Raw genomic sequence first — 57671 nt, 5'->3', positions numbered from 1 at the left:
CCGCAAAGAGCTTCAGATGCTCGGTCCTTTCATAGGGGCCGAACATCAGGCCATCACCCTCCTCGCGCAGATAGCCTTCGAAAGCCTCGTCGCGCAGGATCGGCATTTCCGGCAGTCCCTGCCGCTTGCGCTCGATCACTTCCGGCACCGCATCGGTGATCCAGTATTGATGGACGATCGGGATTGCCGGAATTTCAAGGCCGAGCATGGCGCCCGTCTGGCGGGCATAATTGCCGGTCGCCGAGATGACGTGTTCGCAAATGATCTCGCCGTTGTTGGTGAGGATTTTCCACTCGCCGCCCGGCATGCGCTCGAAGCCGCGCACCTCGGTATTGAGGTAGATCTTGGCACCGCGATCACGAGCGCCCTTTGCCATTGCCTGCGTGACGTCGGCCGGTGCTATGTGGCCGTCATCGGGATGATAGAGTGCCGCCAGCATGTCGTGATTATTTTCCAGAAGCGGCCAGAGTTGACGGGCTTCCTGTGGCGTCACGAGTTCAGCGCGAATGCCCTGAACGGCGGCAACGCTCATATAGCTCTTGTATTCGTCCAGGCGGTCACGCGTGTTGGCGATGCGCAGCTGCCCGCATTTGTGCCAGCCGACATGCTGGCCGGTCTCCGCTTCCAGGCCCTCATATATTTCGATCGTCTTGGCGATCATGCGGCCGATATTGATGCTGCGCGCATAGGAGGGGATGAGACCGGCGGCATGCCAGGTGGAGCCAGCAGTCAGCTGCGTACGTTCCAGAAGGGCGACATCCGTCCAGCCACGTTTGGCAAGACCGTAAAGGATGGCGGCCCCGACACAACCACCACCGATGACGACGGCGCGAGCATGAGTTTGCATGGAGAGTTCCCGATTTGATTTCGGGCGAGACTACTGACCACGAACACACTTGTGACGTTGCAAAAAAATGCAGAGGGGCATAACTTCAATTTATGCATAGACTGCGATCCCTGGTGCCCTCGGCAAATTATCTCTTCGTCTTCGAGGCGGCAGCGCGGCGACGAAGTTTCACTGCCGCTGCCGAGGAACTGAACGTCAGCCAACCGGCCGTCAGCAAGACGATCAAGCTGCTGGAAGAGGCGACGGGGCTAAAACTGTTTCGCCGCGAACACACGCGGCTGGAGCTCACAGCCGAGGGGCAAAGACTCTACAGGGAAACGCAGCAAGCCTTCGATCACCTGCATATGGTCCTGACATCCCTGCGCACGAAGCATTCGAACGACACGGTCCGAGTATCATTCTCAACCTCCTTCGTGCAGCTTTGGCTTCTGCCGCGCCTCAAGGATTTCAAGGTGAAGCATCCCGATATCGCGCTGCGTATCGAGGAAAGCAGCCGCGACGACCAGGATTTGAACGAAGAAGACATCGATATTTCAGCGCGCCTCGGCGCCGGCAAATGGCCGGGGATCCATGCGTGGCATTTCGTGACGGAAGAAGTCATCCCGGTTTGCAACACCGACTATCTCAGGGAGCACGGGCCGATCAATGTGCCCGCCGATTTGCTGAATCACCGGCTTCTGCATTTCGAGGAACGGCATCGCGTTCGGCTCGGCTGGCGTGACTGGCTGCTCCACCATTCCGTCCCCGTCGCCCGCCTCGCCCAGGATTTCGTTTTCACGGACGCGCTCAGCTCGATCGAGGCCGCCGTTCTCGGGCAAGGTATTGCGCTTGGCTGGAAACACCTTGTCCATGATCATGTCCAAGCCGGCCGGTTGGTCTATCCGCTGGACGCAGTCCATCGCTCCGGCCAGTCCATATACCTCGTGATGCCAGCGCAGCGCCCGGCAAAACACGGCGCCATGCTCTTTCGGGATTGGCTGCTCGAACAGGATGCCGACGCGCCCATCTTCGAAACGACCGATATCCCCGCTGCCTGACCGTTGGGCGCGAAGAGCTGATTGGTCGAGGGTTGGGCATTCAATCCGGATCCTTGGCCTTCGGCTGGCCGAATGTATAGTCCGTGATCTTGGGCAGCAGGATTTCCCGTCTGTAGCTCGGCGGCTTATCGCCAACATAAGCGCCTGCATTCAAAATCGCGGCCTGATAGTCGTCCGCAAAGAGCGCATAGGGATAGAGTGCCTCGATGGCGGTGGCGCTATCGAGCTCGGACCGGAACTCGGGCGGAATTGTAAAATCCAGCGCAGCGAGATTGTCGTCGAGTTGGGAGAGCCGGCTCGCGCCGATAATCGCGGCTGCCACGCCCGGGCGATTGACGCACCAGTTCAGCGCCACCTGCGCCATGCTGCGCCCCAGTTCGCCGGCAATCCTTTCCAGCACAGCGAGGATGCGCGTATTGCGTTCGGTGAACAATCCAAGGCCGCCGCCGGATGCATCTTGCGAAAGCCGCCCCTGCTCTGTCGAACCGGGACGGTATTTTCCAGATAGAAGCCCCATGGCAAGCGGGCTCCATGCGGTGATGCCGAGACCAAGCGCCTCGGCGAGCGGCATGAACTCGTGCTCGATGCTCCGCTCGACCAGTGAATAAGGCAATTGCAAGCAGATGGGCTGGGTGAGCGCATGCGCCTCGGCCCATGTCTGAGCGCGCGCGGCATACCAGCCGGGCACGTCGGAGAACCCGGCATAACGGATCTTGCCGGCACGCACGAGATCGTCGAACGTTCGCATGACTTCCTCGGCCGGCGTCATGCGATCCCACGTATGCAGCAGATAGAGGTCGATATAATCGGTCTTCAGGCGCTTGAGCGAGGCATCGACCGCCTGCAGCATCGCCTTGCGACCGTTGCCGCCGGCATTGGGATTACCGGGCGAAACATTGTTGGAGAATTTCGTGGTGATGACGACGTCATCGCGCAAACCCATTTCGGCGACGAAGGCGCCGACAAGTTTTTCACTCAACCCCCCGGCATAGGAATTGGCAGTGTCGATGAAATTGCCGCCGGCGGCGATGTAGCGGTTGAAGATCGCCCGTGCGGTCGCCTCGTCCGCCCCCCAGCTTCCGCCGATACCGCGAATGCCACCATTGCCAAAGGTCATCGTGCCGAGCGCCAGACGGCTGACGCGCAGCCCCGAGCGCCCGAGCAGGTAATATTCATCGACAGACATGGTTGACCTCCTGGTCGAAACCGCTGGCGTCACATGCTCCCGACGTAAGGCCGGTGGGCAATGCTCTGCCGGACGTAGTTGATCATCGTGATGAAGTCGAAGATAGGGCGTCCCGTGGCTGCTTGCACCGCATGGGCATAGGGCGGCAGATCGCTGCACTCCAGCAGGATGGAACGCACGTCGGGATGTTCTTCCACCAGACGGCGGGCGACCTGCGTCACCTCGCGTTCGATCTCCGCTGAATCCAGCGTTCCCTTTTCTTCAAGGATTGCTTGACGAAACTCCGTCTGGTCCTCCATGCCCGCGATCGCCAGGGGAATGCTGTCCGGGATGTTGCAAGCCTTGAAATGCCGCGGCGTGAGCCGCGAGGCATTGGCCGTGATGATACCAACGCTGCCGCCGCAAAGTGCGTGCATGAAGGGAACCTGCATCAGGCTGGACAAGAAGACCGGGATATCGAGCGCGGCTGCCACTTCCTCCTGAAAATAGGCCATGAAGCCGCAGGCACCGGTAATGGCCTTAACGCCCCGGCTCTGCAATTCCAGTGCTGCTTCGACGAAAGCCTCCTTCAGGGCGGGATCGCGCTGGTTCAGAAGCCTGTCGATCGACGCGCCGCGCACTTCCTGAAACCGGACGGGATAGGTGTAGGTGGAAGCATTCCCGACATTGCCGGGAACACAAGGATAGGCCGCATCGAGGATCAGGATGCCGATCTGTTCCCCGTACCATGACTGCGTCTTGCGCGTGACCGTGTAGACCGTCATCGCCGATGTCTCCCTATATCTGTTCGCGGGCAAGCGGGGGAAGATCGCCTCCCCCGCGCACCATGGCCTTACTGCACCAGGCGCGGAGCGCCGGTTTCGCCCGCCGTGCCGTCAAGGCCATAAGACTTCAGGATCTTGACGATCGTTCCGTCCTTGTGCATCGCCTCGATATTGCTATCGAGCGCTTCACCGAATTCCTTCGCCTTCAACGAATAGGGGAAGCCAGCCTGTGCGGCCTCCTTGGTCGCCTTCACGCGCGGATCCGCGGTTGCGACGGCAACCTTGACATCCTTCAGCGCACCTTTCTGTGCGGCGACAACCCCTGTCGAATAGCCGTCGACGGCGACATCGATACGGCCGGCAAACAGATCCTGCTGCATGTTGACGGAGTTCGGATAGAGCTTTAGCGACGCACCGAGCAGCGTCTTCAGATCGGAAACCCAGAGATAACCCTGGACGGTGCCGACCTTTTTGCCTTCGAGATCGGATACCTTCTTGAAGTCCTGCTTCGAATAGATCGCCATCTGGTCCGTGTAGAGCGGCGCGGAAAGGCTCATGACCTTGGCCCGCTCGGCGGTGCGATACCAGTCGCCGGTGGTGATATCAGCCTGGCCGGAAAGAACATACTGGATCGCCGCGGCGGGATCGACGGCAACCGCCTTGACCTTCAGGCATTCGCGCTTGGCGAATTCGGCGGCGATATCGCCGTCTATCCCCTTCATGCCGCCGCTGTCGTCCAGATAGGAGTGCGGCGCATAGGTCGTGACGGCAACCGTCAGCGTGCCGGGCTCGATGGTGGTGAACTTGTGCTGCGGCGTGCAGTCCGCGGCATGCGTAATCTGGGCCGACAGGAGCATGCCGGCAATGCCGGACAGAAGGAGGTAAGCCTTGGACTTGAATGCGGGCATGCCGGAATTCCTTTCTGTGGAAGGTTAATGTTGAGCATAGAGACTTGCGCGCTTCTCGACGTGGCTGACGAGGAGGGCGGCGGGTATCGAAATGCAGGCATAGAGCGCACCGGCGCAAAGCAGGGCCGGGAAATAGCGGAAGGTGGTGGAACCGATCTCGTAAGCACGGCTCACGAGTTCCGGCAGGGCAATCGTGAAACACAGCGACGTGCCCTGGAAAATGAGGATCGAGAAGCCGAGAAGCGCCGGCAACGCCACGCGCAGGCCCTGCGGAAGCAGGACGAAGCGCAACTCGTCGGTCCGATTGAGGCCGAGCGCCTCGGCGGCCTCGCGCTGGCCGTGCGCGATCGATTGCAGGCTCGCCCGGATGATCTCGCTGGTATAGGCGCCGGTGTTCCAGGCAAGCGCGATCACCGCCGCCGCAAAGGACTCGATCGTCAGCCCGACGCTCGGCAACCCGAAATAGATGAATTGCAGCAGCACCAGCGCCGGGGCGCCGCGTCCCACTTCCACGAGAATGAGCGAAACGGCCCGCAGCGCCTTGCTGCGCGCCAGCACGCCCAACGCCAGCAAAAGCCCGAAAGGAATGCCAAGCAACAGGCTGAGCGCAGTGACCTGAAGGCTGATGGAAAGACCGCCAAGAAGCTCGGGCATCCAGGTAACGATTTCGTCGTAGCTTGGAAACATCAGCGCACCACCCTGGATCGGAGATGAGCGTCGGCCAGGCGCGACAGCCAGGCCACCGGCAGGCTGAGAAAAATGTAGAAAAGTCCGACGAAGGCGAAGATTTCCAGACCGCGGAACGTTAGCTGCGAAAGCTGGTTGCCCTGGTAGGCGAGCTCCGTCACCCCGATCGTCGAAGCGACCGCCGTCTCTTTCATCAGGCCGATGAGATAACTTGCCGCCGACGGCAGAGCCACTCTGAAGGCCTGCGGCGCCACGACATCCTTCATCGTAGACCACCGACCAAGATCCAGCGCCGCACAGGCCTCCCATTGACCATGGTGGATCGAGCTCAGGGCGCCGCGATAGATTTCCGCCATGTTCGCGGCCGCGATGAGGCCAAGGCCGGCAAGCGCCGCCACGAACGGGCTGATCGGGAAAAGGCTTATCCCGAGACCAAAGAAGATGATGAACAACCAGAGGATCGGCGGAATGGCACGCACGATCTGGATCGCGACCGAGGCAAGGAAGCGCACCGGGAAAAACCGGCTTCGGCGTGCTGCCAGAAGCGGTATGGCAAGGATGGCGCCGATCGCGAAGGAACCGATGGTCAAGGCGGTGGTCCAGGCGAGACCGCGGACAAACATAAGAAGATCGGCAGCGCTCATCGATCATGCACCGCACGGAGGAAGCGGCGCGTCCGCTCGTGCTGCGGATTGCGCATGACCTCGGCCGACGGACCTTTTTCCACGATCTGGCCATCCGCCATGATCATCACCGTGTCGGATACGTTTTCGGCAAAACCCATTTCGTGGGTCACGACGATCATCGTCATCCCGCTGGTTGCCAGTTCGCGCATGACCGCCAACACCTCGAGCCCCAGCTCCGGATCGAGCGCCGACGTCGGCTCGTCGAACAACATGACCTCGGGATCGAGCGCCAGAGCGCGGGCGATGGCGATCCGCTGCTGTTGTCCGCCCGAACAGCGCCCCGGAAACTGCGCAGCCTTATCGGTCAACCCGACCCGGCTTAGCAGTTGCATCGAACGCTCGTCCGCTTCGGCCCGGCTGCGGCCGAGCACCCGTTCCTGCGCGAGGCTGACATTGCGCAGCACCGACATGTGGGGGAAAAGGTTGAACGACTGAAAAACCATGCCGACACGCCGACGCAGGCTCGACAGCTCGGTGCGCGACACCGGTTGCGCCGCATTGATCGTCGTTGGACCTATGGTGATCGTACCGCCCGATGGCGGCTCGAGATAATTGATGCAGCGAAGCAGCGTGCTCTTTCCCGAACCGCTGGGCCCAATGATGGCGAGAACCTCGCCTGAACCAACTTCGAGATCGATCTTGTCGAGGACCGTATGCGTTCCGTAGCGCTTACTGAGTAAGTGTAGGCCGATGAGAGCCTTTCCGGAGGCATCCTTCATGTCCGACGCAGCCTCGCGCCCTCGCTAGAAAAGCACGCCAAGCCCTCGCCATTTGCAAACGATATTACCAATGCCATGGACTCCCGCTCAACATGCACGCGCAAGCAGGGCCGGAAGCGACCTGTTCGATGGCGGCATGGATCTTGCTTTTTTCGGCCGCTTTACGTTTCCAAAACGGCTTAGTTCCCACTTTTATTGCCTGAAGGTTATCATCATGGCCCAGCCGTGGGACTGCAAAAAAATTGCGCGCGCATATAACTTGAGGTTATGAACCTCGAGGGAATTTGTGTTGGCTTCCGAAGACGCTATCGCCTTGAGCAAGGCCGAACCATCGATCCCGTGGTCATGCCATTTGTCTTGCCCGCATTGTGTCAGGAGACGTTCAGCGAAGTCTCAAACGCGCTGCATAGAGAATGCACCGCAAGTCACTATCCTGCTTTCGACCAGCTCCCAGGATCCAGCCCGAGTGTCGGATAAAGCGCGTCTACCGCGACGATGTCACTATTGAGTTCGGCGATCATCCAGTCGCGGACCTGCGTGACGATGGCGCGGGCCGGCTTGTCCCGCAGGCGGACGAGATGGCATTGCCGGCCGGTCGTCATCAGATGCTCGCGCGCCGGCACCAGCGCCTCGGTTCGTAGCCAATGCGCAACAACGTTCAGCCATCCGAGCGCAACGCCCTGCCCGAGAAGCGCTGCCTGCACCACGATGGCATAGTCGGAAAAGATCATCGAGTTGACCGCGTCGCCCTCGTTCGCCGGAGAAAACAGGCTCGACCAGTTCGGCTGAGCGTCGCTGAGATTGATGGTAGTGTCGGGGCTCCGCTTCATGTCGTTGCCATCCGGCCCATGGCTTTCCCGATAGGCGGGACTGCAGATCGGGACCAGAATTTCCGGCATGACGAAAACCGCCTCATGCCGCTCATCCGAGCCGTTGACGAAGCGCATCCCAAGATCCACGTCGTTGACCGGGCCGGCCAGTGCGCCCATCACGAGTTGGAAACGCAAATCGACGGTTGGAAACTGCTTCTTGAATTCCGCCATGCGCGGCATCATCCAATGGGTGGTGAAACCGGTCGAAACCGACAGGGAGACCGTTTGAATGCCGATGCGGCGATCCTCGATTTCGCGCAGCGCGTTCTCGATTGCCGAAAAGCCGCGCGCAATCGCATCGAAGAGTATGCGGCCGGATTCGGTCAGGCCGACACCTCCCGGCTGACGACTGAACAGCGCCGTATCGAGATGTTCCTCCAGACGCGCGATCATCCGGCTGACGGCCGCCGGCGTGACGTTGAGCTCGTCGGCTGCCTTGGAGAAGTTGCCGCAGCGCGCCGCGGCCTCGAAAGTAAAGAGGCCATTCATGGACGGCAGGGATCGGCGCAGCTTGTTCATTACATAATGTAACACCTTTCTGAACTTTTTTTCAATTGCGGACATCTCGGTTCTTTGGTCTGTTGCCGATCAAGGAAGGCGGAAGACCTTCAAGGAAAATCGGGGAACAGGATATGTAGACCTGCCGGACGCACAGCGTTCCGGCATGGGCCACATGTCCAGGTTTCTACTCAACAATGAATGCAGCGCGTGTCGGTTCGGCATCCGCGCGTGTAAATTTTGCAGTGGAATCATATGATTGATCTAAAGAGCGCTGAGCGTTTGGGCGTTTCCATTCGCGCTGCAAACAAGAGCTATGGAGAATTCCGGGCGCTGGACAATGTCAGCCTGGAAGTGGCTGCGGGAGAATTCGTCTCGATCCTCGGGCCTTCCGGGTCGGGAAAGACGACCTTTCTGGGTATTCTGGGAGGCTTTGTGCAGCCCACGTCCGGATCCATCTGGCTCGGCGAACGGGATATTACATTCGAGCCTCCGCACAAGCGCAATATCGGCATCGTCTTCCAGAACTATGCGCTCTTTCCGCATATGAGTGTCGCCGAGAACATCACATTTCCGCTCAGGGCACGCCGTCTGCCGAAATCGGACTGGCCAAAGAAGCTGCGGGAAGCGCTCGATATGGTCGAACTGACCGGATACGGAGAGCGGCGCGTTCATGAGCTTTCCGGCGGCCAGCGCCAGCGTGTCGCACTCGCTCGCGCCATGATTTTCGAGCCGGGACTGATCCTGATGGACGAGCCACTTTCCGCGCTCGACAAGCAGCTGCGGGAGACCATGCAGATCGAACTCAAGCGCCTGCACAAGCGGCTTGGCGCAACCATCATCTACGTCACCCACGACCAGCGTGAGGCCCTGACGATGAGCGATCGCGTTGCCATCATGAACAAGGGCCGGTTCGTGCAGGTGGACACGCCGGAGCAGCTTCATGACCATCCGGCGGATTCCTTCGTCGCCCGCTTCATCGGCGAGGCAACGCTGCTGTCGGTCAAGCGTGAAGGCGACGACACCGTAAGGTTGGGCGACACAGTCCTGCGCACGTCGCATCGCGTTCCACAGAACGGCCACCTGCATCTGGCTGTCCATTCCGAAAAGCTCGTCGTCGCCGATGGCAGCGAACCATCGGCATCGAACCGGCTGACGGGAACGGTGACCGACACACTTTATCAGGGCGAAAGCATCCGGGTTTTCCTGACGCTGTCATCCGGTGGCGACCTCAGCCTAAGGCTCCCAAGCAATCATGCGGGCCGCGCGCAACTCAAGAAACCGGGCGACCCGATTACCGTGGCACTGCATCCCGAAGACACGATCATCGTGCCGGAAGCATCCTGAAATCTCACGTTCATTCTTACAGTCAACAAGGAAAAAAGACTATGAAACTCACCGAATTCAAGGTCATGACCTTCGATGTCGTCGGCACTTTGATCGATTTCGAAACGGGTGTCCTGAATGCCGTTCGGGCTCTCGGCGGGGAGAAGGCAGCCGCAGCCTCCGATGACGAGATCTTCGAGCCTTACAAGCGCGGCCGGGACAAGTTTTACGGCCGCTCCTCCTTTGCCATGAAGGACGTCTATCTCTCCCTGGCGACGGAATGCGGCTTCGTGAAAGATGATGCGACCGCGGAAGCCTTTCAGCTGGCGGTCCTGCGCTGGCCGGCCTTCTCGGACTCGGTCGAGGCTCTGGCACGCCTGCGCAAGAATTTCCGGCTGGTGGCGATGACGAATGCAGACCGCACGGCCTTCTCGGCCTATTCGGACACGCTCGGCAATCCGTTCCACGACAGCGTCACCTGCGACGAAACGGGATGCGCCAAGCCCAATCCGCAGTTCTTCGCCTTCAACAAGGGCCGCCAATCCGCTTCCGGCTTCAAGCAGTCGGAAATCTTGCACGTTGCCCAGAGCCAGCACCACGATATCGGCGTGGCCAAGGAGCTCGGTTACACGACATGCTGGATCGAGCGGCGTCAGGGTCAGAAGGGGTTTGGCGGCACGCCGGAACCCAAGGTACTGACGAAGCCGGATTTCCATTTCTCCTCGCTGAAACAGCTTGCCGACGCCGTTGACGCGGAGCTTGCCGCGGGTATTCAGACCGCAAGCGCGGCCTGAGGAAAGACGATGGCCGCCGCCCACCCTCCCTTTCCCGATATCAACTCCCTCTGGCAGGAGACAGCCGTAGACCGTCCGGTCTTCGGCACGCTGTCGGGCGATCATCGCTATGACGTAGCCATTATCGGCGGCGGTTATACGGGCCTGAGCACGGCCCGTTACCTCGCCCGCCGAGGCCTGTCATCCGTGGTGCTGGAAGCAAACCGTATCGGCTGGGGCGCAAGCGGGCGCAATGGCGGCGTCGTCTCCGGAAAGTTCCGGCTCGCCTTTTCCGAGATCGCCAGCCGGTTCGGCATCGAGACCGCCCGCCGCATGCACGATCTCGGTATCGAAGCCATCGAGCATGTCGGCGAGCTGGTCGAGGATTACGGCATCGCATCCGCCGGCTACCGGCCGACGGGCTCGCTGCGCTGCGCCCACAATGCGGTCTCGCTTGAGGCTCTCAAGACGGAAGTGGACTGGCTGCAGCAGGCGCTCGGCGACAGCGCCTGCTCCATCCTTTCACCGGGGGACATGGAAAGGGAAACCGGCTCGCGGGATTTCACCGGCGGCATGCTCAACACCCATGGCGGTGTCATTCACCCCCTCAATTTCGTGTTCGGCATTGCCGCCGGGCTGAAGGCCGCCGGTATCCACATCTTCGAGAATGCCCCGGTCACCGGCCTCAGGCGCGAGAGCTCCGGCGTGTGTCTGGAAACGCCTCACGGCACCATCACCGCCAGACAGGCCGTGATCGCCACCAACTCCTATTCCGACCTGACACGCGCGACGACGGCAGTCCGCAAGGCGATCATCCCCTTCCGCTCGGCCATGATCGCCACGGAACCGCTGTCCGGCAAAGCCGGGGGCGCTCTCTTGGCCAATGGCCGCAGCTACACCGAGACCCGGCGGATGATGCGCTGGTTTCGCAAGGCGGGTGATCGGCTGCTCTATGGCGGCCGCGGCGCCTTCGGCAAGACGGATTCTGAAAGCGCCTTCGCCGCGCTGCACAAAGCGATGGTGCGACAGTTCCCGGAACTTTCCGACGCCGCCGTTACCCATCGGTGGTCCGGTCTCGTCGCCATGACCATGGACAGCATTCCGCATGTGGGACGGCTGGACGAACGCGTCGTTTATGCGGTCGGTTACAACGGCACCGGCGTGGCGCTTGCCTCCAGCATGGGCAAACACGTCGCCGCGATCATCGCAGGCGAGAGCCCCGACCTCGGACTTCTGACTTCCGAACGGTTGAAACCCGTTCCCTTCTATCCCATCCGGGAACCCGCCGTCCGGCTCGTCGCCGGCTGGTACCAGTTCCTGGATGCAATCGGGCGATAAGACCCAGCATTTCACGCATCAAAAAAAGCGGGGTTTGAAATCCTGCCAAAAGAGGAGAACGGACATGATACTGAAATTTTCCACTCTCGTGCTTTCCGCGTCAGCCATCGCCCTCTCGGCCGGCCTTGCTTCGGCTGAACAGATCACCTTCGTATCCCAGGGCGGCGCCTATCAGGACGCCCAGACCAAAGCGATCCTTGATCCCGTCGCCAAATTGCTCGGGATCACCGTCAATCAGGATAGCGCGCCGGACGCCTGGCCGGTCATCAAGACCCAGACGTCAACGGGCAAGCCGATCTGGGATGTCGTCGATACGCCGACGCAGGATTGCGTCCGTGGCGGCCAGCAGGGCATGATCGAGACCCTCGATTTCTCCAAGATCCCCAATGCCGAAAAAATGCCCGCGGAATACAAGAGCCCCTATTCCGTGGCCTATGAGTTCTATTCGAGCGTGCTCGCCTACAACAAGGACAAGTTCGGAACAAACCCGCCGAAGAGCTGGGCGGATTTCTGGGACATCAAGAAGTTTCCGGGCACGCGCGCACTGCGCAACCATCCGCTTGCCACGCTGGAAGCAGCCCTTCTTGCCGACGGTGTTCCCGCCGACAAGCTCTATCCGCTGGACGTCGATCGCGCCTTCAAGAAGCTCGAGGAAATCAAGCCTTACGTTACCGTCTGGTGGACGTCGGGCGCTCAGTCGGCACAGCTGCTTGCCGACGGCGAGGTCGATATGGAAATGGCCTGGAACGGTCGCGTGACCGCCGTTGCCAAGGAAGGAGCCCCAATCAGCTACACATTCAACCAGGGCTTTCTGCAATATACCTCGCTTTGCATTCTGAAAGGTGCGCCCAATCTCGACACCGCCGTGAAATTCGTCAACGCGGCGATGACGCCGGAGATCCAGGCGAACTTCCCGACTTATATCGATTACGGCCCCGGCAATCCGGAGGCCTACAAGACCGGCAAGATTTCCCCGGAGCGCGCGGCTGAAATGCCAAGCTCGCCGGAGAACGCCGCCAAGCAGGTTCTGGTGTCGGACAAGTGGTGGAGTTCGCCGGCCGGCGAGGAAGCACAGAAGCGCTGGGCATCCTTCATCCAGAAGTAATCACCCAGCCGATGGAGGGTCATTCATGACCGTGTCGACAAGCAATCCTTCGGAGCGTCATGACCGGCGCGAGCAGAGGCTGATGCTGATGCTTCTTGCCCCTGCCCTGCTCGTGGTCGTGTCGTTGCTGATCGTGCCGCTGCTCTGGCTTGCCTGGCAGTCGATCTGGCAGGACGGCGGTTTCACGCTCGTCAACTACGAACGGTTCCTGACCGATTCCGTCTACTGGATGACCTTCCTCCAAACCTTCCGCATCGCGTTCGTGGTGACGCTCGCGACGCTTCTGCTCGGCTATCCCGTCGCCTATGTGGCGGCGGGCCTGCCGCAGCGATGGAGCGTGCTCATTCTCGCAATGGTGCTGCTGCCCTTCTGGACCAGCGTGCTCGTGCGCGCCTATGCCTGGCTCATCCTGTTGCAGAGAACCGGCATCGTCAATTCGGCGCTGAAGAGTGCCGGGCTGATCGACAGCCCGCTGCTGCTCGTCAACAACGAGTTCGGCACGGTTCTGGCAACCATTCATATCCTGCTGCCCTTCATGGTGCTGCCGCTCTATGCGACCATGAAGAAGATCCCGCCCGAGCTGACGATGGCGGGAGCCAGCCTCGGCGGATCGCCGGCGCATGTGTTTGCGCGGGTCTTCCTGCCCCTGTCCCTGCCCGGCATGATCGCCGGCATGGTTCTGGTCTTCGTGCTGACGCTCGGTTTCTACATCACGCCGGAACTTCTGGGCGGCGGCCGCACCTACATGGTCTCCATGCTGGTCTCCCGTAACATCGAAGTCTACAATGAATGGGGTGCGGCATCGTCGATCAGCGTGGTGCTGATGGCCTGTGTCTTCCTCATCTTCCGCCTGGCGAGCCTGATCATCCCGTTTGAACGCATCATGGGAACGAGGTGACGCATGCGTATGCCCAAAATCCTGCTTTATGCCGTCGTCGCCCTTATCCTCGCCTGGCTGATCATCCCGATCCTCATCATCGTGCCCATGTCGTTTTCCGGCGCCCGATTCCTGTCGTTCCCGCCTCCGTCATGGTCCCTGCGCTGGTACGAGGCCTATCTCAGCAGTGCCGCATGGATGCAGGCGACCCGCGTCAGCCTTATCGTCTCGGTTTCGAGCGCCATCCTGGCGACGATCTTCGGCACGGCCGCCGCCTATGCGCTTGATATGACCTCGTCCCGGCTGGTGCGCAGCCTGCAGATGCTGCTGCTCCTGCCGCTGATCGTGCCGATCGTCATCACCGCCGTCGGGGTCTTTCTCGTCTATGCCCAGATCGGCCTGCTTGCCACCATGACGGGCCTGATCCTCGCCAATGTCATGCTCGGCCTGCCTTATGTCATCACCTCGGTTCTGGTCGGCCTTCGAAAATTCGACCATACGCAGGAGATGGTGTCGCGCAGCCTCGGCATGAACCGGTTGCGCACCTTCTTCGTCGTCACCCTGCCGCAGATCCGGCCCAGCGTGATTTCCGGCATGCTGTTTGCCTTCATTTCCGCGATGGACGAGACCGTCGTTTCGCTGTTCATTTCCGGCGGCCAGTACCAGACGCTGACAAAGCGCATGTTCACCGCGCTGCGCGACGAAATCGATCCGACGATCGCATCGATCAGCTCGCTGCTGACGGCGATTTCCTTCATCCTGGTGATGCTGGTGGCGATCAATGCGCGCAACACGGATCGTCGCCAGGGGAAGGCCGCATGATTGCCGATCACCTGATCCTCGGCGGCGGCTCGGCCGGATGCGTTCTGGCGGCGCGGCTGTCGGAAGATCCGAAGCGGATGGTGGTTCTTGTCGAAGCTGGACGCAACATTGCCGCCGGCGACATCCCCGATGACGTGCGCAGCCGTTATCCCGGCCGCGCCTATCTCGACACCAGCAACATATGGTCCTCGCTCACCGCGTTGATGGGCTCTTCCCGATCAAACAGCGTCCCTCGTTCATCCCGCCGCTACGAGCAGGCGAAGATTCTCGGCGGCGGCTCCGCCATCAACGCGCTGATGGCCAATCGCGGCGCACCGTCCGACTACGCCGAATGGGAGGGATTGGGTGCGACCGGATGGGGATGGGAGAGCTGCCTGCCCTATTTCCGCAGAATAGAGGCCGACCGGGATTTCGGCGGCCCCCTGCATGGAGCGAACGGACCACTGTCGATCCGGCGGATCACGGACGAAAGGATATCGCCCTTCGTCGATCGCGTGATGAAGACGCTGGAGACACGGGGACATCCGATCCGGCCCGACCAGAATGGCCCTTGGGAGAACGGCACGTTCCGGGGCGCCGTCGCCGTCAGCGATGCCGGCGAACGCCTGCCGACCTCGATTGCCTATCTCACACCCGATGTTCGCCGGCGCCCGAACCTCACGATCATCACCGACAGCACCGCGACGCGTATTCTCTTCGAGGGCACGCGGGCGATTGGCGCCACACTCACGGGCACACGCCCCCAGACGATCAGGGCACACGAAGTCATCGTGGCGTCGGGCGCAATCCATTCCCCGGCGCTGCTGCTGCGTTCCGGCATCGGTCCCGGCACGGATCTCGTAGCGCTCGGCATTCCCGTCATCTCATCGCGCGCGGGCATCGGCCGCAACCTGATGGAACATCCGTCCATCGCGGTCGCCGCCTATCTGCCGCCACGAATGCGGGTGCGCGACCGCACGGAACACCACGAGCAATCGATCTGGCGTTTTTCCTCTGGCCTTCCCGATACACCACAGGGCGATATGCATGCCGCCATCCTGTCACGCTCCGGCTGGCATTCGGTCGGCCTGCGGATGGGCAGCCTGTTCTTCTGGGTCAATAAGTCCTACTCGCGCGGCGTCCTGAAGCTTGGGTCTGACGATCCGCTGGCGGAACCCGAGGTCGATTTCCGACTGCTGACGGACGAACGCGATCTCGAACGACTGAAACTGGCATTGCGCATGGGCGCGCATGCACTGCTCGATCCGCATATGAATGGCTATCGGGGCACGGTGTTTCCCTCCAGCTATTCCCCGCGCGTCGCCAAAGTCGCTGTTCCCGGCGCATGGAATGCGATCCAGCGCGGTGCATTGTCGGCGATGCTCGACCTCGCGGGTCCCTTGCGTGCCGCCCTCATCCATTCCGTCGTCACCCTCGGCACCACCATGGAAGAGCTGCTCACCGACGATGCGATGCTGACCGAATTCGTCCGCCGGCACGTCGGCGGCACCTGGCATCCCTCCGGCACCTGCCGCATGGGATCGCCGGACGATCCCATGGCCGTTACCTCCGCTACAGGCCGGGTTTACGGCGTCGAGGGACTGCGGGTCTGCGATGCCTCGCTGATGCCATCGATCCCCTGCGCCAACACCAACATACCCACCATCATGATCGCCGAACGGATTGCGGATTTCATCCGGGGCGGTCAATAGGCACGATGTCAATGCCGCTTAAGCCCAGGTTGGTGAGCAGTCCTCGGCAGCGTGGTCGCCACATCGAGGAACAAGCGGAAATAGACGCCCTTTTTATCTGATGCTCAAGAGTTGTAATTCGTCGCCTTGCAAGGGTTCGAAGGTCAGACCTCGTCATTCCGTTGAGGTAACAAAAACCGCAAAAGGTGCTCTTGAAGGGATATGAACCGACGACCTTCTCATCTCAACGGTCGGTGTTCACAGCCCGTGCATCCAACGCAGCATCAGCATAAAGCCCTGCCCCATGGGCTGCCCGGTCCAGATCCTCGCGAAAATCGGGGTGGGCCAGCCCGATCAGCGCCCTTGCTCGCTCGGCCACGGACTTGCCCTTGAGGTTCGCCCATCCATACTCAGTCACGACGATATGCGTATCGTTGCGTGATGTCGTCACCGGTCCCGTCAGCGCCGGAACAATGCGCGAGAGCGTGCCTTTCGCCGCGGTGGAATGACAGGCGATGATCGATCGCCCGCCGCGCGAGGCATAGGCGCCACGCACGAAATCAACCTGGCCGCCGGATGCGCTGAATTGCCTTCCGTTTACGAACTCCGAATTGCACGCGCCGTTCAGATCGATCTGCAGCGTCGCATTGACCGACACCACCCGGTCATTCTGGGCAATGACGAAGGGATTGTTCACATAATCGACCGGGTAGGCTTCGACGTCCGGATTGTTGTTCAGGAAGTCGTAGAGCGCCTGATCTCCCAGTGCAAAGGTGAAGATGGACCGCCCGACATGTGTCTGCTTGCGGCTGTTGTCGACCACACCTGCCTTGATCAGCCTGGCGAGCCCCGGCGTCATCATCTCCGTATGGATGCCAAGATGGCGATGACGAGAAAGCCCCGAGCACACCGCATCGGGTAAGGCACCGATACCCATTTGCAGACAATCGCCATCTTCCACCAGGCCCGCGATGATCGCACCGATGGCATCATCCACTTCATTGCGCGGGGCGGCTGGCAAGATCGGCAGGCCGGCATCATTTTCGACCAACGCCGTCACGCTTGATACGGGGATCATGCAATCGCCCCGCACATAGGGCATGTTGGGATTGACCTCGAGGATCACCCGGATCCCGGGCTTCCGCGATACCGTGAGCGCGTAGTCGGTACTGGCCCCGAGGCTGAAATTGCCATCCGCATCCATCGGCGAGACGGTCGCAATCAACGTGTCCACGCCGACATGCTCGATCATCGAGCGCGGCACCTGGCTGAAATGGCACGGCACCAAGTCGACGGCGGGCAACGCTTCCGCCGATCGCCTCTTGTCGAGCGCGCGCTCCACGCCCCCATGAAAATAACTCATCGGGACGATCACATCGCGCAGCTCGAAATCGAACACGCTGGTGCCGGCGACGCCTGTGCAAAGGAGATAATGGAGCCGCACATTCTTAACGGCTCCCGCGCGGGCTCGTTCGGCAAACGCCGCAAGGATGGCGGGTGGCTGACCGGCAGCCAGCGGCATGGCGACCTTCGCGCCGGACGGGATCATGGCGACCGCCCTCTCTGCGGATGTCAGCCGCTCGCGATACAGCGCCTGATGGATCATGGTCATTGGGCCCTCCTCCCAGTGCAGTCTTCAGAACAAATCAGCATCCATTTCCATGATCACATCATCACCGTCCTGTGTTTTGCAAGGCGGGACGCGCAATGACGTGGCCTTCAAGCGAGACTTCGCAAAGCAATGCGGCCCGATCGACTAACGTCGATCCTAGCATCTGTTCGGCCACTTCCGATAGCGAGAGTGAATCTGCGATTTGCGTTGCGGGCCACACACGGAGCCATGTCGCCCAGAAGCTCCGCATCATTGCGCCATCAACGGACCAATCATTTCCATTTTCTTCTATTTATCCCGTTCGAAGCAGTGACCATGTATTGCGGACGCAACCAAGAAGGACACGTCCAAACATGAGCAACCTCTTCACACCCGTCCGGATCGGACGGTACGAACTTCCCAATCGCTTCGTCATGGCGCCAATGACGCGCTCCCGTGCCAATGACGACGACGGCGTGCTCACGGATATCGTGGCGACCTATTACAGCCAGCGGGCAGATGCCGGGCTGATCATCAGCGAAGGCGTATACCCAGCTGCAACGGGCAAGGGCTATGTCCGCACGCCCGGTATCGAGACCGACACCCAGGTTGCCGCTTGGAAGCGCGTGACGGATGCAGTCCATGCGCGCGGCGCCCGCATCTTCATGCAGATCATGCATTGCGGCCGCATCTCTCACCCCTCGCTGCTTCCGGGGAACGCACAGCCCGTCGCACCCTCGGCCATCAAGCCGGCCGGTCAGACGTGGACGGCCACCGGCCAGCAGGACTTCGTCACGCCGCACGCGCTGAGCCTCGCCGAAATCGCCGATGTCATCGCCGGGTATCGCGCGGCCACCCGCCGGGCGCTCGAAGCCGGTTTCGATGGCGTGGAACTGCATGGCGCTTCGGGATATCTGCCGGAACAGTTTCTCTCCTCAGGCAGCAACAAGCGCGAGGATCAATATGGCGGCTCGATCGAGAACCGCGCCCGTTTCATCCTCGACGTGTTGAAGGCGATGGTCGAAGAGGCCGGTAGCGATCGGGTCGGCATCAAAATCTCGCCGGAGATGAACTACAACGACGTTTCCGACGCCACCCCGCAGGAGACATACACCTATCTCGTCCGGCAGTTGAACACGTTCAATCTCGCCTATCTGCATGTTGCGCTGTTCGGAACGACAGTCGATTATCATTCGGCTCTGAAGCCGCTTTTCAATGGCGCCTATCTGATGGGCAGCGGGCTCGACCAGGCCAAGGCCGAGGCAGCACTGGACAAGGGACAAGCCGATGCGACCGTGTTCGGCAGCACATTTCTTGCCAACCCGGACCTGCCCGCCCGTTTCCTCAAGGGCGCGGCACTCAACGCGCCGGACAGGGACACGTTTTTCTCGGCCGGCGAGAAGGGTTATATCGATTATCCCACGCTGGACACGGCTGGCGCCGCCTGACGGGGAAACGGCGAGATCAACAGACGATGACGCACTGTGAAGCGCGTCATCGCACTGCGAGCGCCGGCCAGCGGATATTGCCGACAGGCAGCGCCGGATCCCAGCGATGCACCCCGACGAGCTGGAAGCTCGCCGCATCGGACAGACCCAGATATGTCAGGATGAGACCGACGATCGACAGCCACATTTCTGTGCCCTGCAGGCCGGGGGCCTCGCTCCGCGCAAAGGCAAAACCCTGCCCAGGCGTATAGTGCCGGAGCGCCGCGCTCAGGAAATGCCGCATCACCTCCGCAACTTCCTCCGCGCGATAGTCCGTCTGCCGGGCGCAGAGCATCAGCGGGTGAACGACGTCGAGGACATTGCAGGCATCGAAACGGGCGCGCTCGAACCGGCCGTTGCGGCGCAGATGGGCCAGCACGGCATCGATCGTCCGTTCGGGATAGGGCAATGGAATGCCGAATTGCGCGTAGGTTCCGCGCGTCAGCCGGTAGAAGCCATTCACCGGTTGCAGCCAGTCGTCGCCGACCGGACCGCCCCAGAGGCCGGTCACCGGATCCGCGCGGGTGGTCAGCCAGCCCATCAGGGTCGCCAGCTCTCCCGGATCGCCGAAACTGCGAGTGTTGAGGTAGTAAGCCGTGCCGAGCGCATCGACCCAGGCGCCCGAAGACCAGCCCCTGCCGACCCAGGGAAGACCGTCCAATGCGCGCTGCAGCGTGCCGGGATCAAGGCGGGACGCCCAGGCGATCGGATGACGGAAGGCAGCACCGAGGCATTCCAGGGCATAGCCGACACAAAGGATATTGTAGAGATTGTCGCCACCGGGATCGGCCGGCGGATTGTCGCGAACAGCCTGGACCGTATCTGCATTGAAGCAGAGCCCCGTCGCCGGATCCTGGAGTGCCGCAAGCCGGTCGGTCCACTCCTCCTTGGTGAAGGGATCCGGAACCGCGCCGAACATCGCCGCGATCTGGATCGCATCGCAATCGGCGCGAAACGGTGCGTTCCCGTTGTTGCGCGGATCCAGATACCACGACGCGCGATCGGGTGTAGGCGCGGCATGGGCGGCGAGAATCCCGGACCACTCCTTTCCGATCCGATCGCTGAAGACCTTTATTTCAGCCACAAGAGGGTCCGGAGGTGACGAAGAACGCGGCCGGCGGCGATCACGGATCAATCGCGCGGGATTGCCACCGACGAGCGCATAGTCGGGCACGTCGCGCGTCACGACCGCCCCGGCGGCAATGATGCAATGGTTGCCGATCCGGATCCCATCGGTCACCACCGCATTGGCGCCGATCCAGACATCGTCGCCAATCTCGATGCCCTTGAAGGAAACGCCCTGCAAGGCGATCGGCTTCTCCGGATCGTCCGCGATGTGGTCAAAGCCGGCCAGCACCGCGCCGGCAGCAACGCGGACCCAGGATCCCATCCGGACATGACCGATCACGGACGCATTCAAATTGAACGAGCAATGATCACCCGCGATGAGCTGGCCATGGATCCGCACCCCCGCAGCGACAATGCAGCGGTCGCCGAGCATCAGGCTGTCGGGGAAGATGTGCGCCCTGGGCGACAGGAAACAGGCCTCGCCGATCCGCAGCGGCAGGCGCTGTGCCAGTTCGGCAATGAAAGCTTCCTGCTCGCTTCGCTGCCCTGCCGTCGCATGATGTTCGAACAGCCAGGGATGGGCATCGAACTCCGCCGTGAGATGCTCTCTCGCCTCTAGGGTGTTGGCAGCGGCCTGCATGGGATCTTTCCTCAAATTGCGGCGGGCACTCAGAGAATGGAATGCGCGTCTTTCATCAGAGTAGCAGCGCTGTCGCTGATGGAGGCACTGTTGAAGGCCACCGCATCGGCCGCCCGTTTCATCAGCTGGCCGAATTGCTGCGACCCTTTCGGAGGTGGCGGAGGATAGGGGCCAACCTTATCCGCGATGGCATCGATATACTCCACCGTGGCCCGCTCGACCGGTCGTAGCGTCGGCAGGATCGATGCGCGCAGCGCTGGGCTCATCGGCACACCCCGCTCCACGCCGAGGATCTTGGCCGCTTCGGGATCGCTGACGAAGAAATTGACGAAGCGCGCGGCCGCCTCGGGATTTGGGGACTGCGCGTAGATCGACCAGCTGCTCGCCGGCCGATAGAACTGCCCGGGTTTTGCCCCGGCGCCTCCATTCGGAAACATGGTCATTGCCAGCTGTACCGGCGTTGTCGCCTGCATGCCGACGATCTGGTTGGAAAAGGCGAAGCTCGTCGCCGCCTTGCCCTGGATCAACGGCATGAGGTTGATCGTCGAATCCGGGCTGAGCGCTGCGACATCGGCCGGCACGCAGCCGCCGCGCTGGCGCAACTTGTCCCAGTAGGCAAACCATTCGGCCACATCGTCCTTGCCGAAGCCCAGAGCCTGATCGGCGGTAAACAGGTCGCGGCCGCGCTGGCGCAGCCAGACCTGGAAGGCGTAGCTGTAGCCGCTGGCGTCGCAAGAGCCCCAGTACCGGCGACGATTGAGCGCCTTGGTCAGCTCGACCATGCGATCCGCATAATCATCCCAGCTGGTTTGGGCGTCGGGCGGCGCCACGCCGGCGGTCGCAAAGGCATCCTTGTCGTACATCATGGCGAAGGAGTTGAGGGCCTGGGGGATGCCCCAGATCTTACCGTCGACCGCGCAAAGATCCAGCATGGCGCGACTGATCCCAGCGGCATCAATCGGATTGGGCATGAGACCGTCGAGGGCAAGCACGCAGTCGCGCTTGACGAAATCGGCGAAGCTGTTGGGTTCGAGCTGGAAAATATCCGGTGCACTGCGCCCGACAACCTGCGTCGCGAGTTTCGTGAAGTATTCCGAGTTGCTGACCTCGCCCGCAAGCTCAACGCCGGTGACATGCTGCTGATAGAGCTTCAGCACCTCCTGCGTTCTGCGGGTACGCTCATTGCCGCCCCACCAGGCAAGACGCAGCCGCGTCGTCTCAGCGTATGCCGCACCGAAGAACGTCATCGCGCCGGCCAAACCCAAGGCCCCCATCAGCACGGATCTGCGGGTCGTTTCAACAGACATGGATTTCCTCCCTCCAAGCCGTTTGGATTTGGTTCGATCGTCAGGGCGATGATATCGCTCTCGATAAGTAACCAAATTGTGCGTTATAAGGAGGAAGAATACGCCTGCTGTCAAGACCCGCTGCTGCGAACAATACGAAGCAGCGATCAGCAAAGAGACGATTGATGCAACCGCATGTTTGGCTTTTCGAAGAGATCGTCATGCATTTTAACAAATCGCTGTCGAATTCGGTCTCATTAATGGTTTTTTCAGCCAGGCATGGTCCTCTAACGGTACAGCGCCAACGGCGACGAGCAGGACGCTCCCTCTCTGTAATCAATCCCCCCGATCTCGAAGCAGACCATCGCTGACGCGTGCGACGACCCTTATCGCCGAGCGATCGCCTGAACTTCATCACGCGCGAGCCAAGTTATGTCATTCCTGCAGAACGCCAAGATCAGAACAAAGGTTCTGTCCATTATTATCCCGATCTGCCTGATTGGGATAGCGGGCGTCCTCGTTGTTTCAAGCCAATACAAAAACACCGTCTCGACCTATTCCGATTTCATCTCGAAAGACGAAACGGCCGCAGTAGAGATATCGCGCTCAAGTCAGCGGATGACAGCGCTCAGCTACAATACCTATCAAGTCCTGGTCTACAGCTCAAAAGACCCGAAAATAGAAAAAATTACCAAGGACTATGACGACAACAAGAAGGTTCTCTTCGAACGCCTCGCGAACGCTAAGCGTCTCATGCCCGCCGAGGCAAAAACAATAGACACGTTCAAGGCTCAGGCCGACACTATCATTGCATTGACGGATCAGGCCGTGAGGGCTGGTATGGTTGATGACAATGATACGGCCACTCGCCTGTTGAAGCAGGCGGATCCCCTTATCGAGACGCAGATGCTGACAGTTCGCAGCTGGCTCGACGCCTTGAACAAGAACTTAGCCGCCGAAAGCAACAGACTTAGCGAGCAAACGGACCATACCATCGCCTATACCTTGATTGCGCTCGGTATCATCTTTGCCACGGCAATCCTGATTGCCCTCCTGATCTCCGCCCGTGGCATCACGACACCGATCGAGCGGCTGCGCGCCCGCATGGCGTCGCTGGCCAGAGGCGAGACCGAGGAAGCTGTGTCCGGTATCGAGCGTCAGGATGAGGTCGGTCATATGGCCGCAGCCGTGTCGGTCTTCCGCGACAATGCAATCGAGCGCATTCGGCTGGAGCGAGAAGCCGATGCCGGCCGCAACCTCTCGGAAAAGGAGAGGCTCGAACGCGAGGCACAGAAGGCGAAGGATGCGGCCGACACCCAGTTTGCCGTCGATGGATTGGCCGCGGGCCTCGCCGAGCTTTCAAACGGCAACGTGACCTATCGCATCGACAAACCCTTCGTTGCCCATCTCGATCAGCTCCGTGCCAACTTCAATTCCTCGATGGCGAAGCTCCAGGATACGCTGCGCGCCGTCGGCGACAATGCCCAGGCCATCGAGGCCGGCGCGAACGAGATCCGCTCGGCATCCGACGATCTTTCCAAGCGGACCGAACAGCAGGCTGCTTCAATCGAGGAAACCGCCGCGGCGCTGGAAGAGATCACAACCACCGTCAAGGACTCCACCCGGCGGGCAGAGGAAGCAGGTTCGCTGGTCGGCCGCGCCCGCATCGGCGCGCAAAAATCGGGCGACGTCATGCGCGAGGCGGTTGCCGCGATGGAGGCAATCTCGAAGTCGTCGAGCGAAATCAGCAACATCATCGGCGTCATCGATGACATTGCATTCCAGACGAACCTCCTGGCGCTGAATGCAGGCGTCGAGGCGGCCCGTGCCGGCGACGCGGGCAAGGGCTTTGCGGTCGTTGCCCAGGAAGTCCGTGAACTGGCGCAGCGCTCCGCCAAGGCGGCCAAGGAGATCAAGGCACTGATATCAACATCCGGCCAGCAGGTTCACAGCGGTGTCGACCTCGTCACAAAAACCGGAGATTCGCTGCAACAGATCGTCAAGGAGGTCGAGGAAATCGATCATAATGTGCGGGCGATCGTCGAAGCCGCTCGCGAACAGGCAACCGGCCTGCAGGAGATCAATACGGCGGTCAACACCATCGATCAGGGAACGCAGCAAAATGCCGCCATGGTCGAGCAGTCCACTGCGGCCAGCCATAGCCTCGCCAAGGAAGTAGCTTCCCTGAACAATCTGATCGGCCAGTTCACCCTCCAAGGCGATCGAAGCTATCAGCGGCCGGCTGCGGCCACCCAGCAGTCGGCCCCGGCGGCCTCGCCGGCCCGATCGCTCCGTGCCAAGCTTGCCGGTGCCTTCGGGGGGGCGGGCAGCGCTGCGGCAACAGCCGGTGCGTGGGAAGAATTCTGACCGGTACGCAACGGTCAAGGCGCAAACATTTGCGTGAATTCAATATGACAATTGGAGCGGCCGATCATCACGATCGGCCGTTCTCATGGGGTTCTACCGCTGTAATCCGAAACGGCTAGGATCCCGGAACGGCGCAGATGCGTGAGCGTGTCAGGAAGCGCACCTCGCGGCCATTGTCGAGCGAGAACATGCCGCCCCGGCCGGGCACGACGTCGATGATCAGTTCCGTGTGTTTCCACGCTTCGTATTGCGGCCCGCTGATATAGACCGGCGCACCGCCGATTTCCCCTAGCTGCACATCATGATCTCCGACGATGAAATCGTTCTGCGGATAGCACATCGGCGAGGAGCCATCGCAACAGCCGCCCGACTGATGAAACAGGATCGGCCCGTATTCCGACTGCAAAGTCTTAATGAGATCGAGGGCGGCCGGGGTGGCGCTGACCTGATCGTTCATGATGCTTCCTCCCAATGATGTCCGGAGGCGGAGCCCGTTGCTCCGCCTCCGGCGAGTTACGCTCGGAACAGACGTCTCGGGCTCAGAAGAAGCCGAGCTTCTTCGGACTGTAGCTGACGAGCATGTTCTTCGTCTGCTGATAATGCTCCAGCATCTTCAGGTGGTTTTCGCGACCGATACCGGACTGCTTGTAGCCGCCGAAGGCGGCATGCGCCGGATAGGCATGATAGCAATTGGTCCAGACGCGCCCGGCCTGGATGGCGCGGCCGAAGCGATAGCAGGTGTTGACATCGCGGCTCCAGATACCAGCGCCGAGACCGTAAAGCGTATCATTGGCGATCGAAAGCGCCTCGTCATTGTCCTTGAAGGTGGTGACGGAGACGACAGGCCCGAAGATTTCCTCTTGGAATATCCGCATGCGGTTGTGGCCCTTGAAGACCGTCGGTTTGACGTAATAGCCCGCGGCCAGATCGCCCTGCAGGACATTGCGTTCACCGCCGATCAGCACCTCGGCGCCTTCCTGCTTGCCGATGTCGAGATAAGAGAGGATCTTCTCCAACTGCTCGCTGGACGCTTGCGCTCCGATCATCGTTGCCGGGTCGAGCGGATCGCCCTGGACGATGGCCTCGACACGCTTCAAAGCCTTTTCCATGAACCTGTCGTAGATGGACTCATGGATCAGGGCACGGCTCGGGCATGTGCAGACTTCACCCTGGTTGAGAGCGAACATGACGAAGCCTTCGATCGCCTTGTCGAGGAAATCGTCGTCTTCTTCGGCGACATCCTTGAAGAAGATGTTCGGCGATTTGCCGCCCAGTTCCAGCGTGATCGGAATAAGGTTCTGGCTGGCATATTGCATGATCAACCGGCCTGTCGTCGTCTCGCCGGTAAAGGCGATCTTGGCGATGCGCGGGCTGGATGCCAGAGGCTTGCCGGCCTCGAGACCGAAGCCGTTGACGATGTTGAGGACGCCGGGCGGCAGAATATCGGCGATCAGCTCGGCGAAGACCAGAATGGATGCCGGGGTCTGTTCGGCCGGCTTGATCACCACGCAATTGCCGGCGGCCAGCGCGGGCGCAAGCTTCCAGATCGCCATCAGCAGCGGGAAGTTCCACGGAATGATCTGGCCGACGACTCCGAGCGGCTCATGGAAATGATAGGCGACCGTATCATGGTCGACTTCGGAAATGCTGCCTTCCTGCGCCCGGATGACGCCGGCGAAATAGCGCAGATGATCGACGGCGAGTGGAAGGTCGGCTGCCATCGTTTCGCGGATCGGCTTGCCGTTGTCCCAGGTCTCGGCCTGTGCCAAGAGCGCCAGATTGTCTTCCACCACCTGGGCGATCCTGTTGAGCAGAAGGCTGCGCTCCGCGACGCTGGTGCGGCCCCAGGCATCCTTGGCGGCATGGGCCGCATCGAGAGCGGCGTCAACGTCCTGCGCATCGGATCGAGCAATCTCGCACAACACCTGGCCGTTGACCGGCGAGGTGTTTTCGAAATAGCGCCCGGATTTCGGTTCGACGAATTTGCCGCCGATGAAATTGCCGTAGCGCTTCTTGAAGTTCGGCCTGACGGTTCGGTGAAATTCTACCTTGTTCATTGGTTTTCCTCCCTGGCGAGGTCTTCGGGATGCAAGGATTCGCATCGGCGAAGACCGTACATTGTGACAATGCCGCCTCCGCGGCACCGGCATCACAATGACGCCGCGTCTGCGGCTCTGTCTCCCCAGGGGATGAAACAAGATCGGTAAGATGTCGCAGTTTTGCGACAGGTCGCACTGCGATATCGCTGCAGCACCGGCTTAAGCGCGACCGGCGCTCAGTCGAAGCCGAGCTTCTTCAATTTTCGGTGCAGGGTGGCGCGGCTGATGCCCATGATCATTGCGGCGGCGGAAATATTGCCGGAGGTGCGAGCGAGAGCGCGTTGAATGACACTTCGCTCAGCCGTCGCGTAGTCCTGCCGCGCAGTCTTGCGCTGGCCAAGGAGGTCGGCTGCCGGCAGCGCCCTGCTGAGCGCTTCGTCGGTCAGGCCGAGAAGATGCCGGGCCGAGCGGGACGCACCGATGACGAGATCGTCGTCATCGACGGCAAGCAGAGCGTTCGCGGCGCGCTCCTGTAGGGGGTCGGCACCGCTCTGCGCCAGCACGATCCGCGCCTTCGGAAAGGCAAGGCGGAAGTTTTCAGCCTCGACATGCCGGGCGGCTTCGCCGACGGCAAGCGCAATCAGCTTGACGAAATCCTCCGTCAGGTCGGACCGGGCCGAAGAGACGTCGATTGCCGCCATCAACCGACCGCGATGATCGAAGATCGGCGCGACCGTGCAGGACAGCGCCGTGTTGCGGCTGAAGAAATGCTGGTCGCGATGGATGGTCAATGCACGCTGTTCGGCAAGCGCCGTGCCGATGCCGTTGGTGCCGGCGCGCTCCTCGCTCCAGACCGCACCGGTCCAAAGGCCCATCTTGCAAAAGACCGCGTCATCGGCGACCGATCCGCGCCGGTCGACCGGCACGCCATCCTTGTCTGCCAGAAGCACGCAGCATCCGGCGCCGCCGACCGCCGAATAGAGGCGATCGAGGCTTGCCTGCGCCGTCTGCACAAGCGATCCCAGGCGCTCGCGCACCTGCCTGAACTCGGCTTCCGTCAAAACATCCGGCGACGCCCCGTCTTCGGGGTCGAGTCCATAGAGGCGCATGGAACGGCTCCAGGACGCAACGACAGCCGATTGCGCCGCCGCACTTCCCACCAGGGCGGATTGAACCTGCGAGGCATGCAATTCGCGGTCCGACATTCCCACGGTCTCCTCCCAAAGCCCAAGCGGTCGTCAGTTGTGGGAGAGGGTAGCGTTGCTACGTCTGCCGTCAAGCTAAGTTTAAGCGCAGTCGCATAAACCGGCATGTGGCTGGATCAGGCGATATCGAGGGCGAATGGTGTTTTGAGAATGGGCTCCAATGCCGTTGGACGGGAAAACATGCGTAAGCTTTGTGAACAAAATTTAATGTGCTGTTAAGATTTATTTAAACGCCTTAACCTAAAAATCAGGCTTATAGGAAACCCCTCTTTCCCCTCCTCAATCCTCTGAATTTGCATAGAAATGTCGATCCTTCACACGTTCAGTATAAAGAGCGGTCGTCTCGTGGAATTGACATTCAGTTCCGGGGCACGCAGGCGCAATATTGTGGCATCGGGCCGCAAGAACAGGCAGGCAAAGTCTCGTATCCTGACTTTGGCTGGCGTGCTCACGATGGCTTATCTCGCCATATGCGGAAAGCTCGTCTACTTCGACTCTCAGCCGGCGGTCGATACGGCGAATATCCCGTCTGGTCCCGTGATTGCGTGGCGCCCCGACATTGTTGACCGCAACGGCGAGCTTCTGGCGACCGATATACGGACGGTGTCGATGTTTGCCGAGCCGTTTCATATCGTCGATGTCGACGAGGCGGTGGAGAAGCTTTCGACACTATTCCCTGACCTCGATAAAAAGACGTTGTATCAAAAGCTTTCAGACAAGCGATCGCACTTCGCGTGGCTGCGGCGCCAGCTGACCCCGAAACAGCAGAACGAGGTTCTGGGGCTTGGAATTCCAGCAATCGGTTTCCGCCCGGAGGTAAAGCGATTCTATCCGGGGGGACGCACCGCCGCCCATATCCTCGGCTATGTCGACATCGACAACCATGGTGTCGCTGGCATCGAGAAGTATCTCGATGGGCAGGGGCTTTCAGATCTCACCTCCGCCGGCATGACGAGCCGCGACAGCCTGCAGCCTGTCCATCTGTCGATCGATCTTCGTGTCCAGAACATCGTACACAACGTCGTGTCGGATGCGATCGGCCAATATCAGGCTCAGTCGGCCGGTGCGGTCATCCTCGATATCCATACCGGCGAGGTGCTGGCCATGGCATCGGCTCCCGATTTCGATCCGAATGACCCGCAGGCGGACATCAAGGGTTGGCTAAATCGCATGTCCGACGGCACCGACGAAATGGGCTCGGTGTTCAAGACGTTCTCGATCGCGATGGCCATCGACACCGGCACGATCAAGCTGACCGACACATTCGATGCCAGCGCACCCCTACACTACGGCGGCTTCACCATCCACGACGACCGCGACGTCCCGCGTCGTTGGCTGACCGTACCCGAAATCTTCCGCTACTCGTCCAACATCGGCACCGCAAAGATCATGGACAAGGTCGGGATGGACGTCCAGAAGACCTATCTGACCCGCTTCGGCTTGCTCTCGAGGATGCAGACGGAGCTACCCGAGGTGAAAGCTCCGAGCCAGCCGAAAGTGTGGAAGAAGATCAACTCGATCACCATCGCCTTCGGCCATGGCGTCGCCACCACGCCGATGCAGACGGCAGTTGCTGGAGCCGCCCTCATCGACGGTGGTGAGCTGATCGAGCCCACCTTCCTGCCACGGACACGGGAAGACGCTGAGAAGACCGAAAAGATGGTCGTTAAAAAGAGCACCAGCGACGTCATCAGATATCTGTTCAAGCTGAACGGCGAACAGGGCACCGGCAAGACTGCCGATGTCCCCGGCTTCCACGTCGGCGGGAAGACGGGCACGGCGAACAAGGTGATCAATGGCGTCTATTCACACAAGCTGAGCTTCAATTCCTTCCTCGCCGCTTTCCCGATGGAAAACCCTAGATATGTGGTGCTGTCCTTCATCGACCAGCCGCTGACGGGCCTGCACAATTTGAACCTCGCCGCCGAAACGGCGGCACCCATGGTTCACGACATCGTCAGCCGCGCTGCGCCACTGCTCGGTGTCGAGCCGAATTTTGGGCAGAACCTGCTGACAGCTTATTGAGCCTGCAAAGCCAAATGACAGCCGGGTAGAGGGACTAGACGCTCTTTCTACAGCTACTGCACGTCCACCAGGTGCTTGCGGAAGAAGGCGAGTACTTCGGCATTGAACTTCCTATGGAATTCGGCGCGATCGAAGCCCGAACGGTCGGCACAGATTTCTGGCGCAGACTTTGCTAATTCGGCCGGGCACGGGGGCAGGAAATCGAAATGCTGGGAATTGGGTACCGCGTGAAATTCGGGTTTTGTCGGCAATTGATTGCTGATCGCCACCACGCTTTCCGGCGTCACGCCGTCGCCGCCACGCTCGGAGCCCCATAGCTGTACGGGTATCTTGACGTTCTCGAAGCTATCCGGCGTGAAAAAGACGCTGAGCGGATCGGCGATCACCGCGGCCTTGATGCGTGGATCATGGGCGAGCTCCGGAAGCTCGCCCTTGTGAACTTGATCACATAGCGCACTGCTGTTGCCGTCGCATAGCCTCAGGCGTTTTCCAAAGTGCGGATTGGCGCCGATTGCGACAAGCCCGGTATATCCGCCGCGCGAAAAGCCAAACATGCCGATGCGCCTGGCATCGATCTTGCCTGCGTTCGGCCATGGGCCGAGCACGAAGTCGATCACCCGCCTGATGTCGGCCGGCCGCTCGACGAAGACCGAGAAGTCGCGGGTACGGCTCTGGTCCAGTGAGTTGTCGCCGGGATGGCTGATTGCGACGACGACGAAACTGGCATCGGCCAACGTCTCGGCCGTGTCACGATGGCCGAGAGCACTGCCGATCCTGCCATGTGAGACGACGACAAGTGGCAGCGTCTCGCCCATGATCGGGCAATCCTTGGTAACCGACATGGTGAAGGGGCCGATGGTCACATCGCCTGCCGGCTGAGCGCAGGGATACCAGATCCCTCCCTTCAGCGCTGGAAGTGGCCCATCGGCCGGAATCTCGATGAGTTGGAAGCCGGCGGCATGCGCCAGCGGGGCCGCAAGGCAAAAGAAGGCGGCAAGAAAGAAGCGCAGGCGGATCATTGTCATTGCTCCGTTTGACGAGAGGTACGAGCCGGTAGGGTTGCAGTTGCGGCCGTAACCATGCGAGCCAGCCATGAACGACCGTGGTCGCGTCGGGATTACCGACGAGCAACTTCACAAAGCCGATCCACTACCTTGCATAAACAGATAGCTTGTTATATGCATATTGTAAACTCGAGGCATTCATGACCGACTCTATCCAAGTCCAATTGCGAAAAGGCGCCCTTGACCTCTGCGTCCTGGCCGTGCTGTCGCGGGGTGAAAGCTACGGTTATGAAATCGCCAGCACGCTGGTTGCCGCCGTCGGCATGGGGGAAGGTACGATCTATCCACTGATGCGACGGATGCAGAATGACGGCCTGGTGGCCACTCGCATCGTCGAATCGAGCAACGGTCCACCCCGCAAGTATTACCGGCTCACGCCGCTCGGCCGGACGATTTTCGAAGCGCATCGCCGCGACTGGCGTTCCTTTGCGGGCGCCGTCGATAAACTTCTTGAGGATTTGCCATGACCAGGGACGCCTTTTTGCGCACGCTGAGACTGGGGCTTGCCGGCCTGCCGCCTCAAGAGATCGAGGATATCGTCGCCGACTACGCTGCCCATTTCGCCGAATCCGATGCTTCCGGCCGCAGCGAGGCGGAGGTCGCGGCGGCATTGGGCGATCCTGCCAGAATTGCCAGGGAACTGCGAGCCGAGGCTGGGCTGCGCCGTTTCGAGGCCCATTGGAGCATGTCGAACATGTTGGCGGCGGCCATGGCGCTAGCCGGCCTCGCCATTGTCGATATCCTTTTCCTGCTGCCGCTGCTCATCGTCACGGTTGTCATCACGTTTGGCCTTGCGATCGCGCTGGTCGCTATCGGCGCGGTCGGGGTGAAAATCATCTTCACAACATTGCTGTTCGACTTCGGCGGACCGATCATCGGAATAATAGCGCGCCTGCTCATCGGCGCCGGACTGGTAAGTTGCCTCCTGGGCGGCGGCGCTTTGCTGTTGATGGGACTGAGTGCTGGCATACGCATGCTCGGACACTACGCCCGGCTGCATTTCCGCCTGGCTGAACTGGACCAGCGCGCTTGAGCGTTGCATGACACCACGTTGAAGGAACGGGACAATGACTGGAAAGTTGGCATTTATCGCGACAGCGGGATTGATCGGTGCAGTCGTCTTTCTGGCGCTGGGTATCGGACTGTCCGGACGAGATTGGGCCGAGGCGAGGCATTTGTGGGGGGCGATGCCGTCCACCTGCGGATCAGCCGCATCCACCAGCCAGCAGGTTATCCTGCCCTTTACCGCCGTCGACAGGCTGGTGATCAACCTGCCGGCCTCGGTCCGCTACCAGCCGGGAGACAAGGCGGAGGCAATCATCAGCGGCGATCCCGCCCTTCTCGACCATGTGCGGATGGAAGGCGGAAAGCTGAGCCTGGATTGCGATCCGGGCTGGATTGACACCCGGCTCGATGTCAGCCTGTCAGGACCGGCGATAGCCGACTGGAAATTGCTCGGCAGCGGCAACCTTACCCTGTCGCAGATCAACCAGCCTCTGCTGCGGCTGAGCATCCGGGGAAGCGGCAGCGTTGCCGCCACCGGAGCCGCCGATACGGTCGACCTGGATATCTCGGGTTCGGGCGCAGCGCGCCTCAAAAACCTGACCGCCAAATCCGCTGAGATCAAGGTTCGCGGCAGTGGCGATGTGCAACTTGCCGCGCAAGCGGATGCGGACGTCTCGATTTCCGGAAGCGGCAACGTCGAGCTCTTCGGCCGTCCGATCTTACGCCGTTCGGAAATCAGAGGCAGCGGCCGTATCAGGCAAGTGCCGTAACCACTCCAGCAGGAAAATTAAGCCATGTATCGACACGCAAATACGCTTTTCCCTGATTTCGAGGACAGGCGCATCGAGACAGCCCAAGCCGAGTTGGCTGTGCTGACCGGCGGTTCGGGGCGGGCGGTCCTGCTTCTGCATGGCTATCCGGAGACACGCTCTGCCTGGCATCGCATCGCACCGGTTCTCGCAACCCACTACAGCGTGGTCATCCCGGACCTGCCCGGCTACGGAGACAGCCACCTTGTCGCTGACACCGAAGGTGCCGGGTCAAAACGCCGGATGGCGAAATGCCTGCATGAGATGATGAAAGCACTCGGACATGAACGCTTCGCCGTCGTCGGCCACGACCGTGGCGGCCGTGTCGCCTACCGCATGGCGCTCGACTATCCGGAAGCGGTGACTGCGCTCGTGTCGGTGACGGTGGTGCCGACGCCGGAGATGTGGGAGGGTGCCAGCAAGGCTTTCGGCATGGGCGCCTGGCATTGGTTCATGATGGCGCAGCCCGCGCCCCTGCCCGAAAAATTGATGGCGGCGGACCCGCGCTTCCTGATCGACCTCACCCTCGACAAGATGGCTCTCGGTATCGACCGGCTTCACCCGCTGGCGCTCGAAGACTATCGGGCCGCATTCGACAGGGAGGAGGTGCGGCACGCCATGTGCGAGGACTACAGGGCCGGCGCCACTACCGATGATGCCGACGATCTCATTGATCGCGCATCCGGGCGCAAGATCCAGGCACCGGTCCTTGTTCTGTCCGAAGCAGGACGGCTCTATGGCGGCGGCCGGGAACCATTGAACATCTGGGCGGACTGGGCGGAAAATGTCGAAGACATCGGCATTGGCGGCGGCCACCTGCTGCCTGAAACCGCAGCCGAGGAGGTGCTCGGCGCGCTGCTGCCCTTCCTGGAGAAGATCGCTCGATGACACCCGACGGGTAGCCTGCCTCCTTACCTGAAGCTTAGGCGCAGAAGGTACCGGAGACATCGTCACGGTTGGTTGCCTTCCGCGGCAGCCAATGGCAAACAGGAGCGAAGACGCCCCTAGGCGATGTCCCATCGGAGGAGACACCGGAATGACGCTTACCTTGAACCGCCGCCAGGCGCTTATCGGCATGGGCGCAGTCGGCGCTGCCGCCACCTTCGGCATGCCGGCGCGCGCGGCGACCCGCAATCTCGCGGTTCTGCATCTTGCCAGCCACGCGCCGAGCTTTATCGCCTATGAACGCGGCTACTACAAGGAAGCCGGGCTCGACATCGACCTGAAATTCTTCGAAGCCGCCCAGCCCATGGCGGTGGCGATTGCCTCCGGCGACGCGGATTTCGGCGTGACCGCCATGAGCGGCGGCCTCATCAGCCTGGCGCAGAAGGACGCGGTCAAGGTGATCGGCGGCGCGCTCACCGAGGAAAAGGGAACGGTCGGCGCCATCATCCTCGCCTCGAACAAGGCCTACGATGCAGGCCTGACGGATCCGTCAAAGCTTGCCGGCAAGAGCTTCGGCATCACCACAGCCGGCTCGTCCTTCCATTTCATGATCCACAAGATCGCGCAGGCGAACAATATCAAGCTCTCGGACATCCAGCTTCGCCCGCTACAAAAGCTCGGCGCCATCGTCGGCGCGCTGTCGACCGGGCAGATCGATGCCTGGGCGATCCAGCCGAATGTGGCCAAGCAGATGCTCCGGGAAGGTGCTGCCAAGCAGATAGGCCTCGTCTCCGACTATGCGCCGAACTACCAGGTGACGACGGCCTTTACCTCAACCAAGAATGCCAAGAACGAGCGCGAGCTGACAGAGGCCTTCGTCAAAGCCTATTCCAAGGCGATTGCGGACTACAATGCGGCCTTCGTCGACAACAAGGCCAACGACGCCGAGCGCGACGACCTGGCGAAGATCGTTCACAAATACGTCGAAAGCGACAGCCCCTTCGAAACCGCCAAGCAGAACCTGATCGACGGCGCGATGCGTATCAACAACGGCCTGGCACTCTCGCTCGGCAGCTGCGTGGAGCAGCTCGAATGGTTCAAGTCCGAAGGCATGGTCAAGGAAGCGATCACCAACGAGCAGCTCTTCGACACGTCCTACGTCAAGACCATCTGACGACCGAGGCTGAATGCAGGGGCTCTCAAGGCTCCCGCCTGGAGGACATATGGACCTGAAGCTCAAGAATATCAGCCACCGATACGGATCCGTCGAGGTTCTGAAGAACATTTCCCTTGACATCCCGCAGGGCCAGATCGTCTGTCTGATCGGCCCGTCCGGATGCGGCAAGTCCACACTGCTACGCTTCCTCGGCGGCCTCGAACGCCCCTCATCCGGCGAGGTCCTGCAAATCGGCAACCCGCCAGCGGGTTCGCTCAATCCGCTAACCTATGTGTTCCAGCACTTTGCCCTGCTGCCTTGGCGCACGGTCGAAGGCAATATCAAGCTGGTGCTCGAGGATCATGGCATCGGCAAACGCGAGATGGACGCGATCGTCACGGATGTCCTGGAACGCACGCGCCTTTCCGAATTTCGGCGCACGCTTCCCAAGCAACTCTCCGGAGGCATGCGCCAGCGCGTGGCCATCAGCCGCGCCCTTGCCGTTCGCCCCGCTGTCATGCTCATGGACGAGCCGCTCTCGGCGCTCGACAGCCAAACCCGCGAACTGCTGATGGACGACCTGATTTCGCTCTGGACCCGCCAGCCCTTCACGTCGGTCTACGTTACCCACAACCTCAACGAGGCTGTGCGGCTGGGTCACCGTGTCGTCGTCCTCTCCCGTCGTCCCGGACGTATTCGCGACATCGTCGATATCGATATTCCGCTTGCCGACCGCCATCTCGGCGATCCGGTGCTGGAGGAAAAGCAGAAGCAGCTCTGGGAGCTGATGCGGGAAGAGGCCATGGCCGCCGACAAGGAGCTGGTCAATGTCTGACATCACCACATTTTCAACATCGTCAGACATGGCCGATGATGACAACGCGGGAACGAATGCAGCGCCGGTTCGCGCTGTCGACTTTCGCGGCGGCGGCTTTGCCCCGACGCCGGTTCGCGGCATGGCGATCGCCGTTTTCGTCATCCTGATCGCACTTGCCGAAATCGGCACTCGCACCGGCATTGTCTCTAACCTGACGCTGCCGCGACCGTCGGCGGTTCTCGAGACCTTCCTCCAGCTCTGGCGGACCGGGCTGCTCTGGCAGCATCTGCTGCCGTCGCTACAGCGGCTTTTCGTCGGCGCCACCCTCGGTATCACTGCCGGCATCTCGATCGGCGTTTGCATCGGCCTTTTCAGCCATGTCCGCGCTGGTCTCGTACCGCTTGTGGCGGCGTTGTTTCCGATCCCGAAGATCGCCCTGCTGCCCCTGTTCGTCATTTGGTTCGGGATCGACGAAACCTCGAAATACGCGCTGATCGCCTTCGGGACATTCACGCCCACGGTCGTTGCCACCTACGGCGCGGTCGACAATGTCGACCGTTCGCTGATCCGCATGGGCCAGAGCTTCGGCTTGAGCTGGTGGTCGATCGTCCGGAAAATCGTCCTGCCGGGCGCTTTCCCGGCCATTCTTTCCGGTCTTCGCGTCTCGATCTCGATCGCGATTATCCTGCTGGTTGCCGCAGAAATGCTCGGCGCGCAGTTCGGCGTCGGCGCCTATATCCTCGAAGCGGGCTCGCTTTATGATCTTGAAAAGCTGTTCACCGGCGTCGCCATCTTGTCGATGATGGGCCTGATCGTGAACTTCGTCATCGGCCAGATCGAACGGCGCTTCCTGAACTGGCGCGGATAGTCATCCGGCTCTGTCGCTCGCGGATATCCAGCGGACTTGCCGTAAGCGACAGGATCAAGGAATGCGACGAGGAAACGGGGCTGTCAGTGTCAGCTATTCGCTGTTCCAAGATTGCCGACCGGCATCGTGGCAGCCCTGTCGACCGTGTCGGTCTTCGGCGCGCGTCCAAGCGACGAGCGCTCGACCTGCACCGACCGCCACTCGCTTTCGAGACGATCAACGACGTGTAAGGGTATCTCGTTCCGCACGGCTTCACGCTCTTGCATCAGGACCTCCTTGGTGTGAGGCTCTTTGGATGGCACGAAAGAAATTCTTTGTAAATCATAGCATTAAAGGGTTTAAACGATTGAATTTATTTTAATCGATTAGAGATTCCTCAATTTGCAGGCACCCTCGACTTCTCCACAGGGACAGTGTGATCCTTCAACGCTGATTCACAATCCACTCGCGAAAACGGACAAGCGGCGGGTATGCCAGGCGCTCGAACGGACAGGCAAGATAATAGCGCTCGTCGCTTTCCAGTTCGTTGGGCGAGGCCGCCACCAGCTCCCCGCGCTTGAGTTCCTCCTGGATGAGAAATGTCGGCAGCAAGGCGACGCCAAGGCCAGAGATGGCGGCCTGAGCGGCGGTTGCAAACTGATCGAACAACATGCCCCGCACACCGGAGGCAGGGGCGCCGTTCGCGGCCAGCCATTTTTCCCAGGCATCCGGCCGGGTTGTCAGATGCAGCAGCGGCACCTGCAGGAAATCGGCGGGCTCCACCAGTCGGTGGCGGGCGAGGAAATCGGGGCTGCAGGCCGGCATAGTCCGCTCCGACATCAGGAATGCAAGTTCGGCGCCCGGCCAATGCGGATGGCCGAAATGGATGGCCGCGTCGATCGAATCCAGCCGAAAATCGAATGGTGACAAACGGGTGACCAGATTTATGGTGATGCCCGGATTGGTCGCAAGGAAATCGCCGAGCCTCGGGGCAAGCCAACGTGTCCCGAAGGTCGGCAGGATCGCCACGTTCAACGTCCCGCCGTTCGGGTTGGCGCGCAAGTCGAGCGACGCCGAGGAGATCCGCCGCAATGCCTCGCGGATTTCGCGGGCATAGCTGTCGCCGGCAAGCGTCAGGCGGATGGTCTGCCGCTCCCGCACGAACAGCTCCACGCCAAGCTGCTCTTCCAGCGCCTTGATCTGGCGGCTGACGGCGCTCTGGGTCAGATCCAGTTCTCTTGCCGTAACGGTAACACTGCCGGTGCGTGCCGCTGCCTCGAAAGCGGACAGCAGGGACAAGGAGGGCAGAAATCGTCGCGGCGTGATCATGTTCATTCCCATACGGAATTAACTCTTGAAGAAATATCAATTTCTTCCCCGAAAACCGCGCCGTAAAGGGGAAGAAGCGGAAAAATCGGAATGATGTCGCCATATCTCCACAAACGTCGTCCCCTTCGATCTGACCAACCGTTGCGAGATAGTCCAATGCAGGCTACTGCTTTCATCTTCAGACACAGGCTGCGGCCGGGCCAGGCGTCTCTCAGGATGCCGGTTCCAGTTTGCCGCACAGGCATTGCCCGATATTTTCGTATTGATGGACAGGATCGATGCTGAATAATCCCCGCTCCCACGGCCTTTGGGAAAAGACCGCGCCCGCCGGCCCTGTGACACCAGCGCTTGCCGGCGATCTCACCGCCGATGTCGTTGTCGTCGGTGGCGGTTACACTGGCCTCTCGGCAGCCCTGCATCTCACTGAAGCCGGTCAGTCGGCGGTGGTTCTGGAGGCGGTCGAGATCGGCTTTGGTGGTGCTGGCCGCAATGTCGGCCTGATCAATGGCGGCATGTGGGTAATGCCGGACGATATTCCCGGCGTGCTAGGACCGGTCCACGGCGAGCGGACGCTCGATCTGCTTGGCGGCGCGCCGCTTCTGGTGCGCGAGATTGTCGAGAGATATGAAATCCCCTGCGAAATCGAAAAGAACGGCACACTGCATCTGGCCGTCGGCGCCGATGGCCTGAAAGAATTGCAGGAGCGGCATCGCCAATGGACCGCCCGTGGCGCCCCGGTGCAACTGCTGTCTGCCGAAGAGACTGCCCGTCGCGTCGGCAGCGCTGCCTATGCCGGATCGTTGTTCGATCCGCGCGCCGGCACGATCCAGCCGCTTGCCTATGCGCGCGGCCTGGCGCACGCCGCCATCCGTGCGGGCACGAAAATCTTTACCGGCAGCGCCGTCATCGCCACCGAACGCCAGGGCGACGGATGGAAGGTGAGTACGGCGCATGGCTCCGTCTCCGCCAAGTGGATCGTCGTTGCGACCGACGCCTATTCCACTGGCCCCTGGGAGCATGTGCGTACCGAGCAGGTGCATCTGCCCTATTTCAATTTCGCCACCGTGCCGCTCGGCGACAATGTGCGGAAATCGATCCTGCCTGGCCGCGAAGGCTGCTGGGATACGAAGGAAATCCTGTCGTCCTTCCGCATGGACCAGGCCGGACGTCTTGTGATCGGCAGCATCGGCGCGCTGCGCAACACCGGCCTTGCGGTTCACAGGAGCTGGGCGCGGCGGTCGTTGAAGAAGCTGTTTCCGCATCTCGGTGACATCGCCTTTGAAAACGAATGGTACGGCAAGATCGGCATGACCGACGATGCCGTCCCCCGTTTCCATAAATTCGCGGAGAACGTCATCGGCTTTTCCGGCTATAATGGCCGGGGCATTGCGCCGGGCACGGTGTTTGGCAAGACCATCGCCCGCCATATCCTCGGCGATATCAGCGAAGCCGAGCTTCCCCTGCCGCTGACCGAGCCCAAGGACGCAAGCTTCCGTGCCGCCAAAGAACTCTACTACGAGGCCGGAGCTCAGCTCGCGCATCTGACCAGCGACCGCTTCTAGCGAGACCATTTAAAGAAAGCCGGGCGCGGACGAAGATCAGGTTAGACAACTCTTCCGTCCTACGCCGACAGTCACCAGATATCACCGAACACGCTTCCATCAGAAAGACGATAACGACCATGTCCACACTAGATCTCGCCTCAGAAGTCTCGAAAATCCTGACCGACCTTGGCGTTGCCGCCGATCGTTATACGGGCGGAACGCTTGCCGTGACCTCGCCGGTAACCGGCGCCGAAATCGGCCGGTTGAGGGAAGATTCGGCGGCCGATGCCAAGGCTGCGATCGACAAGGCGCAGGACGCCTTCCTCGCCTGGCGTAATGTGCCGGCGCCGAAGCGCGGCGAGCTGGTTCGTCTGCTCGGCGAAGAGCTGCGCGCCGGCAAGGCGGCGCTTGGCCGTCTCGTCTCCATCGAGGTTGGCAAGATCACCTCCGAAGGTCTGGGCGAAGTGCAGGAAATGATCGACATCTGCGATTTCGCTGTGGGCTTGTCGCGGCAGCTTTACGGCCTGACGATTGCCACCGAACGCTCCGAACACCGGATGATGGAGACCTGGCATCCGCTCGGCCCGATCGGCATCATCTCCGCCTTCAACTTCCCGGTCGCCGTCTGGTCATGGAATGCGGCACTCGCCATGGTCTGCGGCAATTCGACGATCTGGAAGCCCTCGGAAAAGACGCCGCTGACGGCGCTTGCCACACAGGCTCTGTTCGAAAAGGCCCTGAAGCGCTTTGTCGCCGAGGGCGGCGACGCCCCGGCCAATCTCTCGACGCTCATTATCGGTGGTCGCGATCTCGGTGAAATCCTGGTCGACCACCCCAAGGTTCCGCTGGTCTCCGCCACCGGCTCGACGGCCATGGGCCGCGCCGTCGGTCCTCGGCTTGCCAGCCGCTTCGCCCGCGCGATTCTCGAGCTCGGCGGCAACAATGCCGCGATCGTCAGCCCGACGGCCGATCTCGATCTGACGCTGCGCGGCGTCGCCTTCTCCGCCATGGGCACCGCCGGCCAGCGCTGCACGACGCTGCGCCGTCTCTTCGTGCATGAGAGCGTCTACGATCAGCTCGTGCCGCGTCTGCAGAAGGCTTACGGCTCCGTCACCATCGGCAATCCGCTGGAACAGGGTACGCTGGTCGGCCCGCTGATCGACAAGCAGGCTTTCGACCGGATGCAGGCCGCTCTTGGCGAAGCGAAATCGGCCGGCGGCAAGGTGACCGGCGGCGAGCGTGTCGAAAACGGGTCTGCCGATGCCTTCTACGTCCGTCCGGCGCTGGTCGAGATGCCGGCGCAGACCGGCCCGGTCGAGAACGAGACCTTCGCGCCGATCCTCTATGTGATGAAGTACAGCGATTTCGACGCGGTACTGGCGCTGCACAATGCTGTGCCGCAGGGCCTGTCGTCATCGATCTTCACCAATGACATGCGCGAGGCGGAAGCCTTCGTTTCGGCACGCGGTTCGGATTGCGGCATCGCCAACGTCAATCTCGGCCCATCGGGCGCCGAGATCGGTGGAGCCTTCGGCGGTGAAAAGGAGACCGGCGGCGGCCGCGAATCCGGTTCAGACGCCTGGAAGGCCTATATGCGCCGCGCCACCAACACCATCAATTACGGCCGCACCCTTCCGCTCGCACAAGGCGTCAAGTTCGACGTCGAGTAAAAGAGCTAACCGAACCAATGGATGGGGCGATAGTCCGCCCCGTCCGCAGCTCCCAGAACGAAGTGCTTGTCGGACTGGTTCCCGGCGAAAGCTTCTTCGGTCTGCCCGGCAACAGTGCGCGATCAGGCGGACTCCCCGTCAGTCCGATTTGCCGGGGAAGATAACTGAGGCTTTCAGCCCCTTTCCGCCGGCTCCCTCGCCAAGCGTCAGCGAGCCGCCGAACAGGCCGGCGATCTCCTCGACGATCGGCAGCCCCAGGCCCATTCCGGGCGCCTGCCCGCCTCCCCCGCGGGCAAATCGCTGTCGCACGCTTTGTCGTTTGTCCAGTGGGATACCTGGGCCATTGTCTTCCACGTCCAGACAGACCACCTCTCCCTTTGCCTCCACGCGCACAGTCACCTCCGTCCCGCGTCCGGCATAGGCGATCGCGTTCTCGATAAGATTACGCAGAAGCTCGCCGATCAGAAGCGGCTCGGCCCGAATGAGAGCGCTCCCCTCACCCTCAAAGCCGAGATCGATGCCGGCTTCGCCGGCGCCGGGAACATGGTCGCCGGTGATCCGCTGTGCAAACGACACAAGATCGAGGGTCGTCTGCGATTGCGGCTCTTTCGAAGCGGCCGCTTCGACTTTCGCCATGAGCAGCAGTTGCGCCAGGATGCGTTCCGCATGGGCAACGGCCTCATCACCCTTGCGCGCGGCCTCCCGCGCCTCGTCGAGCGACGTCGCGCGCGCCGACAGCGCAAGCTGGGTACGGATAATGGCAAGGGGCGTGCGCAGCTGGTGGCCGGCATTTCCGGTGAAATGGCGCAATGCATCAAGCGCCGATTGCAGCCGCACCATGAAGGAATTGACCGTCTCCACCAACCCCTCGACCTCGCTCGGCGCGGATTGCCGGATCGGATGGAGATCGTCGGGGCTGCGCTCCGCAATGGCATCCCCGAGGCGATAGAGCGGCCGAAGCGATACGGTGACGGCGATCCAGACGATAATGGCGGCACCGAGAATGAGGATCAGAAGGCGCAAGGCTGAGCGGAGCAGAATGGCCTGCGTCAGCTGCGTGCGGCCGATCGTCGTTTCGGCGACGGTCACCGTGAACGGAACCGAATTGATGCCCGTCGACGCCGAACGCTCGAGCACGGCAAGCCGGATCGGTTCGCCGCCGAACATGTGATCAGCGTAGACCGCCGCCTGTCCCTTCATGTCGGCAATCGATGGCAAGTTCTGATAGCCGGTGATGAACCGGCCGGGCGGACCGTCCACGCGGTAGAAGACGCGGTCCTGGGCCGCCGATGTTAGCATTTCCAGCGCGACATAGGGAATATCCACTTCCAGCGTGCCGTCTTCAGCGACGACGACGCGTTCAGCGATAGCAAGCGCCGAGCCGGCGAGAACGCGGTCCGAAACGGTGTTTGCGGTTGTCAGCGCCTCCCGATAGGTGTCGGCCAGCGCAACGACGCCGATGACGACGGTCGCGATCAGAAGCCAGGCAAGCAGCCTGCGGCGCAGGGAATAGGCGGACTGTGCCCTCATCCGTCCGCCAGCTTGTCGAGATAATAGCCGATGCCGCGGGCCGTCCTGACCGTCAATCCGTGCGGCGCGAGACGCTTGCGCAACCGGCTGACATATTGCTCGATGGCATTGGCGCTCAGATCGTCGTCGAAGGCGGCAAGCGACTGGATGATCGCCTCCTTGGCGACGACCCTGCCGGCGCGCATGAACAGGGTTTCGAGAAGGCCAAGTTCGCGGGCCGGAATATCGATGGGAACGCCATTGGCCGAGAAGGTGCGTGAATTGAGGTCGAGAGAGACGTTGCCATAGGCAACGAGCGATGCGCGAAGCCCCGCTTGCCGGCGCAGGAGCACGCGAACGCGCGCCTCGAATTCGCTGATGTCGAAGGGCTTGATCATGTAGTCGTCAGCACCCAGATCGAGGCCGCGCACCTTCTCTTCCTGCGTACCCCGCGCCGTCAGAATGAGTACGGCCGCCTTGTTCTGGCGCGCGCGCATGGCCCGGAGCACATCGAGCCCGTCCATCTCCGGCAGGTTGAGATCGAGGATAACGAGATCGAAGGTTTCGGCGGCAGCCGCTGCATTCGCAGAAGCGCCGTCGCCCACTACATCCACGGCATAGCCGGTCCCGCGCAGGATCGCGAAAAGCCCTTCAGAAAGTGCCTTGTTGTCCTCAACCAGCAATATGCGCAAAATGACTATTCTCCCCCAGCCCGCATTCTAGCGCATTCCGCCTTGGACCGGAATCGATTTGGGAAAACGCCAGGCAGCAATCCAAGGTGTTACGGTACTTTTCCTCACCTGAAACGACAAGCGGAGCTCAGACCGGTGGGCATGCGCTTGTGAACGATCTGCCGCTGCGGCAATATCACCCCATGCGGCCTCTTTTTGTCCTCCTTACCATCTGCCTCAATGCGAGCCTTGCTGCAGCGGAGCCTGTTGTCTTTCCGGCGCTCTCGGGGAATGAGAAGGCGCCTGAGGTCATCGTCTACTCCTCGCTGGACGAGCCGCTGGCGACGCCGATGATCAGGGGGTTTCAGGCGGCCAACCCCGATGTCGCCGTCCGCTACGAGGATATGCTGACGGGGGAGATCTACGACCGGATCGTCAAGGAAACCGACGCCGGCGGCAGGACGGCGGATTTCGCCTTCTCCTCGGCGATGGATCTTCAGGTCAAGCTCAGCAATGACGGATACGCCCAGCGCAGCGATCTGCCGATGAGCGGCCGCTGGCCGGAATGGGCGAACTGGCGCAACACGGCCTATGCCCTGACCTTTGAGCCCGCGGTCTTCGTCTACCACAAGCCGAGCTTCACCCAGGAGAAACCGCCCTCGACGCGTGCGGAACTCGTCGACTACCTGAAGCGGCACGGAAACGAGGTCCGTGGCCGGATCGGCACCTATGATATCGAGCGATCGGGTGTCGGCTTTCTGTTCATGGCGCGCGACCAGGAGCAATTCGGCGACATCTGGTCGGTCATCCAGGCCATGGGGGCGGCAGGCGTGAAAGTCTATTCGACCAGCACGGCCATTCTCGAGCGCGTATCCGACGGCCGCTTTACGCTCGGCTATAACATCCTCGGCTCCTACGCCGCCAATTGGGCCTCACGTTACCCCGATGTCGGCATCGTTCTGCCACGGGACTATACCGTCGTCATGTCGCGTATCGGGCTCGTGCCGCAGGCGGCCGCCTCCCCGGATCTCGGAAAGCGCTATCTGGCGTTTTTCATGTCCAAGGAAGGCCAGACGATCATGGCCCGCGAGCTTCAGATCCCGGCGGTAAGTCCGGATGTCGCCGGCGCCAACACCGCCAATACCATGCGCGAAATGCTGGGCGGCCAATTGCGCCCAGTGCCGGTCAGCCCCGGCCTGATGGTCTATCTCGACCAGGTCAAGCGAGCGCGGCTGATTGCCCGCTGGAACGAAGCCTTGCGTCTGCAATAGCTCCGGCCAGGCAATGTTCGTGCGACATGACACCGGCCGATGTCAGCTAGATGTCAGCTTCCTGTGATGGCTTGCGGCTCTTCATCATTCGTGGAGGCGAATGATCGAAGCGTATGGGAGGAGTATTTCATCTGGATCCGGCGCAAGCAGGTCATTGACGTCCTGGCGCCGCTTAATCGATGAAGCCAATCCCCGTCCGCAAAGAGGATAAACATCGCGCCGATCTCCAAGAGAGCGCGCCCGACGGAGGACTAATCTTGAAACAGTTTTTTCTGGCTTCCATGCTTGCCGGCGCCCTTGCGCTGCCGGCTTTCGCGGCGGACTACACCATCATGGCACCGGCCAATCCCGGCGGCGGCTGGGACCAGACCGCCCGCTCCATCCAGTCGGTGATGCAGCAGGAAGGCATCTCCCGCAATGTCCAGGTGCAGAACGTGCCGGGTGCCGGCGGCACCATCGGTCTGGCGCAGTTCGCCAGCCAGGCGAGCGGCAATCCGAATGCCCTGATTGTCGGCGGCTATGTCATGGTCGGCGCCATCCTGACCAACAAATCGCCGGTGTCGCTCAAGGACGTGACACCGATCGCACGCCTGACCGGCGAATATGAAGCCATCGTCATTCCGGCCGCCTCGCCGCTGAAAACCATGGGCGATCTTGTCGAGGCACTGAAGAAGGATCCAGGTTCGGTGTCCTGGGCCGGCGGTTCGGCCGGCGGCACCGACCATATCGCGGTCGGCCTCATTGCAAAGGCGGCGGGTGTCGATCCGACCAAGATCAACTACATCGCCTTTTCCGGCGGCGGCGAAGCGCTGGCCGCCATCCTCGGCAGCCAGGTGACGGCGGGGATTTCCGGTTACGGCGAATTTGAATCCCAGGTGAAGTCCGGTGCGCTGCGTCTCCTCGCCGTGTCGAGCGGCGAGCGTCTTGACGGTATCGATGCGCCGACGATCAAGGAAAGCGGCCTCGACGTCGTGGTCGAAAACTGGCGCATGATTGCGGCAGCACCCGGCTTGAGCGACGAGCAGAAGGCCGCCGTGTCGTCCGACGTCGAAAAGCTTGCCAAGTCCGCCGGCTGGCAGGAGCTTCTGAAGACGAAGGGCTGGGAGGATACCTATCTCGCCGGCGACGCCTTCAAGGAACAGCTCGCCAAGGATATTTCCGCGACCGAAGGCGTCCTCAAGGACATCGGGCTCGTCCAATGACCACGGGCAATTCCCCTACCACACAGACACGCCGCCCGGATCGGGCGGCGCTTGTCATCGCCGCCTTTCTCGCTGCCCTTGCCGGCCTGATCTTCTGGGACAGTTCGCGGCTGGCGAAAATTGCGAGCTATTCAGGCATCGGCCCCGCGACCATTCCTTTCGTGATCGCCGGCGGGCTGCTGTTCTTGTCCGCCTGGACCGTCCTTGCAGCGCTACGCGCAGACTTTCCCGTGCGCGAACGTCAGGAAGTTGCGCCTGTGGTCTGGATCGTCGGCGGTCTTGCCGCCCAGATGCTGCTGTTGAAACCGCTGGGCTTTTCGATCGCGACCGGTCTGCTCTTTGCGGCGACTGCAGCCGCCTTCGGCAAGCGCAAGCTCTGGATATCGATCCCGCTCGGCATCGCGCTCTGTCTCGGGGTCTGGTTGATCTTTTCCGGGCTGTTGCAGCTGTCGCTTCCAGCCGGTCCGCTCGAACATCTATTTTGGTGAGGCCCTAACGTGAGCACATTTGATTTTCTGTTGCAGGGCCTGATGATCGCGGCCCAGCCGATGAACCTGCTTTACGCCCTGATCGGCGTCACGCTCGGAACGGCTGTCGGCGTGCTTCCCGGCATCGGACCGGCGCTGACTGTGGCATTGCTCCTGCCGGTGACCTACAAGCTCGATCCGGCGGGCTCGCTGATCATGTTTGCCGGGATCTATTATGGCGGCATGTATGGCGGCTCGACGACCTCCATCCTGCTCAACACACCCGGCGAAAGCGCCTCGATCGTGACCGCGCTCGAGGGCAACAAGATGGCGCGGGCGGGTCGCGGCGGACCGGCACTCGCCACCGCCGCTATCGGCTCCTTCGTTGCCGGCCTGATCGCCACGCTGGGGCTCGCCTTCATAGCGCCGATCATCGTCAAGCTGGCGCTGGTCTTCGGTCCGCGCGAATATTTCGCGCTGATGGTGCTGGCTTTCGTGACGGTTTCATCGGCCTTCGGTGATTCCACCTTGCGCGGCCTGACATCATTGTTCATCGGCTTTGCGCTTGCCATCATCGGCATCGACCAGCTCACCGGCCAGGCGCGCATGAGCTTCGGCGTTCCGGATCTGCTTGACGGCATCGAGGTGACGACGCTTGCCGTTGCCATGTTCGCCATCGGTGAATCCCTCTACATCGCCGCGCAGGGCAATCGCGGACCCGACAAGATCGAGGCGGTCAAAGGATCTGTCTGGATGACGGCCCAGGATTGGGCGCGGTCTTGGAAGGCCTGGCTGCGCGGAACGCTGATCGGCTTCCCGATCGGCGCCATGCCGGCGGGCGGCGCCGAAATCGGCACCTTCCTGTCCTATGCAGCCGAAAAACGCCTGACCAAATATCCGGAAGAATTCGGCAAGGGCGCGATCGAAGGCGTCGCGGGTCCGGAAGCGGCCAACAATGCATCGGCCGCTGGAACGCTCGTTCCACTTCTGACCCTCGGCCTGCCGACGACGGCGACAGCTGCGATCATGCTTGCCGGCTTCCAGCAATACGGCCTGCAGCCCGGCCCGCTGCTGTTTGTCACCAACCCGCAGCTCGTCTGGGGCCTGATCGCCAGCCTGCTCATCGCCAATTTCATGCTGCTGGTCCTCAACCTGCCGCTGGTCGGGCTGTGGGTGAAGCTCCTCACCATTCCGAAGCCATGGCTTTATGCGGGCATCCTCCTGTTTGCCACGCTCGGAACGATCGGCGCCAATCCGTCGGTTTACGAACTCGGCATGCTGCTCGCCTTCGGCGTTCTCGGCTATGTCATGCGGATTTTCGGTTATCCGATCGCACCGGTCGTGGTGGGTCTGATCCTCGGGCCGCTGGCGGAACAGCAGCTTCGGCGCGCTCTTGCGATCAGCCAGGGCGATGTCACGGTGCTGTTTACCTCGCCGATCTCGGCGGTACTGCTGCTGATCGCCGCGGCGGCGCTGATCGTGCCGTTGATCCTGAGGGCTCGCGGACGCGGTGAGACTCTGTCGAAGCTGGCCGCCAACGAGGATTGAGTTTCCCCGTTGTGTCCAATGCGGCTGTTCCGGACGCTCGTTAAAGCGTCTGGAGCGGCGGATGCAGGAATGCCGGCATCGGCGTGTGATCGGCGCTGACGGATAGATAAAGCCGGGCGGTGTCCAGCGCCTCGCGGATCGTGACGTCCATATCGAGATAGCGGTATGTTCCGAGCCGGCCGACAAAGGTGACCGCGGTCTCCTGGAGGGCTCGCGTGACATAGTGCGCGAGCTGTTCCTTTTCCTCCATCAGGCGGATCGGATAGTAGGGAACATCGCCGGGTTCGCAGGCCCTGGAGAACTCGCGATAGCAGACCGAGCCGGCATGGTCTTCCCACGGGGAGAAATGCTTATGCTCCGTCACGCGCGTATAGGGCACGGAGACATCGCCATAGTTCATGACTGCGCACCCCTGGTAGTCACCGTCATGGGTAAAACGCTCGAAATCCAGCGTGCGATATCCCAAACGGCCATATTCATAGTCGAAATAGCCGTCGAGGGGACCGGAATAGAATATGTGATCGAAGTCCTTGGCTAGACCGCTGTGAAACCTGGTTTCCAAGTGGACTTCTATATTCGTGTGGTCGAGAATTCGCCCAACCATGTCGGTATAGCCGTTCTCCGGCATGCCCTGGTATTTATGGAAGAAATAGTTGTCGTCGTAGTTGAAGCGGACCGGAAGCCGTTTCAGGATGGAGGCCGGAAGATCGGTCGGCGCGCAACCCCATTGCTTCTGGGTATATCCCTTGAGGAACGCTTCATAGAGGTCATTACCGACGAAGCGCAGCGCCTGCTCCTCGAAGGTCTTCGGATCCGTTATGCTTTTGTCGGCACGCTCCTCGATGAAAGCACGCGCTTCGTCCGGTCTGAGCGTCTTGCCGAAAAACTGATTGATCGTGTGAAGATTGATGGGCAGGGAATAGACTTGGCCCGAACTCGTCGTCTTGACGCGGTTCTTGTAGGGCATGAACGTCTGAAAGAGGTTCACATACTCCCAGACTTCCCTGTCGTCCGTGTGGAAAATATGCGGGCCGTAGACATGCACCATGACACCGGTCGCCGGGTCACGCTCGGTGTGGCAATTCCCGGCAATATGGTTGCGCGTATCGAAGACGTCGATCTCGTGACCCACCATGGCGAGTTCACGACCGATGACCGCGCCGGAAAGCCCGGCACCGACCACGGCAATTTTCTTGATCCGCGGCATTCCCGATCAGCTCTTTCCGGCTGCGTGCGGTGTCGAGACCGCGGCTTCCTCAGTCCACAGTCGTCTGTCGTGCGGAACCGGCGCGTAATCGTGCCATTCTACCAGCTTGTCGCGGTAGGCCTGCCGATAGGCCCGATCGTCCGAAAACGCGATATTGTCCTGAACGAGGTCCACCCCAATATCGTAATAGATGTCGAGATTGCTCAGGTCCGGCACCGGTGTTTCGCCGCGTTCGCACTCTGCCTGCATTTGCCAGAAAAGCTCTTCGAGGCGGCGTGCAAGCGCCGGAATGTCGCGCAAGGCGGAAGTCTCTCGTTTCGCCTGCAGCGACTCGCGGATCTCCCTCAGGCTTCTGGGGGTGTTCGCAAAGCCGATTGCCCTTTCGATATAGTCCTCTGGGTTCGAGCAGATCAGCTCCGGCACGCCGGCGGCGGCAACGATGCTGTGGCAGAAGCGGGCTGCAAAGCTCTTGCCGGGGAATGTCAGGACAGGCAGTCCCATGGTCAGAGCATCGCCCGCGGTTGAGTGTGCCCCGTAGGGGAACGTGTCGAGGAAAAGATCGGCGACCGCGATCCGGGCGAGATGCTTGGCATTCGGCGCCTTGGGCGCAAAAATCAGCCGCTCCGGCGCAACGCCGGCATTCTCCGCCAACTGAAGCAAGCGTTTATCCACATCATCGCCGCCGGTGAGCAGCCAGAGCACACTACCGGTCGTTCCGGAGAGAATCTTCATCCAGTGCGCAAAGGTTTCCTGCGTGATCTTCTGCATGCCGTTGAAGCATGCATAGACGAAAACGTCTTCCGGCAAGCCGGCTTCGGCGCGGGACGGCCTTTCGGCAATCACCCGCTTGCGATCGATCGGCTGGTTGCAGGCGATCCGGAGGACTTTCTCCGAAAAATAGATCTCGTTCTCTGGCGGGATAATGTGTTCATCCGCGATGATGTAATGATGGAACGGGCTGCCCATCGTACCCGGATAACCGCAAAAATTGACGACGACCGGCGCCGGCCGATAGGCGAAGATCTTCGTCCGGGCATGCTTGGTATATCCGTTGACGTCGACGAGAATATCGATGTCGTCGTCGGCGATCTGTCTTGCCGCATCCGCATCGCTCAGCGCGCCAATATCGCGCCAGCAATCGACGACGGCTTTCATGCGTGCCTGGGTCGCATCTCCCTGCACGGGATCGCCACAATAATAGGCGTAGATTTCGACGCTCCGCTTGTCATGCAGCTCCAGCACTTCCCTGAGCGCAAAGCCGACCGCATGGTCGCGCAGATCCGAGGAAACATAGCCGACGCGAAGGCGTTGGCCGGTTCTGGTCTTCTGCTTCGGCGTCTTGCGCGTGAAGCCGCTGGTATCGGGACGTCCGACGAAAGACTTATTATAGCGGTAGGCCTTGGCCAGCTGGAACAACGGATCGTCGGAAAAACAGGCGAGCGTCAGCGGCGACATGGCATCGAGCAGATGGCGGATGGAGACATGGTCCGACGAGACCAGCGTCGGCCATTTGCATTGACGCTGGCGCAGCGCACTCCAATGTTGCCCGGCTTCCGTCTTGTCGGGCCGCAGTTCCATCGCTTGCCACAAGGTGGTTTCCGCATCTTCCAGAAGACCCGCGTTTTCCATGACGCGGCCGATGTGCTGAAGCGCCAGGAGGCGATGTGCGAGCCGGTCGGCCGTACTGTCGGCGGTCAGCTCCACGAAGCTCCGCCATTGCAGGATTGCCTGAGTGGCGATGCCGCTGTCTTCCAGCGCCCGTCCAAGATTGATATGCGCCGGCCCGAAGCGCGGATCGAGTTTCAGGCACGCACGCAACGCATGTATAGATCCCGCGACATCGCCTAATTGCCGGAGGGTCACCGAATAATTGAAATAGACGAGATGCAGGAAGGGATGGCCCTCGTTGAATGCGATCCAGACCTTGTAGACCTCCGCCGCCTCAAGTTTTTGTCCGGCCGCGCTTCGACCTTCGGCGAATTGGAACAAATCCGTGAAGGAAAGGCGCTGGGTGCGCGCGAGCTCCAAAATTCCGGCAACAGACGGAACAGGAGTCAGAGCTGATGCTTCATTGGTGACCATGGACACATCCCACGATTTAACGGCCGGCGTTGCAGCCATTTGCGAAATGGCCGCACAGTTATTAACTCTGCTAGCTTGCTCTAAGCATGTCACGCGCCGCCCGTTGAAATCGGCCGGGGCCTACCGGCCATCAACAGATTTCGTCCGGCCTGGGATGATGCCGGGAAAACTGCGCATCCCGGATCAACGTCAAACGGCGCCCTCTTCGTTTCGGAGACGCCGTCCGGCTTCGTTGAGACCGCAATTGCTCAGATGCGGAGATCAGGCGCCCACATAAACCGAAATGACAGCCGCAATCTGGTCGGAACTCAGATATCCCATCTGCGATTTCATGAGAGCACCCAATTGCGCACTCGACAGGCTCGCAATGTCCTGTGTCGACAATCCCGCTAAACCGGTTGAGCTGAACGACGCGATATCGGCGGTCGAGAAGGTTGCCAGCTCCTGGGTACTCAATGCCGCAACCTGTGCCGAAGTCAGCCCGGCGACTTGGCTCGGGGTCAAAGCCTCGGCCTGTTCCGTCGTTAGGGAGGAGATCACCCTCGTGCTCAAACCGGCAATCGCGTTGGAATTCAAGGCGACGATGTAGTCGGTCGAAAACAGGGCGATGTCATCCGTATCCAGTGCGGCGAGCTGCAATGCGTTCAGGGCGTTGACCTGCGTTGTGGACAGGGCCGCGATCTGCTCGGTGCTCATGGCCGCCACCTGGCTGTAACTCAGCGAAGCGACTTGGCTCGTCGTCAAAATAGCGATCTGCGCGGTCGAGAGGGCAACGATAAAGTCCGTGGACAATCCCGGTATCGCATTCGAGCTGATGGCAACGAGTTCGTCGGTCGAGAAGGTTCCTAGATCTTCCGTGGTCAGGCCTGCGGCGCCCGAAGAACTCAGTGCGGCAATCTGCGTGGTGGAAAGCGCTTCGATCTGATCGATGCTCAACGCCTTGACCTGAGCGCTGCTGAGGCCTGCGACACTTGCCGTACCCAGAGCAGCGATTTCAGCCGTGGAAAGCGACGCGATGAAGTCCGTGGACAATCCCTCTATGGCACTTGAGCTGATCGCGGCAATATCGGCGGCCGAGAAGGTTGCCAGGTCAGCCGTGGTCAGGCCCGCGACGCCAGTCGACGTCAAGGCGGCAATCTGGGTGGTGGAAAGAGCTTCAACCTGCTCGACGCTCAGGGCACCGACCTGAGCGCTGCTGAGGCCAGCGACGCCAGCCGTGCTCAGGGCTGCAACCTGCGCCGTCGAGAGGGCCGCGATATCGGCGGCGCTCAGGGCGGCAACCTGCTTGGAACTGAGTGCACCGATCTGCGCCGTCGTCAGCGCCTCGACCTTATCGGTATTCAGGGCGGCGATCTGCGCGGTGGTGAGGCCCGTGATGCCGGCCGTGCTCAGGGCGGCAATCTGCACAGTCGATAGAGCCGCTATAATGGCTGTGGACAGCCCCGATATGGCGCTCGAACTGATGGCTGCGATATCGGCGGTCGAAAACGCAACGACCTCGGTCGTCGTCAGGACGGCAATCTGCTTGGAACCAAGCGCGCCGATCTGCGCCGTCGTCAAGGCGTCGATCTGGTCGGAGCTCAATACGGCGATCTGCGCAGTGGTGAGACCTGCAATGCCGGCCGTTCCCAGGGCAGCAATCTGCAAGGTCGATAGACCCGCTATCGTGTCCGTGGACAATCCCGATATGGCAGTCGAACTGATCGCCGCGATGTCGGCGGTCGAGAAAGTGTCAAGATCGTCTGCCCCAAGGGCCACAATCTGCTTGGAACTGAGCGCGCCGACCTGGGTCGGTGTCAGCGCCTCGGCCTGATTGGTGCTCAAGGCGGCAATCTGGTCAGTGGTCAGACCCGCGATGCCGGCCGTACTCAGGGCCGCGATCTGCGCCGTCGACAGGCCCGCAATGCCGGCGGTACTCAGGACGGCAATCTGCTTGGAACCAAGCGCGCCGATCTGGGCAGTCGTCAAGGCTTCGAGCTGGCCGGTGCTCAAGGCGGCAATCTGGTCAGTGGTCAGGCCCGCGATGCCGGCCGTTCCCAATACCTCGATCTGGTCCGTCGAAAGCGCTGCTATGGTGCCTGTCGTCAGTCCCTGTATGGCACTCGAACTGATCGCCGCGATGTCGGCGGTCGAGAAGGTCTCGAGATCGTCGGTCCCCAGGGCCGCAATCTGGGTCGAACTCAGCACCGCGACCTGAGGCGTTGTCAGGGCTTCGGCCTGATCGGTGCTCAAGGCGGCAATCTGCTCGGTGGTCAGACCTGCAATGCCGGCCGTGCTCAGGGCTGCGATCTGTGTGGTCGAGAGGGCTGCGATGTCGGCGGTCGTCAAGGCGGCAATCTGCTTGGAACCAAGGGCGCCGACTTGGGCGGTCGTCAAGGCTTCAAGCTGGCCGGTGCTGAGAACCGCGATCTGAGTGGTGGAAAGGCCAGCGATGCCGGCCGTGCCCAATGCCGCGATCTGCGCCGTCGAAAAAGCCGCCAGCGTATCCGTGGACAATCCCGTTATGGCGCTCGAGCTGATCGCTGCAATATCAGCGGTCGAGAAGGTCTCGAGTTGGCCCGCCCCCAGGGCGGCAACCTGGGTCGAGCTCAGCACCGCAACCTGCGTCGTCGTCAGGGCCTCGGCCTGGTCGGTGCTCAAGGCGGCAATCTGCGTCGCGCTCAGGCCCGCAATACCTACCGTGCTCAGGGCCGCGATCTGCGTGGTCGAGAGGGCCGCGATGTCGGCCGTCGTCAAAGCAGCAACCTGCTTGGAACCAAGCGCGCCGATCTGGGCCGTCGACAGGGTCGCGGCCTGACCTGTGCCCAACGTAGCGATCTGCGCGGTAGTCAGGCCCGCAATACCGGACGTGCTGAGCGCGGCAACCTGCGCAGTCGAGAGGGTCGCGACAACAGCTGTGTTCAGGGCGGCGACCTGCGTCGAACCAAGTACCGCAACCTGCTTGGTCAGCAAGGCGTCGACCTGGCTGGTGTTCAGGGCGGCAATCTGTTTGGTGGAAAGTCCGGCAACGCCGGACGTGCTCAAGGCCGCGATCTGCCCGGTCGAGAGAGCAGCTATGACAGCCGTGGACAATCCCGAGACGGCGGTCGAGCCGATCGCCGCGATGTCGGCGGTGGAGAACGTGGCGATATCGTCCGTATCCAGAGCCGCAAGTTGCGTGGAACTGAGCGCCCCGACCTGGATCGTCGTCAGAGCCTCGGCCTGAACGGTACTCAAAGCGACGATCTGCTTGGTGGAAAGTCCGGCAACGCCGGACGTGCTCAGGGCCGCGATCTGATCCGTCGAGAGGGCAGCTATGACAGCCGTGGACAATCCCGATATGGCACTCGAGCTAAGCGCCGCGATGTCCTTGGTCGAGAAGGTCGCTATGTCTTCCGTATCCAGCGCCGCAAGCTGCGTAGAATTGAGGGCCGCGATCTGAGCGGTGGTCAAGGCTTCAAGCTGGCCGGTGCTTAGAGCCACGATCTGGGCGGTCGAAAGACCCGAAATGCCAGCCGTGCTCAGGGCTGCTATCTGCGCGGTCGAGAGGCTTGCTATGACGGCAGTGGTTAGTCCCACTATGACACTTGAACCGATGGCCGCGATATCCTTGGTCGAGAAGGTCGCGATATCCTCTGCGCTCAAGGCTCCAACCTGTTTGGAACTGAGAGTTCCGACCTGAGCGGTCGTCAGGGCCTCGGCCTGCGCGGTGCTCAGAGCGGCAATTTGTTTGGTGGAAAGACCGGTAATGCCGGACGCGCTCAGGGCCGCAATCTGCGCGGTCGAAAGGGAGGCGAGAATGCCCGTACTCAAGGATGCGACCTGCGTCGAACTCAACGCCGCAACCTGCTTGGTCAGCAAGGCGTCGATTTGACCTGTGCTGAGGGCATTGATTTGCTCGGTCGAGAGGCCGGCAATGCCAGCCGTGCTCAGGGCCGCGATTTGATCCGTCGAGAGGGTCGCTATAACGGCCGTGGACAATCCCGATATGGCGCTCGAGCCGATCGCCGCGATGTCCTTGGTCGAGAAGGTCGCCAGATCATCTGTCTCCAGAGCAGCAATCTGGGTTGAGCTCAGCGCCGCGACTTGGGTCGTCGTCAAGGCTTCCGCCTGTGCTGTGCTGAGGGCCGCGATCTGGTCGGTGGTCAGGCCGGCAATGCCGGACGCACTCAGCGCGGCGACCTGTGCGGTGCTGAGGGCGGCGATAACGGCTGTGCTCAGGACCGCAATCTGTGTCGAGCTCAGCGCCGCAACCCGCCCGGTAGTCACGGCAGCGATTTGCGCCGTGCTGAGGGCAGCGATCTGGCTGGTGGTCAGACCCGCAACGCCGGACGCACTCAAGGCAGCGATCTGATCCGTCGAGAGGGCCGCAATAACGGCTGTGCTCAGACCCGACATGGCCTTGCTGGTGATCGCCGCGATATCGGCGGTCGAGAAAGTCGCGATGTCATCAGCGCCCAGAGCATTGATCTGGGTCGAGCTCAGCACTGCGACCTGGGCCGTTGTCAGGGACTCTGCCTGCGCGGTGCTAAGGGCGGCAATCTGGCTGGTGGTCAGACCTGCGACACCGGACGCACTCAGGGCCGCAATCTGCGTGGTGGAGAGAGATGCGATAATATCCGTGCCCAGGGCGGCGACCTGCGTTGAACTCAGGACGGCAATCTGCTTGGTGAGCAGGGTTGCAATTTGCCCGCTGCTGAGGGCGTCGATCTGTGTGGTTGTCAGGCCCGCTATGCCGGTCGTACCGAGGGCCGCGAGCTGATCCGCTGAGAGAGCGGCAATGATCGCCGTGCTCAGGCCCGGCATGGCTTTGCTGCTGATCGCAGCGATATCATCGGTCGAGAAGGTGGCGATGTCATCCGTCTCCAGAGCAGCGATCTGGGTCGAGCTCAGCGCCGCGACCTGAGCCGTCGTCAAGGCCTCGGCCTGTGCCGTGCTCAGCGTATCAATCTGGTCGGTGGTCAGACCGGTGATGCCGGCCGTGCTCAAGGCCGCGATCTGCGCGGTGGAAAGGGATGCAACGACTTCCGTTTCCAGGGCGGCGACTTGCGCTGCACGCAGCACCCCTACGCGAGCGGTAGTCAAGGCCGCAATTTGCGCCGTGCTCAGCGAGGAGATCTGGTCGGTGCTCAGACCGACAACGCCGGCGGAGCTCAGGGCTGCGATCTGCCCCGTCGAAAGAGCTGCGATGACAGCCGTGCTCAGGCCCGCTATGGCCTTACCGGTTATCGCCGCGATATCGGCGGTCGAGAAAGTCGCTATGTCATCCGTCCCGAGCGCGGAAAGCTGAGTTGAACTCAGCGCTGCGGCCTGGATCGTCGTCAGGGCCTCAACCTGCGTTGTTTTCAGGGCAGCGACCTGGTCGGTGGTCAGGCCGGTAATACCGGAAGTACTCAGGGCGGCGACCTGTGCAGTGGACAGGGATGCGACAACATTCGTGCCGAGGGCGGCGACCTGCTTGGAACTCAGCACCGCGACTTTTGCGGTGCTCAAAGCAGCAAGCTGACTGCTGCTCAGGGTCGCGATCTGACTGGTCGTCAGGCCAGTGATGGCACTCGTGCTCAGGGCGGCAATCTGCGCAGTGGACAGTTCTGTGATAAGGCTCGTGCTCAAGCCCGATATGGCTTTGCTGGTGATCGCCGCAATATCGGCGGTCGAGAAGGTGGCGATGTCATCCGTTCCCAGCGCGGAAAGCTGCGTTGAGCTGAGCACTACCACCTGAGTCGTCGTCAAGGCCGCTGCTTGGCCGGTCGTCAGGGCTGCGATCTGGCTGGTCGTCAGACCCGCGATCGCGCTCGTGCTCAAAACCGCAATCTGACCTGTCGTCAAGGCTGCGATCTGGCTAGCGCTCAAACCAGACATGGCTTTGCTGGTGATCGCCGCGATATCATCGGTCGAGAAGGTGGCGATATCATCCGTCCCCAGCGCCGCAATCTGGGTCGAGCTCAGCACTTTCACCTGAGCCGTCGTCAGGGCCTCGGCCTGCGCCGTGGTCAGGGCATCGATCTGGCTCGTCGTCAGGCCTGCGATCGCGCTCGTGCCCAGGGCTGCAATCTGCACGGTGGAAAGCGCCGCGATATCGTTCGTCTCCATCACCGCAACTTGCGATGCCTTGAGGGCGCTAAGCTGGGTCGTCGTCAAGGCGGCAACCTGCGCCGTGCTCAAAGCGACGATCTGGGTCGTCGTCAGGCCCGCGACGATACGCGTGTTCAGGGCGCTTATCTGATCCGTCGAGAGGGCGGCGATCTGGGCCGTCGTCAGGCCTGCAACCGTGCTCGTGTTCAGGGCGGCGATCTGATCCGTCGAGAGGGTTGCGATAGCGGCCGTGCTCAAGCCCGCTATGGCTTTGCTGGTGATCGCCGCCATGTCGGCGGTCGAGAAGGTGGCGATATCATCGGCTCCCAGAACGGCAATCTGGGTCGAACTCAGCGCCTTCACCTGCGAGGAGGACAAGGCCTCGGCCTGCGCCGTGCTGAGGGCAGCGATCTGGTCGGTGGTCAGGCCGGTAATGCCGGCGGTGCTCAGAGCCGCAACCTGCGCTGTGGAAAGGGATGAGACAATATCCGTTCCCAGAACCGCAATCTGCTTGGAACTCAGCACGACGATCTGGGTCGTCTTCAATACCTCGACCTGCGCCGTGCTCAAGGAGGCAATCTGATCGGTTGTCAGACCCGCAATGCCGGCCTTGCTCAGCGCGGCAATCTGATCCGTCGAGAGGGCTGCGATACCGGCTGTATCCAAGCCCGCTATGGCTTTGCTGGTGATCGCCGCCATGTCGGCGGTCGA

At 61.3% G+C, this 57671-nt stretch carries 46 protein-coding genes (2 of these 46 only partly in view); 24 read left to right on the top strand and 22 right to left on the bottom strand.

From position 1 onward, the window contains the following. Positions 1–847, bottom strand: the 5' end (the start) of a protein-coding gene (locus PMI03_RS00495) for an FAD-dependent oxidoreductase (protein ID WP_007688832.1). The gene continues 1595 nt to the left of window position 1, outside the view; the window shows 847 of its 2442 coding nt (coding positions 1–847); the start codon lies at positions 845–847; the stop codon falls past the left edge of the window. A gap of 92 nt (positions 848–939) precedes the next feature. On the opposite strand from PMI03_RS00495, the gene PMI03_RS00490 reads away from it, so the two are divergent. Beyond that, positions 940–1884: a LysR substrate-binding domain-containing protein gene (locus tag PMI03_RS00490; RefSeq protein WP_007688830.1), complete on the top strand. Its 945-nt coding sequence runs from the start codon at positions 940–942 to the stop codon at positions 1882–1884. A gap of 40 nt (positions 1885–1924) precedes the next feature. Here the strand turns inward: PMI03_RS00490 and PMI03_RS00485 are convergent, their stop codons facing one another. The 7 genes from PMI03_RS00485 to PMI03_RS00455 form a co-directional block, all read right to left on the bottom strand. Beyond that, positions 1925–3070 carry an aldo/keto reductase gene (locus PMI03_RS00485; RefSeq protein ID WP_007688827.1) on the bottom strand — a complete coding sequence of 382 codons (1146 nt, stop codon included), beginning with the start codon at positions 3068–3070 and terminating at the stop codon, positions 1925–1927. Positions 3071–3099: 29 nt separating this feature from the next. Further along, positions 3100–3834 (bottom strand): aspartate/glutamate racemase family protein, encoded by a 735-nt coding sequence (locus tag PMI03_RS00480; protein ID WP_007688824.1) that lies wholly within the window; start codon positions 3832–3834, stop codon positions 3100–3102. Positions 3835–3902: 68 nt separating this feature from the next. Next, on the bottom strand, positions 3903–4742 hold the full coding sequence (locus PMI03_RS00475) for a transporter substrate-binding domain-containing protein (protein WP_007688822.1): 840 nt from the start codon (positions 4740–4742) through the stop codon (positions 3903–3905). Positions 4743–4766: 24 nt separating this feature from the next. Next, positions 4767–5429, bottom strand: coding sequence for an amino acid ABC transporter permease (locus PMI03_RS00470; RefSeq protein ID WP_007688819.1), 663 nt, complete (start codon positions 5427–5429; stop codon positions 4767–4769). After that, positions 5429–6073, bottom strand: a complete 645-nt coding sequence (locus tag PMI03_RS00465; protein WP_007688816.1) for an amino acid ABC transporter permease — start codon at positions 6071–6073, stop codon at positions 5429–5431. The genes PMI03_RS00470 and PMI03_RS00465 overlap by 1 nt, the downstream gene beginning before the upstream one ends. After that, on the bottom strand, positions 6070–6834 hold the full coding sequence (locus PMI03_RS00460) for an amino acid ABC transporter ATP-binding protein (RefSeq protein WP_007688814.1): 765 nt from the start codon (positions 6832–6834) through the stop codon (positions 6070–6072). The genes PMI03_RS00465 and PMI03_RS00460 overlap by 4 nt, the downstream gene beginning before the upstream one ends. A 428-nt stretch (positions 6835–7262) precedes the next feature. Beyond that, the gene (locus PMI03_RS00455; RefSeq protein WP_007688812.1) at positions 7263–8225 is read right to left on the bottom strand and encodes a LysR family transcriptional regulator; all 963 of its coding nucleotides are present in this window, start codon (positions 8223–8225) and stop codon (positions 7263–7265) included. 234 nt (positions 8226–8459) lie between these two features. Between PMI03_RS00455 and PMI03_RS00450 the strand changes: the two genes are divergently transcribed. The 7 genes from PMI03_RS00450 to PMI03_RS00420 all read left to right on the top strand — a co-directional run bounded on the left by PMI03_RS00450 (position 8460) and on the right by PMI03_RS00420 (position 16136). Continuing rightward, a complete protein-coding gene (locus tag PMI03_RS00450; RefSeq protein ID WP_007688810.1) occupies positions 8460–9551 on the top strand; it encodes an ABC transporter ATP-binding protein in 1092 nt (363 codons plus the stop codon). 41 nt (positions 9552–9592) lie between these two features. Continuing rightward, on the top strand, positions 9593–10324 hold the full coding sequence (locus tag PMI03_RS00445; protein WP_007688808.1) for an HAD-IA family hydrolase: 732 nt from the start codon (positions 9593–9595) through the stop codon (positions 10322–10324). A gap of 9 nt (positions 10325–10333) precedes the next feature. Continuing rightward, positions 10334–11641 (top strand): FAD-binding oxidoreductase, encoded by a 1308-nt coding sequence (locus PMI03_RS00440; protein WP_007688806.1) that lies wholly within the window; start codon positions 10334–10336, stop codon positions 11639–11641. Between the two features lie 64 nt (positions 11642–11705). Beyond that, positions 11706–12746 (top strand): ABC transporter substrate-binding protein, encoded by a 1041-nt coding sequence (locus tag PMI03_RS00435; protein ID WP_007688805.1) that lies wholly within the window; start codon positions 11706–11708, stop codon positions 12744–12746. A gap of 25 nt (positions 12747–12771) precedes the next feature. Next, a complete protein-coding gene (locus PMI03_RS00430) occupies positions 12772–13644 on the top strand; it encodes an ABC transporter permease (RefSeq protein ID WP_007688796.1) in 873 nt (290 codons plus the stop codon). Positions 13645–13647: 3 nt separating this feature from the next. Next, positions 13648–14445: an ABC transporter permease gene (locus tag PMI03_RS00425; RefSeq protein WP_007688794.1), complete on the top strand. Its 798-nt coding sequence runs from the start codon at positions 13648–13650 to the stop codon at positions 14443–14445. Further along, positions 14442–16136 (top strand): GMC family oxidoreductase, encoded by a 1695-nt coding sequence (locus PMI03_RS00420; protein ID WP_007688793.1) that lies wholly within the window; start codon positions 14442–14444, stop codon positions 16134–16136. Before PMI03_RS00425 ends, PMI03_RS00420 begins: the two co-directional genes overlap by 4 nt. Before the next feature lie 223 nt (positions 16137–16359). Here PMI03_RS00420 and PMI03_RS00415 read toward each other — a convergent pair whose 3' ends face one another. Further along, positions 16360–17727, bottom strand: coding sequence for an acetyl-CoA hydrolase/transferase family protein (locus tag PMI03_RS00415; RefSeq protein WP_007688790.1), 1368 nt, complete (start codon positions 17725–17727; stop codon positions 16360–16362). Between the two features lie 353 nt (positions 17728–18080). On the opposite strand from PMI03_RS00415, the gene PMI03_RS00410 reads away from it, so the two are divergent. After that, complete coding sequence (locus PMI03_RS00410; RefSeq protein WP_007688788.1) at positions 18081–19154, top strand: alkene reductase; 1074 nt, start codon at positions 18081–18083, stop codon at positions 19152–19154. 46 nt (positions 19155–19200) lie between these two features. Here the strand turns inward: PMI03_RS00410 and PMI03_RS00405 are convergent, their stop codons facing one another. Further along, positions 19201–20901, bottom strand: coding sequence for a DapH/DapD/GlmU-related protein (locus PMI03_RS00405; RefSeq protein WP_007688786.1), 1701 nt, complete (start codon positions 20899–20901; stop codon positions 19201–19203). A gap of 29 nt (positions 20902–20930) precedes the next feature. Continuing rightward, entirely contained in the window at positions 20931–22208 is a 1278-nt protein-coding gene (locus tag PMI03_RS00400; RefSeq protein ID WP_007688784.1) for an ABC transporter substrate-binding protein, read from the bottom strand. Between the two features lie 411 nt (positions 22209–22619). On the opposite strand from PMI03_RS00400, the gene PMI03_RS00395 reads away from it, so the two are divergent. Continuing rightward, positions 22620–24554 carry a methyl-accepting chemotaxis protein gene (locus tag PMI03_RS00395; protein ID WP_007688782.1) on the top strand — a complete coding sequence of 645 codons (1935 nt, stop codon included), beginning with the start codon at positions 22620–22622 and terminating at the stop codon, positions 24552–24554. Between the two features lie 115 nt (positions 24555–24669). Here the strand turns inward: PMI03_RS00395 and PMI03_RS00390 are convergent, their stop codons facing one another. The 3 genes from PMI03_RS00390 to PMI03_RS00380 all read right to left on the bottom strand — a co-directional run bounded on the left by PMI03_RS00390 (position 24670) and on the right by PMI03_RS00380 (position 27804). Next, the gene (locus PMI03_RS00390; protein ID WP_007688780.1) at positions 24670–25011 is read right to left on the bottom strand and encodes a DUF779 domain-containing protein; all 342 of its coding nucleotides are present in this window, start codon (positions 25009–25011) and stop codon (positions 24670–24672) included. A gap of 82 nt (positions 25012–25093) precedes the next feature. Then, a complete protein-coding gene (gene adh / locus PMI03_RS00385) occupies positions 25094–26611 on the bottom strand; it encodes an aldehyde dehydrogenase (RefSeq protein ID WP_007688778.1) in 1518 nt (505 codons plus the stop codon). A 218-nt stretch (positions 26612–26829) separates the two neighbouring features. Further along, positions 26830–27804, bottom strand: a complete 975-nt coding sequence (locus PMI03_RS00380) for a GAF domain-containing protein (RefSeq protein WP_409033791.1) — start codon at positions 27802–27804, stop codon at positions 26830–26832. 297 nt (positions 27805–28101) lie between these two features. Between PMI03_RS00380 and PMI03_RS00375 the strand changes: the two genes are divergently transcribed. Next, positions 28102–29823, top strand: a complete 1722-nt coding sequence (locus PMI03_RS00375; protein ID WP_052034240.1) for a penicillin-binding protein 2 — start codon at positions 28102–28104, stop codon at positions 29821–29823. A 53-nt stretch (positions 29824–29876) separates the two neighbouring features. Here PMI03_RS00375 and PMI03_RS00370 read toward each other — a convergent pair whose 3' ends face one another. Then, the gene (locus PMI03_RS00370) at positions 29877–30848 is read right to left on the bottom strand and encodes a dienelactone hydrolase (RefSeq protein ID WP_039973551.1); all 972 of its coding nucleotides are present in this window, start codon (positions 30846–30848) and stop codon (positions 29877–29879) included. A gap of 179 nt (positions 30849–31027) precedes the next feature. Here PMI03_RS00370 and PMI03_RS00365 point away from each other — a divergent pair, with 179 nt between their 5' ends. From PMI03_RS00365 to PMI03_RS00335, 7 genes are all read left to right on the top strand, one after another. Continuing rightward, a complete protein-coding gene (locus PMI03_RS00365) occupies positions 31028–31354 on the top strand; it encodes a PadR family transcriptional regulator (RefSeq protein WP_007688766.1) in 327 nt (108 codons plus the stop codon). Next, positions 31351–31920 (top strand): DUF1700 domain-containing protein, encoded by a 570-nt coding sequence (locus tag PMI03_RS00360; RefSeq protein WP_007688764.1) that lies wholly within the window; start codon positions 31351–31353, stop codon positions 31918–31920. The genes PMI03_RS00365 and PMI03_RS00360 overlap by 4 nt, the downstream gene beginning before the upstream one ends. A gap of 34 nt (positions 31921–31954) precedes the next feature. Beyond that, positions 31955–32662, top strand: a complete 708-nt coding sequence (locus tag PMI03_RS00355) for a GIN domain-containing protein (RefSeq protein WP_007688762.1) — start codon at positions 31955–31957, stop codon at positions 32660–32662. Positions 32663–32686: 24 nt separating this feature from the next. Continuing rightward, complete coding sequence (locus PMI03_RS00350) at positions 32687–33589, top strand: alpha/beta fold hydrolase (RefSeq protein ID WP_007688760.1); 903 nt, start codon at positions 32687–32689, stop codon at positions 33587–33589. Positions 33590–33737: 148 nt separating this feature from the next. Beyond that, entirely contained in the window at positions 33738–34760 is a 1023-nt protein-coding gene (locus PMI03_RS00345; protein ID WP_007688758.1) for an ABC transporter substrate-binding protein, read from the top strand. Between the two features lie 49 nt (positions 34761–34809). Then, positions 34810–35577: an ABC transporter ATP-binding protein gene (locus PMI03_RS00340; protein WP_007688757.1), complete on the top strand. Its 768-nt coding sequence runs from the start codon at positions 34810–34812 to the stop codon at positions 35575–35577. 28 nt (positions 35578–35605) lie between these two features. Continuing rightward, entirely contained in the window at positions 35606–36427 is an 822-nt protein-coding gene (locus PMI03_RS00335) for an ABC transporter permease (protein ID WP_049783261.1), read from the top strand. Between the two features lie 89 nt (positions 36428–36516). On the opposite strand, the gene PMI03_RS31400 is transcribed toward PMI03_RS00335, so the two are convergent. Continuing rightward, positions 36517–36693, bottom strand: a complete 177-nt coding sequence (locus PMI03_RS31400) for a hypothetical protein (protein WP_007688753.1) — start codon at positions 36691–36693, stop codon at positions 36517–36519. A gap of 157 nt (positions 36694–36850) precedes the next feature. After that, positions 36851–37741, bottom strand: coding sequence for a LysR family transcriptional regulator (locus PMI03_RS00330; protein ID WP_309574311.1), 891 nt, complete (start codon positions 37739–37741; stop codon positions 36851–36853). A gap of 272 nt (positions 37742–38013) precedes the next feature. Here PMI03_RS00330 and PMI03_RS00325 point away from each other — a divergent pair, with 272 nt between their 5' ends. Continuing rightward, positions 38014–39297, top strand: coding sequence for an FAD-binding oxidoreductase (locus PMI03_RS00325; RefSeq protein ID WP_007688749.1), 1284 nt, complete (start codon positions 38014–38016; stop codon positions 39295–39297). Between the two features lie 119 nt (positions 39298–39416). Continuing rightward, on the top strand, positions 39417–40949 hold the full coding sequence (locus PMI03_RS00320; RefSeq protein ID WP_007688747.1) for an aldehyde dehydrogenase family protein: 1533 nt from the start codon (positions 39417–39419) through the stop codon (positions 40947–40949). A gap of 138 nt (positions 40950–41087) precedes the next feature. Here the strand turns inward: PMI03_RS00320 and PMI03_RS00315 are convergent, their stop codons facing one another. Both PMI03_RS00315 and PMI03_RS00310 read right to left on the bottom strand, forming a co-directional pair. Next, positions 41088–42479: a sensor histidine kinase gene (locus tag PMI03_RS00315; protein ID WP_007688745.1), complete on the bottom strand. Its 1392-nt coding sequence runs from the start codon at positions 42477–42479 to the stop codon at positions 41088–41090. Then, positions 42476–43150: a response regulator transcription factor gene (locus tag PMI03_RS00310; RefSeq protein WP_007688743.1), complete on the bottom strand. Its 675-nt coding sequence runs from the start codon at positions 43148–43150 to the stop codon at positions 42476–42478. The genes PMI03_RS00315 and PMI03_RS00310 overlap by 4 nt, the downstream gene beginning before the upstream one ends. A 182-nt stretch (positions 43151–43332) precedes the next feature. On the opposite strand from PMI03_RS00310, the gene PMI03_RS00305 reads away from it, so the two are divergent. From PMI03_RS00305 to PMI03_RS00290, 4 genes are all read left to right on the top strand, one after another. Further along, entirely contained in the window at positions 43333–44400 is a 1068-nt protein-coding gene (locus PMI03_RS00305) for an ABC transporter substrate-binding protein (RefSeq protein ID WP_037221460.1), read from the top strand. Positions 44401–44681: 281 nt separating this feature from the next. Further along, positions 44682–45602: a Bug family tripartite tricarboxylate transporter substrate binding protein gene (locus PMI03_RS00300; RefSeq protein ID WP_409033793.1), complete on the top strand. Its 921-nt coding sequence runs from the start codon at positions 44682–44684 to the stop codon at positions 45600–45602. Further along, positions 45599–46090, top strand: coding sequence for a tripartite tricarboxylate transporter TctB family protein (locus tag PMI03_RS00295; RefSeq protein WP_007688737.1), 492 nt, complete (start codon positions 45599–45601; stop codon positions 46088–46090). Before PMI03_RS00300 ends, PMI03_RS00295 begins: the two co-directional genes overlap by 4 nt. 9 nt (positions 46091–46099) lie before the next feature. Then, complete coding sequence (locus PMI03_RS00290) at positions 46100–47617, top strand: tripartite tricarboxylate transporter permease (protein ID WP_007688736.1); 1518 nt, start codon at positions 46100–46102, stop codon at positions 47615–47617. A 40-nt stretch (positions 47618–47657) separates the two neighbouring features. Here PMI03_RS00290 and PMI03_RS00285 read toward each other — a convergent pair whose 3' ends face one another. The 3 genes from PMI03_RS00285 to PMI03_RS00275 form a co-directional block, all read right to left on the bottom strand. Then, positions 47658–48824 carry a UDP-galactopyranose mutase gene (locus tag PMI03_RS00285; protein WP_007688735.1) on the bottom strand — a complete coding sequence of 389 codons (1167 nt, stop codon included), beginning with the start codon at positions 48822–48824 and terminating at the stop codon, positions 47658–47660. Between the two features lie 6 nt (positions 48825–48830). Next, the gene (locus tag PMI03_RS00280) at positions 48831–50906 is read right to left on the bottom strand and encodes a glycosyl transferase (RefSeq protein WP_007688734.1); all 2076 of its coding nucleotides are present in this window, start codon (positions 50904–50906) and stop codon (positions 48831–48833) included. Between the two features lie 261 nt (positions 50907–51167). Further along, positions 51168–57671, bottom strand: partial view of a hypothetical protein gene (locus PMI03_RS00275; RefSeq protein WP_007688733.1) — the 3' portion only. It continues 1392 nt past the right edge of the window; 6504 of the gene's 7896 nt are visible here — the last part of the coding sequence; the start codon falls outside the window, past its right edge; it ends in the stop codon at positions 51168–51170.

Origin of the sequence: Rhizobium sp. AP16 (assembly GCF_000281735.1) — a bacterium.
GTDB classification, from domain to species: domain Bacteria; phylum Pseudomonadota; class Alphaproteobacteria; order Rhizobiales; family Rhizobiaceae; genus Rhizobium; species Rhizobium rhizogenes.
This window is presented reverse-complemented; position numbering and strand designations above follow the sequence as displayed.

Coding starts and splice junctions, on each gene's coding strand:
- PMI03_RS00300 (WP_409033793.1), top strand. CDS start 44,682: ATGCTTGCCGGCGCCCTTGCGCTGCCGGCTTTCGCGGCGGACTACACC.
- PMI03_RS00340 (WP_007688757.1), top strand. CDS start 34,810: ATGGACCTGAAGCTCAAGAATATCAGCCACCGATACGGATCCGTCGAG.
- PMI03_RS00405 (WP_007688786.1), bottom strand. CDS start 20,901: ATGCAGGCCGCTGCCAACACCCTAGAGGCGAGAGAGCATCTCACGGCG.
- PMI03_RS00315 (WP_007688745.1), bottom strand. CDS start 42,479: ATGAGGGCACAGTCCGCCTATTCCCTGCGCCGCAGGCTGCTTGCCTGG.
- PMI03_RS00355 (WP_007688762.1), top strand. CDS start 31,955: ATGACTGGAAAGTTGGCATTTATCGCGACAGCGGGATTGATCGGTGCA.
- PMI03_RS00475 (WP_007688822.1), bottom strand. CDS start 4,742: ATGCCCGCATTCAAGTCCAAGGCTTACCTCCTTCTGTCCGGCATTGCC.
- PMI03_RS00470 (WP_007688819.1), bottom strand. CDS start 5,429: ATGTTTCCAAGCTACGACGAAATCGTTACCTGGATGCCCGAGCTTCTT.
- PMI03_RS00455 (WP_007688812.1), bottom strand. CDS start 8,225: ATGAACAAGCTGCGCCGATCCCTGCCGTCCATGAATGGCCTCTTTACT.
- PMI03_RS00460 (WP_007688814.1), bottom strand. CDS start 6,834: ATGAAGGATGCCTCCGGAAAGGCTCTCATCGGCCTACACTTACTCAGT.
- PMI03_RS00305 (WP_037221460.1), top strand. CDS start 43,333: ATGCGGCCTCTTTTTGTCCTCCTTACCATCTGCCTCAATGCGAGCCTT.
- PMI03_RS00370 (WP_039973551.1), bottom strand. CDS start 30,848: ATGACAATGATCCGCCTGCGCTTCTTTCTTGCCGCCTTCTTTTGCCTT.
- PMI03_RS00395 (WP_007688782.1), top strand. CDS start 22,620: ATGTCATTCCTGCAGAACGCCAAGATCAGAACAAAGGTTCTGTCCATT.
- PMI03_RS00465 (WP_007688816.1), bottom strand. CDS start 6,073: ATGAGCGCTGCCGATCTTCTTATGTTTGTCCGCGGTCTCGCCTGGACC.
- PMI03_RS00325 (WP_007688749.1), top strand. CDS start 38,014: ATGCTGAATAATCCCCGCTCCCACGGCCTTTGGGAAAAGACCGCGCCC.
- PMI03_RS00330 (WP_309574311.1), bottom strand. CDS start 37,741: ATGAACATGATCACGCCGCGACGATTTCTGCCCTCCTTGTCCCTGCTG.
- PMI03_RS00425 (WP_007688794.1), top strand. CDS start 13,648: ATGCGTATGCCCAAAATCCTGCTTTATGCCGTCGTCGCCCTTATCCTC.
- PMI03_RS00360 (WP_007688764.1), top strand. CDS start 31,351: ATGACCAGGGACGCCTTTTTGCGCACGCTGAGACTGGGGCTTGCCGGC.
- PMI03_RS00375 (WP_052034240.1), top strand. CDS start 28,102: ATGTCGATCCTTCACACGTTCAGTATAAAGAGCGGTCGTCTCGTGGAA.
- PMI03_RS00350 (WP_007688760.1), top strand. CDS start 32,687: ATGTATCGACACGCAAATACGCTTTTCCCTGATTTCGAGGACAGGCGC.
- PMI03_RS00420 (WP_007688793.1), top strand. CDS start 14,442: ATGATTGCCGATCACCTGATCCTCGGCGGCGGCTCGGCCGGATGCGTT.
- PMI03_RS00450 (WP_007688810.1), top strand. CDS start 8,460: ATGATTGATCTAAAGAGCGCTGAGCGTTTGGGCGTTTCCATTCGCGCT.
- PMI03_RS00320 (WP_007688747.1), top strand. CDS start 39,417: ATGTCCACACTAGATCTCGCCTCAGAAGTCTCGAAAATCCTGACCGAC.
- PMI03_RS00390 (WP_007688780.1), bottom strand. CDS start 25,011: ATGAACGATCAGGTCAGCGCCACCCCGGCCGCCCTCGATCTCATTAAG.
- PMI03_RS00480 (WP_007688824.1), bottom strand. CDS start 3,834: ATGACGGTCTACACGGTCACGCGCAAGACGCAGTCATGGTACGGGGAA.
- PMI03_RS00400 (WP_007688784.1), bottom strand. CDS start 22,208: ATGTCTGTTGAAACGACCCGCAGATCCGTGCTGATGGGGGCCTTGGGT.
- PMI03_RS00415 (WP_007688790.1), bottom strand. CDS start 17,727: ATGACCATGATCCATCAGGCGCTGTATCGCGAGCGGCTGACATCCGCA.
- PMI03_RS00345 (WP_007688758.1), top strand. CDS start 33,738: ATGACGCTTACCTTGAACCGCCGCCAGGCGCTTATCGGCATGGGCGCA.
- PMI03_RS00445 (WP_007688808.1), top strand. CDS start 9,593: ATGAAACTCACCGAATTCAAGGTCATGACCTTCGATGTCGTCGGCACT.
- PMI03_RS31400 (WP_007688753.1), bottom strand. CDS start 36,693: ATGCAAGAGCGTGAAGCCGTGCGGAACGAGATACCCTTACACGTCGTT.
- PMI03_RS00285 (WP_007688735.1), bottom strand. CDS start 48,824: ATGCCGCGGATCAAGAAAATTGCCGTGGTCGGTGCCGGGCTTTCCGGC.
- PMI03_RS00295 (WP_007688737.1), top strand. CDS start 45,599: ATGACCACGGGCAATTCCCCTACCACACAGACACGCCGCCCGGATCGG.
- PMI03_RS00430 (WP_007688796.1), top strand. CDS start 12,772: ATGACCGTGTCGACAAGCAATCCTTCGGAGCGTCATGACCGGCGCGAG.
- PMI03_RS00335 (WP_049783261.1), top strand. CDS start 35,606: ATGGCCGATGATGACAACGCGGGAACGAATGCAGCGCCGGTTCGCGCT.
- PMI03_RS00440 (WP_007688806.1), top strand. CDS start 10,334: ATGGCCGCCGCCCACCCTCCCTTTCCCGATATCAACTCCCTCTGGCAG.
- PMI03_RS00410 (WP_007688788.1), top strand. CDS start 18,081: ATGAGCAACCTCTTCACACCCGTCCGGATCGGACGGTACGAACTTCCC.
- PMI03_RS00365 (WP_007688766.1), top strand. CDS start 31,028: ATGACCGACTCTATCCAAGTCCAATTGCGAAAAGGCGCCCTTGACCTC.
- adh (WP_007688778.1), bottom strand. CDS start 26,611: ATGAACAAGGTAGAATTTCACCGAACCGTCAGGCCGAACTTCAAGAAG.
- PMI03_RS00280 (WP_007688734.1), bottom strand. CDS start 50,906: ATGGTCACCAATGAAGCATCAGCTCTGACTCCTGTTCCGTCTGTTGCC.
- PMI03_RS00485 (WP_007688827.1), bottom strand. CDS start 3,070: ATGTCTGTCGATGAATATTACCTGCTCGGGCGCTCGGGGCTGCGCGTC.
- PMI03_RS00490 (WP_007688830.1), top strand. CDS start 940: ATGCATAGACTGCGATCCCTGGTGCCCTCGGCAAATTATCTCTTCGTC.
- PMI03_RS00435 (WP_007688805.1), top strand. CDS start 11,706: ATGATACTGAAATTTTCCACTCTCGTGCTTTCCGCGTCAGCCATCGCC.